The sequence below is a fragment of the Arthrobacter cheniae genome (genome assembly GCF_003602275.1).
Taxonomy (GTDB): Bacteria; Actinomycetota; Actinomycetes; order Actinomycetales; family Micrococcaceae; genus Arthrobacter_D; species Arthrobacter_D cheniae.
The window spans coordinates 229251-286921 of record NZ_QZVT01000003.1; the positions used below are offsets into that span (position 1 = coordinate 229251).

A 57671-nucleotide genomic window follows, 5' to 3' on the forward strand; every position below is an offset into this window, starting at 1 on the left:
AGCCCGAAGCCGGCCGTGAGCAGATCCTCACGGCGTGCCGTGAGGCCGTCGAGTACAAGTTCAAGTCCGTCTGCGTCAACCCCGTCTGGGTCAGCACGGTCCGCACGGCAGTGAAGGACACCGGGGTGCTCACGTGCTCGGTCATCGGGTTCCCCCTGGGCGCCAGCACCACCGAGGTCAAGGTCGTCGAGGCCCGCGGCGCCGTTGCCGACGGCGCCGACGAGATCGACATGGTCATCAACATCGCAGCCGCTCGGTCCGGCGACCGGGACCTGCTCGTGCGGGACATCCTGGCCGTGGCCGACGCCGTGCACGAGCACGGGGCCATCCTGAAGGTCATCATCGAGACCTTCCTGCTCACCGATGAGCAGAAAGTGCTTGCGTGTGAGGCCGCCGTCGAGGCAGGAGCCGACTTCGTCAAGACCTCCACCGGCTTCAACGGCGGCGGAGCGACCGTCGAGGACGTCGCCCTGATGCGGAAAACGGTCGGCCCCGACCTCGGCGTCAAGGCCTCCGGCGGTGTCCGTTCACTCGAGGACGCCCGTGCGATGATCGGCGCCGGAGCAACACGTATCGGAGCGAGCTCCGGAGTCGCTATCGTTAAGGGAGAGCAAGGCGCCGCAGGGTACTGACGGCGCACCAGCCAGGGCAGTTCCAGGATGAACGCAAGGAGATCTGATGTCATACGAAGCCGGTGCTGAGCGCGGGAGCACGTCTGCGGAACGCCAACCAGCGCATGCAGGTAGCGGCCACCTCGTCGGGAACATCCTGGTGTTCGTGATCATGTTCGGCATGTTCCTGCTCGGCATCTACCTGCTGACCTGGTTCACTCCGCAGGACATCTGGCCCATGGGCGCCATCGTGGTGCTGTCCTTCCTCGCCTTCTTCATCCCGCAGGGCATCCTCGGGCGTGCGGACTCGGGCTACAACCTGGCCGAGGGCAACAGGACCGACGAGAAGGAGACGTCAGCGGGCGTCAGCTCCTGATCTCCGAACCGCCGCCACCGGCGCGCTGCTTCAAAGCACACGAAAAAGGCCGTCCCCTCGGGGACGGCCTTTTCGCATACAGCCCGGATCCTCAGGGAGTGAACACCGAATCCAGCACGTTCTTCGCCCAGTCGAGGATCTCCGCATCGACGAGGTCACGGCCGCCGATCCGCGCCGTCTTCGGCTTGGGCACGAGCACGGCGTTCAGGGCCGGCTTGACGGTGGCTCCCGGGTACATACGGGTGAGCCGCATGTGCCTGGACTCCGGCAGCTCGGCCGGGGCGAACTTGATGAAGTTGCCCTGCAGTGCGACGTCCGTCAGGCCGAGCGCCCTGGCCGCGACCCGGAAACGGGCGACGGAGATCAGGTTGTCCACGGCGGCGGGAGGCTCGCCGTAGCGGTCCTTCAGCTCTGCGACGACGGCATCGATCGCCTCATCGGTGACGGCCGAGGCGAGCTTCCGGTACGCCTCGAGGCGAAGCCTCTCGCCCGGCACGTAGTCGTGCGGCAGGTGGGCGTTGACTGGCAGTTCGATCTTCATGTCGGCTACCTTCTCCTCCGCCTCGCCGCGGAAGCTGGCGACGGCCTCACCGACCAGGCGGATGTAGAGGTCGAACCCGACGCCCTGGATATGGCCCGACTGCTCGCCGCCCAGCATGTTGCCCGCCCCGCGGATCTCGAGGTCCTTCAGGGCCAGCTGCATGCCCGCGCCCAGCTCGTTGTGCGAGGCGACCGCCTTGAGGCGTTCGAGGGCCACCTCACCGAGGGGCTTCTCCGACGGGTACAGGAAGTAGGCATAGGCGCGTTCGCGGCCACGGCCCACGCGTCCGCGCAGCTGGTGCAGCTGGGACAGTCCGTAGGAGTCGGCGCGGTCCACGATCAGCGTGTTGGCATTGGAGATGTCCAGGCCCGTCTCGATGATCGTCGTGCAGACCAGGACGTCGAACCGCTTCTCCCAGAAGTCGACAATGATCTGTTCGAGGCGCGACTCCGTCATCTGTCCATGGGCGACCGCGACGCGGGCCTCGGGCACGAGCTCCTTGAGGTGCGCGGCGGTGCGGTCGATCGAGGACACGCGGTTGTGCACGAAGAACACCTGCCCCTCGCGCATCAGCTCGCGGCGGATCGCGGCGGACGCCTGCTTGTCCGTGTAGGGGCCCACGTAGGTAAGCACGGGGTGGCGCTCCTCGGGAGGCGTCGCCAACGTGGACGTCTCACGGATACCCGTGAGCGACATCTCGAGCGTGCGCGGGATCGGCGTCGCGCTCATCGCGAGGACGTCCACGTTGGTGCGCATCTTCTTGAGCGCCTCCTTGTGCTCCACTCCGAACCGCTGTTCCTCGTCCACGATCACGAGGCCGAGGTCCTTGAACGCGATCTCCTTCGACAGGAGCCGGTGGGTGCCGATGACGACGTCGACCGCGCCCGAAGCCAGTCCCCCCGCCGTCTCGCGCGACTCCTTGGCGGTCTGGAAGCGTGACATGGGACGCACCCGCACGGGGAATCCGGAGAAGCGCTCGGAAAACGTCTCGAAGTGCTGCTGCACCAGGAGCGTGGTCGGCACCAGCACGGCCACCTGCTTGCCGTCCTGCACGGCCTTGAAGGCCGCACGCACCGCGATCTCCGTCTTGCCGTAGCCGACGTCGCCCGAGACGAGTCGGTCCATCGGCACCTCGCGCTCCATATCGGCCTTGACCTCGTTGATGGTGGTCAGCTGGTCGGGTGTCTCGACGTACGGGAAGGCCTCTTCCAGCTCGCGCTGCCAGGGCGTGTCGGGACCGAAGGCGTGGCCGCGCGACGCCATGCGCGCCGAGTAGAGGCGGATGAGCTCGCCGGCGATCTCCTTGACCGCCTTGCGCGCCTGGTTCTTGGTCTTGCTCCAGTCCGATCCACCCATCTTGCTGAGGGCGGGGGCGTCACCGCCGACGTAGCGCGTCACCTGGTCGAGCTGGTCCGTGGGCACGAAGAGCCGGTCGCCGGGAGCGCCGCGCTTGGACGGCGCGTACTCCAGGACCAGGTACTCGCGGGTGGTGCGGGTGGGCCCCGCGCCCGTTGAGCGCTGCATCAGTTCGACGAACCTCGCCACTCCGTGCTGCTCGTGGACCACGAAATCGCCGTCCTTGAGCTGCAGCGGATCGACGGCGTTCCTGCGGCGCGAAGGCATCTTGCGCATGTCGCGGGTACCCGAGGCGCTGGTACGTCCGAGCAGGTCCGCCTCGGTCAGGAGGCCGATCTTGAGCCCCTCCACCACGAACCCACGCCCGGCACACGCCGTCGTGATCTCGATGATCCCGGGCTGGGGTGGAGCGTCGAGCGAATCGACGCGGCTCGTCGGGATGTCGTTGTCGTGGAAGAGCTCGGCAAGGCGCTGCGCCGGACCGGGCCCCTCGGTCGCGACGACGACGCGCCACTGGTCACGGACACGCCCGCCGATAAAGTCCATCATCTCGGCGACGTCGCCCTGGTAGCCGCGAGGCTCGCGCGCGTGCAGCGTGAAGCTGTCGATGTCGGCCAGTTCCTCGTCCGCGCCGAAGGACGTGATGCTCCACCACGCGACGGAGTTGGCGAGGGCCGTCGACCGCGTGTCGGTCAGTGACCTGAAGCTGGCCTCCTGCAGGTCCGTCCCGAGACTCCCGCTCAGGTCCAGCGGTGCGGCACCGCCCTGGGACGCCGTCGACCATGCGGCAGCCAGGAACTCCTCGTTGGTCGCAGCGAGGTCGTGGGCACGGGCGCGGACCTTCTCGGGTTCGATCACGACCGCGATCGACCCCGGGGGCAGCTCACCGGCGAACGGCACCATGGCGTCGACCAGCACGGGAGCCAGCGACTCCATGCCCTCGACGGCGATGCCGCCGGCGATCTTCTCGAGCATGGCGGCGGCGGCCGGCAACTCGGACTGCAGCCTCGCCGCGCGGGACATCACCGACGGCGTGATCAGGATCTCCCGGCACGGCGGTGCGTACAGCGCCGACGGTGGCTCCCCCGTGGTCAGCGAGCGCTGATCGGCGACGGCGAACCACCGCATCTGGTCCACCTCGTCACCGAAGAAGTCGACGCGGACCGGATGGTCCTCCGTGGGCGGAAAAACGTCGATGATGCCGCCGCGGACGGCGAACTCACCGCGGTGCGTCACCATGTCGACCCGCGCATAGGCGGCCTCGGACAGTGCCTTCACGACGTCGGAGAAGGCAATCTCGTCGCCCACCCTGAGGGTGACGGGTTCCAGTTCGCCGAGGCCCGCGACCAGCGGCTGCACGACGGCCCGGATGGGGGCGACGATGACCTTGATCGGATCACCCTCGGGGTGGGCCAGCCTGCGGAGGACCGACAGCCGGCGGCCGACGGTGTCTGAGCGCGGCGACAGGCGTTCGTGCGGCAGGGTCTCCCAGCTGGGGAACTCCTCGATCGCACTAGCGGACAGATAGCTGTGCAGTGCCGAGACGAGATCCTCGGCCTCCCGTCCGGTCGCGGTGACGGCGAGGACCACCGCGCCGGCGGCGCTCCCACCGTCGGGCGTGTCCGCCGCTGCTGCGAGGCCCTCCACCATCTCGGCGATGAGGGGCGCGCGCATGCCCGTAGGCGCTCCGATCTGCAGGTCCGCGCTGCGCTGCTCGACAGGGCGCGAGGCGTTGGTGCGCACGCGTGCGTAGGACGCGTCCTCGGCCAGCGCGGTGCGCAATCCGTTCAGGCTCATCTGTCAGGGGCTCCTCAGGCGTGGGTTCCTCCGTCTCCGATCCGTTGTCCCGCGCGCCTTCCTCGACGCGCGTGCAATGGAGCTGAGACAGCACAAAAGCCCGGAAAGACGAATCGTTCCCGGGAGTTCCACCAGAGTATCAAGCGGCCATGACGCTTTTCAGCCCGCCTCCACCAGCCGCAACCCGGCAGGTGCCAGGCCGTAGGATTGCCGGGAGAACCCCGCCGCCCCGCCCAGCGGCACCCGACCGACCTCCCGGAGGAACCATGGCACTGAACGCGTCCACCACGCTCCCCTATGACCCCGCAACCGTGCTCGGTGTCTTCACCGACGAGGGCTTCGTCCGCCACATGAGCGAGCACGTCGGCGGCACCCTCGAGTCCCTGACGGTCGACGGCGACACCGCCGGGGCCTTCACCCTCACGGCGGTCCGCACCATGCCGACGGGACGGCTCCCCGACATGGCCCGCAAGTTCGTCGGCGAGACCCTCTCCGTCACGCAGACGGAGCAGTGGTCGGCGCCGACGGCGGACGGTTCCCGCGAGGCGACGCTCCAGATGACGGTAGCCGGTGTGCCGCTCACCGTAGCGGCGGTCCAGCGCCTGATCGCCCAGGGCACCGACACCGTCGTCGACCTCCAGGGCAACGTCTCCTCATCCATCCCGTTCCTCGGAAGCAAGATCGCCGGCGCGGCCGAGCCGATGATCGGCAAGGCCCTCAACGTGCAGGCCGCCGAGGCGCGGACCTGGCTCGAGAGCCACTGACCGCTCCGCTTCCTTCCGCAGCCTCGTACCACCCACCCGAAAGACGCGCACTGTGCAACTCCCCACACCCCTCGCCCTCATCCTGATCCTCGCCGGCGTCTGGACCCTGATCGTCTGGCCGCCCTTCCTGCGCCGCATCCTGAAGGATCCGCGCGCCCGGGACGAGAAGGGCGCGGCGACGCGGTTCCTGACCGTGCACATCATGCTGATCTCGACGTCGATGATCCTCGGAGCCGCCACCGCCGTCATCGGCGTGCGCGCTCTGATCGCCTGAGGTCCCGAGCTCGTTCGCATCGTGACCCCGTTCCTCGCTGACAGGATCGTCGTGCCACGAGCGACAGGACGACCGATGCAGCAGGTCGGGTGCCGGAGCGCCGTTGGTGCCGCCGGGAACCGGGGCAACTAGGATCCAATCCATGGGGTATCAGGGGCACGTGCCGGAAGATGTAGGCCTTGCGGGACCGAGGCCGACCTCGCGACGGCAGCGCAATCGGCGTCGGATCATCCTGAGCGAACTGGCGCTCACCATCACGTTCACCCTCACGGTCGTCCTCGGGCTCCTCCAGAGAGAGTCCCTCGACTCCGTGCCGGTCTTCGTTTCCGGCTGGCTGCTGCACCTCGCCGTGCTCGTGCTGTGCTGCATCCTGCCGTGGTCCCGCATCCCGAGCCGCTGGGTCATCCTGGTCCCCCTCGTGGACTTCGTCGCCGTAGCCCTCTCGCGCGCGGCGGCCGGGGAGACCCTCGCCGGCGTCGGACTCCTGGCAACCCTCCCGACCGTGTGGATCGCCGCGTCCAGGGTGCGGACCCTCACGGCCGTCACCGTCGCCTTCCTGGCGTCCCTGGCGACCATCTGGCTCCCCTTCGTGATCGGGACCAAGCCGATGACCCTCGATGCACTGATCGACCCGATCCTCCTGCCCATCATGCTGACGGGTCTGGCCTGGTTCGTCAGCGCCCTCACGAAGGACAATCGCCGGCGCCAGGCAGCCCTGAGGGCCTCGGAGGCGGCACTGCGGGACAGCATCGAAGCGGGCCGCAACCGCGAACGGCTGCTCAGCACCGTGCTGGATACGGTCAGGGTGGGACTGCTCGCCGTGGACAGGGATGGCAATGACATCCTCATGAACGCACAGCAGCGCGAACGGCACGCCGCAGCCGCGCCTGCGGGCAACGACGATCCGGAGGAGAGCGAACTGCTGCTCTTCGGCGCGGACAGGATCACGGCCATACCGGCCGACAGGCGTCCCGTCGGGCGCGCCATCAAGGGCGAGGACATCGAGGGCGAACAGCTATGGGCGGGAGCGGGACGCGCCCAGCGCGCCTTCAGCATCTCCTCCCGCTCCATGCACGACGACGACGACGCTTTCGCCGGGACGGTCGTGTCCTTCAACGACATCACGGAACTGCTGCTTGCCCTCGAGGCGAAGGACGACTTCGTGTCCAACGTCTCGCACGAGTTCCGTACGCCCCTGACCTCCATCCTCGGCTACCTGGAACTGACGCTGGAACTGGGCGACAGCCTTCCCGACGGCGCCGCCGGCTACATCGAGGTGGCCAGGCGCAACGCCCTGCGCCTGGAACAACTCGTCGAGGACCTGCTCGCCATCAACGCGGGCTCCTTCGAGGTGAATCCGGTCGCGACCGATGTGGGCCGCATCCTCTCGGAGGCGGCGTCGTCGAGCGATGTCAGGGCGGCACGCGCCGGCCTCGTGCTGGTGAACCGGGCGCCGGCGACCCTGCACGCGATCGCGGATCCCGTCCGGCTCGCCCAGGCCGTCGACAATCTGCTCACCAACGCCGTGAAGTACAACAGGCGCGGCGGCGACATCACCCTCGACGCCTGGCTGGGCGACGACGGCCTGACGATCGAGGTGGAGGACACGGGGATCGGCATCGAGGCGGAGGAGCTGCACCAGGTGTTCGACCGCTTCTTCCGGTCGTCGTCCGTCCGCACGTCGTCTGTGCCCGGCGTCGGCCTGGGGCTGCTCATCACCAAGAGCATCGTCAGCGAGCACGGCGGCTGGATCTCCGTGGTGAGCGAGCCCGGCAAGGGCACCCGCTTCACCATCCTCATCCCGCAGCCACCGGGCTGATCGCGGGGCGCGCTGATCGCGGCGCGGGCGCGCGGCGTCCGTACCCTGGCGCTACCCGTTGGCGGCCAGCAGCGATTCCTCGAGCGCTACCCACGCCAGCATGGCGCACTTGACCCTGGCCGGGTACCGGGAGACCCCGGAGAACGCGGCGGCGTCGCCGAGCACCTCCTCGTCGGCCTCGATCCTGCCGCGGGAGCGCATCACCTCGCGGAAGGAATCGACCAGGGAGATCACCTCGTCGCGCGGCAGGCCCTGCACCAGGTCGGTCAGGACGGACGCCGACGCCATCGAGATGGCGCACCCGGCACCGTCCCACGTCACCGCGGCCACGCTGCCGCCGGCCACGGCTGCCCGCAGCGTGATCTCGTCCCCGCAGACGGGGTTGAGCTGGTGCGACTCGCCGACCCGGCCCTCGCCGTCGTACTCCGCCAGCGGTGACCCGTGCCGCGCCTTCGAATGGTCGAGGATGATCTGCTGGTACAGCTGCTCGAGGCCGGTGTTCATCTAGTGTGCTCCAAAGAAGGGACGGACTCCGGCGACGGCCCTCAGGAAGGTGTCCACCTCGTCCGTCGTGGTGTAGAGGTAGGTGCTGGCGCGGGTGGTGGCGGTGAGGCCGAGGCGCCGGTGGAGTGGCTGCGCACAGTGGTGGCCCACCCGGACGGCGATCCCCTTGTCGTCGAGGAACTGCCCGACGTCGTGCGCGTGCACGCCGTCGACGTCGAAGGCCGCGAGACCAATGCGCGGCAGTCCGGCAGCCGGCCCGAGGACGCGGATCCCGTCGATGGCGGTGAGCCCCTCGACGAGCCGGGCGCCCAGGACCGTCTCCCATTCCTCGATGCGCTGCATGCCGGTTTCGGTGAGGTAGTTCGCCGCAGCACCCAGCGCGACGGCCTGCGAGATACGCTGCGTCCCGGCTTCGAAGCGGTTCGGGGACGGCAGGTACTCCGCCCCCTGCATGGTCACCGTGGTGATCATGGATCCGCCCGTCAGGAAGGGTGGCATGGCATTGAGGAGTTCCGCGCGTCCGTACAGCGCACCGATGCCGGTGGGGCCGAGCATCTTGTGACCGGAGAACACGAGGAAATCGACGTCGAGGGCCTTCACGTCGACGGGCAGGTGCGGCACCGACTGGCATGCGTCGAGGAGCGTCAGTGCGCCGACCGCCTGCGCGAGCTGCACGAGTTCGCGCACGGGGTTGATGGTGCCGAGGACGTTCGAGGCGTGGGAGAACGCGACGATCCTCGTGGACCCCGTGATGACAGAGGCGGCGTCCTCGAGGCGCAGTGCGCCGTCGTCGTCGACCGGGATGAAACTCAGTTCGGCACCCGTGCGGGCCGCGAGCTCCTGCCACGGTATGAGGTTGGCGTGGTGCTCCATCTCCGTCACCACGATGCTGTCGCCCGGCCCCACGGCGAACCGGCGCGCGGCTTCTCCCCCGCGCCCCGCGGCCGCGTTGGACATCGCATAGGCCACCAGGTTGATGCCCTCGGTGGCGTTGGACGTCCAGACGAGCTCGTCGGTGCGTGCTCCGATGAAGCGGGCGACGGCTGTGCGCGCATCCTCGTAGGCATCGGTGGCGTCGACGGCCAGCGTATGGGCACCGCGATGCACCGCTGCGTTGCGCTGCTCGTAGAACTCCTGCTCCGCCTCCAGGACGCTCACCGGGTTCTGCGAGGTGGCCCCGGAATCGAGGTACACGAGCGGCTTGCCGTTGACCTCGCTGCCCAGGATCGGGAAGTCGTTGCGGATGCGGTGCACCTCGGCGTCGGTCATCGCAGCGTAGGACGTTCCCGCATCGGACGGGGTCAGCGTGACGGGCGTTTCAACGACGGGCACGGAAGCTCCTCGGATCGGTCGATGCCCCTGCGGCAATTACGCAAGGATTCTCTGATGTAATCCTGCCACTGCCGGCTCCGGGAGGCATCCCAGTGAAGCCTAAGAAAGGACGGGGTCAGCACCCTTCGCTCCGATCACCCACCGCGTGATCGGCGGCCGGGTGACCGGAGACAGGCTACGTCACGGGGTCGCGGGCGGCTGCTGCAGGACCTCGCGCCTGGTGATCCCGAGCTTCGCGAAGATGCGGTACAGGTGTCCTTCGACGGTCCGCGGCGAGATCGCCCGGATCTCGGCTATCTCCCGGTTGGAATGCCCTGCGGCAACCAGCTTCATGATCACCTGTTCCCCCTGGGTCAACCGTGCCCCGTGTGCCAGCGGGACAGCGCCGGCACCCGGCGCCATCCTGAGTTCGGCACGCAGTGCGGACAGTTGCCGGTCCATGCTTCGTGAAGCCGCGCCGGACGGCGGTCCGATCAACGTGGCTTCCTCCAGGCACCGGATGGCGAGGGGAAGGTAGCCGCTCCTGCGGGCAGCTTCGCTCTCGACGATGAGCGCCTGGCGGTCCCCGCCCGCTGCTGCTGCGGCGAAACGGTGCAGGGAGGTCCCCTCCTCACCGTCGAAGGACCGGGTTACCGCCGCGAGGGGCTCGAGTGCCGTCCGGTCCCCCAGCACCACGGCATGGTCCAGCGCTGTCGCCGCCACCAGCAGTGAATGGCTCTTCTCCGCGCGCAGCGCGATCCAGCGGAGGCGGGACACGGCGTCCTGCTCCTGCAGGTGCCCGAGCGCAGCCGCGACGTAGGCGTCACCCATCAGGTGGGCGACGGCGTCGGACTGCCCCCGCTGTGTCGTATGCGCCTCGATCAGGGCCCTGGCACCCGGTGTATCGCCTGCCCGCGCGCAGGCGTAGGCCGCGAGTCCGGACAACCACTCGATGATGTGCGAGCCATCGATGTCCCGGAAGGCCTCGACGGCCAGGACGAGGCGCCGCCGGGCATCGAGGTAGCTGCCCGCGCACAGGCTCATGCTTCCCTCGATGAGATCGAGCCAGCCGCTGAGGAGGAAACCGCTGTCGGTGTCCGTCCGGTACGTGGTGTGGAAGAGGTCCCGCGCCCTGTCCCAGGAGCCGCTGCACACGAGCGCCATGAGGTGCTCTCCGGCCACCGAGTCACGGTAGGTCAGGAGCGGTTCGAGGTTCTCCTCGAGAAGGGTGTGCGCCTCCTCCAGGGCAAGCGACGCCGCCTGCGGCCTGCCGGTCCCGACCAGGGCGTGGGCGAGCAGGCCGAGGTGGGCCAGCTTCACCTCGGCCGGGAGACCGGGCCCGACCGGCATCTTCTCCAGGTCCGATGTGCCATGCAGGTTCCCGCGCATGATCTCGATGGACACCCGGAGCAGGCGGACTTCGCTGAGGGCGGCGCTCCGCACCAGCGGGTCGATGCCGTCCTCGTTGCCGACCGCGATGAGCAGGTCGGCCCACCGTTCGACGTCGTCGTGCAGCGCGCCGGCGCCCTCCCCCTCCCGGAGGTGAAGGTGGAGGGAGAGGACTATTCCGTCCCGCACGACACCCGGATCCGTAGCCCCCTGGAGCGACTCGTCGACGAGCACCCGGGCAAGCGCGAAGTTCCGGTCGTTCCACTGCGCCCACGCCGCCTCGAGCAGGTAGGAGGGCGTTGGCACCGGTTCCCGGACAGCGTCGAGTACCTTCAGCGCGAAAGCCGGGTCGTGGAGCCGGTTTCCCACCCTGGCCGCCCGGAGCAGCACCGCATCCTCCACGAATGAGGATGCCCTGAGGGCTGCGGTGACGAAGCTGGTGAGTTCTCCCGGAGTACTCGGTGATTCAGGCATCGGGACGAGCGCCCTCTGCGCCAGGTCGAGGGCACGGGCGGGGGGAATGCTGCCTCGGAGGGCCTCGCCGTGCAGGGGATGCTTCAGGGAGACCACTTGCTCGCTCGAGGGATCGACCTCGATGAGCTGCTCCTGGACGAGCTGCGCCAGGACACTCCAGTCCACGTCCGCCTCGAGGGAGGCAATCCGCACCGGTCCCGAGACGGCCATGGCTTCGAGGACCGCGAGTTCGTCGTCGCTCCGATCCCCCAGGTCATGCATCAGCAGGTCGGCCAGTGGGGCGTCGATCGCGGGGCGGGGCCCGCGTGCACGCCACACGCCGTTCACCTCGACGAGGTATCCCTGCACCCTGCCCTGATCCACGAGCATGGTCAGGAGGAGCGGGTTCCCGCGCGTCTTCGCGGCGAGGAGGCGCGCTGTGCCGGTGAGCACGGGACCACCCAGCAAGCGTTCGCACAACTCGTGGACGTCGGCGAGCGCGAGGGGCTCGATCAGGTGCTGTGACAGCAGCCCGTCCTTCGCGGCGCGCTCGAACTCGCCGGAGGGGCCCGGAGCCTGCCGCGCAGTCGCCAGGACCTTCACTTTCCGGGCGGTTGCCAGCTGCATGATGAGCAGGCAGGACTCGTTGTCGAGGTTATGGGCGTCATCGATCAGGATGACGGGCGGCACCTGGCTCCTCAGCTCCCGGCTGAGGTGCTTCATGAAGTGCCGGAGGATGACCGCGGGAGAATCCACGTCCGCCAGGGAGAGCCCCACGAGATAACGGGACAGGGCACCGTACGGGATGGATCGAAGGCCGGCGCCGCCCCTCACCGGGATGACCCTGACGGTGTTCCGCAGCTCGTCCGAGACCTGGCGTGCGATGGCGGTCTTGCCGATGCCGGCTTCTCCGACGAGGATCACTCCCACCGACTCCGGGGACATCAGCTCCGCGGCGACGGCGCGGACGAGGATCGACCGCCCGAAGAGGGCCGGGACCGCTTCGATATCGGCCATCATCGCTTCGCGAACACGGAGCGCAGTTGCTTGCGGTTGTGCACGCCCAGCTTGGACATCGCCCGGTGCACGTACCCCTCGGCAGTACGGATGGACCAGTGCTCCGCAGCAGCGATGTCCTTGTTGGACGCGCCTCGGGCAACCATCCTCGCCACAGCGCGTTCGCGCTCCGTCAGGGCCTGGCGGGTGAGTGACCGTCGCCTCTCCACCGAGGTCTGCCGCAGGATCTGTTCCGCGCGGACGAAGATGAGGGGGTCGTCGTCGCGCGCACGCAACTCGACGGCGAGGAGTGCCGAGGAACCCGCCAGATCGTGATGACCGATGGTCAGGGCCGCTTCGGCGGCTTCCAGCAGCAGCGCTGGGTCCTGCGCGAGGATTCCCTTGCTCAGGAGCAGGCTCGATCCCGCCAGCGGACTGCCGAGTTCGCTGGACCGCACCGACAGCCGATGAGCAGCGGAGTGTTCTCCAAGGCGCACCGCCTGGGTGAGGAGGACGAGCTCGATGCCCTTGTTTCCGCGGGCGAGCTCGCGGTCCGCTGCGCGCAGCATCACCTGGGCCCCGCCGGATTCATCCAGCAGGGACGCGGTGAGCACGGTGAAGTAGTCGGTGGTGTGCCGGGAGACCCAGCCGCGGTACCGCTCCGGCTGCGCGACAAGGTCGAGATAGGCCCGGGCGGCCTCGTCCTGGCCGTCGAGTGCGTAGGCGTACGCCGCGGCCGCCTCGGTGGCGGGAAGCAGCCCGAACCTGTCGTCCATCCTCAGTTGGGCCATCGCAGGAAGGAGCAGCGGAAGCGCATCCCTGCTGCGACCCGAGCCCGCCAGCAGCAGGCCCGCCATGCTTTCGGCCCACGCCTCGTCCTGGACGTCGCGATGCGAGGAGGACACGTCGTGGAGACGCTCGAGCGCCTCGTCGAGCTGTCCGGCCAGGGCCAGGGAGAGCACGGAACTGCGGTGTGCCTCCGCCCGGTCGCGCGGAGAGGAAGCGGTGTGGGGGCTCCGCGCAAGCACCTCTCCCAGCACACCGGCGCGCTCGTGCTGCCCCGTCGCGGCGAGAGCGAGCATCAGCATGCCTTTCGTCCTGATGGCGGTGGAGGAATAGTCGAGGGTCGAGGTGAGGAGGTCGGACGAGGAACCCGCCACCTCCAGGTAGCGACCGTCGAGCAGGCTCAGCTCCAGGCGCAGGAGGATCAGCTCCGCCCTGAGGTGCTCGCCGTCTGCTCCTGGCACGGCCGAACAGTCGGCCTCGCAGTCGACGAGCGCGGTGGGCAGCCACTCCTCGGCGGGCGCCTGCCGCATCCTGACGCGCACGCCTGCCAGGCGCAGTGCTGCCCGCACGGCCGGCTGGAGGTCAGGGGCCTGCAGGAGTGAATCGATCGCGGACCGGGCCCCGTCCGCTTCGGAGTGGTCGAGGGCAAGGCGCGCGTATTCGATGACGGCGTCGGGGTGTTCCTGCCAGCCACTCAGGTGGGCGAGGAACGAGCGCACCAGATGGGGAATCGCCAGCTGGTTCGCGTACCTGGCCGACCGCAGGAGGCGCGTTCCGGTGATGGGGGCACCCGCCTGCATGAGCCAGGCGGTAAGGACGATGTCGGACGCGGGAGGCAGGTCCTCGTGTCGCTCGATCTCGTCGAGTGCCTCGGTGACCGCCGGCTCCGGTACACGGGCGAGTGCAGCTCGAAATGCTGCTCCAGCGACCGGGTCGTCGATGGTGACGGTGGGACCGTCGCTCCACAGCACCCGGACGAGCCCGGCCTGCTGCAGCCCGTCGACCTCCACCTGGGGCACGTAACGCAGGAGCATCGGCAGGGGCAACGTCCCGAGGATGCACAGGAGGGCGATGGTCTTCCGCGCTTCACCGGACGTGGCGTCGAGGCTGTTCACGCCGATGCGGGAATCAGCGACATCGTCCTCCGGCGGCAACCAGCGCTGCGTCCAGATCCCCTCCCGATATTCCGCCTGGCCCGAATCACGTGCCAACGGGATCATCGCCCGGAGATTGCCGGCCTTCCCGCCGCTATCCGTCCACAGCGCGACCACCAGGGCGCGCGAGACCGCAGCGCCCAGCACCTTCTCCACCAGTTCCCGGGTCTGCTCGAGTGTCAGGGGTTCGACGTCGATCCGCTCGAGTGCCTGGTTCCGCCATAGTTCGACGAAGGGCTCGGGCGTCCGCTGTAGCTGCTCGGTGATGACCACGAGCCGCACCGACTCGACCGATGCGAGGTGGGCGAGGACGGCAGCCGATTCCGGGTCCAGGTCCTCCACATTGTCGACGACGACGATGGGCCTGCTGCCGGGCATGCGGCCGAACAGCGCCTGAAGCGCCGTGAGAAGCACAAGGGGGTGCCGCGCGACCCGTTCGTCGAGATCGACAAGCAGCACGGTCAGCGCGCTGTACGGTACGCCCGCTCCGATACTCGACCCCCGGATGTACAGGACCTCCGCCTCCCCGGGCAGGGTGTTCACGGCATGTCGCGCAACCGCTGTCTTGCCCTGGCCCGCCGCACCCACGATCAGTACACCCGAAGCATTCGGATCGAGGAGCACTTCCTTCACCCGGCCCGTCTCGGCATCACGTCCGACGAGTGGCCACACGCCTCGCGGCACGCGCTCGTCCGGGAAGACACCCGCGCCCATACCGAACCTCGAGCCGACGCCGCCTGCACTGTGCAGACTCGCGGCGTCCATGTACTGCGTCATAGCTCATCCCCATCGCCCGCGTAGCCCGACGTCGGCCCAGCCCGCCGTCGGGAAGCGCCCTTTCCGCTACTACCGTAGTTTCGCCGAATCATACGCGACGTCGCGGACACTTCTACCCGCGCCGGTACTTTTGCGTCCTCTCCGGCCCTCGCCGGATCCGCACACGATTCCTTTCCTCCGCGCGTAGGTCGAACGGCTTTACTCGCGCGTCATGGGATCCGACCCAAGTATTGCTGCGCGTGATTGGGGCGTCGGGCACGGTGTCATGCCGATCAGGGGGCTCATAACCTCGAATCATGCCGCTGGGGGCAGCGTGACTGCGTAACTGCAATGTCGTCGAACGTCCGATCGAGCGCTCCCGCCCCGTAACCCGGCACCCAAGAGCACATCCATCAATTGGAGGTTCCATGACTACCTCACCCGGCCCGGAATCCACGGGCAACCTGTTCGATCTACTCTCGGACGTCCAGCTTCCGGCACTCGACCTTTCCGACTGGACGTCCTACCTGCCCCTTGCCCTTGCCGGCGCCATCGTATGGTCGCTGTGGCTCTACAGGGTGATCCTCTCGCGTCGGGCCAGGCCCATCGTCAACGACTTCCGGACCACCACCTCGGTCATCGTGCCCTCCTTCCACGAGGACACCGAGATCCTCATGGCATGCCTGGAGACCTGGCGGAAGCAGGATCCTGACGAGATCATCATCGTGCTCGACCTGGCGGACACCGAGGCCTACAGCCGCCTCGTCGCTCTCGACGACGCGCGGATCAAGCCGGTGCTCTTCCCCCACGCCGGAAAGCGCTCCGCGCTGGGCGAAGGCATGCGCCGTGCAACGGGCGAGCTGTACATCCTGACCGATTCGGATACCTTCTGGCAGCCCAACCTGTTGGCGTCCGTCCAGATGCCGTTCGCGGATCCCGACGTCGGAGGTGTCAGCACGCAGCAGAACGTCTACGAGCGGACGACGAGCGTCTGGCGGCGCGTCGCCGATTGGCTCGTGAACCTGCGGTACTACGACTACGTGCCCGCAATGGGGCGCGCAGGTGCCGTCGCATGCATCTCCGGACGCACCGGTGCCTACCGCAGATCAGCGGTCCTCCCCGTCCTCGAGAACCTCGAGGACGAGTTCTTCCTCGGGCGGCGCTGCGTCTCGGGCGACGACGGTCGACTCACCTGGCTGGTCCTGGCCTCCGGCTTCAAGACCGTCCACCAGTCCAGTGCACGAGCCCTGTCGATGTTCCCCTCGACCTTCCGTGCATTCGTCAAGCAGCGCATCCGATGGAGCCGGAACTCCTACCGCTGCTACCTCACGGCCGTGTACAAGGGATGGCTCTGGCGGGTCCCCTTCGTCACGAAGATCACGGTGCTGCAGATCCTGCTGACACCGGTGACCATGGGAGTGACCATGGGCTACCTCGTCTTCAGTCGGCTGGAACTGACGCCGGTCGCAGCTGCCCTCGCCCTGGGCTGGATCCTGCTGGGCCGCGGTGTCCGCGGATTCTCCCACCTGCGACGCCACCCGAAGGAAATCGTCCTCCTGCCCCTCGTCACCGCCGTCGTGATCTTCATCGCCCTGCCCATCAAGATCTACGCCTTCTTCACGATGAACAAGCAGGGCTGGCTGACCCGCCACGCCGATTCGACCGGTGGGGACGGCCAGACCTCGGCCTCGCTGTCGCAGGCGCAGTCATTCCCCCAGGCCCAGCGCGTCGCCCCGCACTCCGAGCAGGCTCCCTCTTCTCCCATCCCCGTGGCCGTCGCCATGCCGGTGGAAGCAGAGCAGCTGACGGTGGGCGCACGATGAGCCGGGTCACTATGCCCCTCGTGGGCCGACGCATCCTTCCCGTGCTCCTGGCCGTCGGGCTGGCCCTGCCGGCCGCTGCAACTCCCGCATTCGCTGCAGAGGCGCCCGAACCCGCCCCGACGTCGGACCTTCAGCCGACCTCGGACAACGAGATCGGGGACCTGGGAACGGCCACCGTCGCGGACGGAACCGACTACCCGGGGAACCCTGAGCTGGAGGCCGCCCTCGTCGCCGACGAGGACAGGCGCCTGACCGAGGTGCGGACCGTGGCGTCCATGGTCCGCTGGCGCAACCTCGACGTGAAGACGGCGTACCGGCTGTCTGCAGGGTCGGCCTACTCCCTCGTGCTGACCTCCCGCGACGAGGCGTACACCGTGGAGAGCCTCCTCGAGCTCGCTCCGCAGACGTTCGTGCGGCAACCGGATGGGTCATTCCTGCTGTCCGAGCACCTGGTGGTCCAGAACGGCGCGACCCTCGACCTCTCGGAACCCGGGGGTCTCGAGCTCAAGCTGGCCAGTGATGCGAAAGGTTTCGTCTCCATCGTCAACTACGGAGGTACCCTCAAGCTCAGCGGGTCCGAGGGTAATCCCGTGAGCATCCGCAGCTGGGATCGCGACAAGGGAACCGATGACACACTCACTGACGACGGTCGCGCGTACATCCGCTCGATCGGCGGCCAGGTGGCTCTGAACTACGTGGAACTGAGCCAGATGGGCTTCTGGAGCGGCCGGACGGGCGGACTGTCCCTGACCGGTACGGATCGTCCCAGTACCGGAACCCTCGCCACCTTCGGCAGGGACGTGAAGGCCGGCGTCGAAGCACTGAACGGTGCACAGTCCCCGGACTCCCCGCAGGCACCTGTCGACGGCGTCCTGCCGGCCGGCGAGCTCCCGTTGCCCGACGTCGACCTCACGGATCCCACCTACAGCTATGTCTCTGCCTCGATCTCGGACACCGTCATCGACGGGAACGCCTTCGGGCTCTTCATCGCGAACGCCAACGGCGTGGACATCAAGGACACCAAGGTTCGTGGGAGTCTCGCCGACGGGATGGTCATGCACCGGTACGTCACCAACGCGGCGGTCGGCAAGACGGAGTCCAGTGGGAACGCGGGTGACGGCTTCGTGCTCTCACGGGCGACGACGGGAATCGTGCTCAGTGAAGTGACGGCACGGGACAACCGGCGCAACGGGATCTCCATCGAGGGCCAGCCCCTGGCCAACGGTCCCAGCGCAACAGGAATCTCCCTCGGGAGGTACGGCAACAACTCCGTTGCGAACAGCACTGCGGCCGGCAACGGCCGCTACGGTATCGAGGTCATCGGAGGGGACAACGTGGGCGTGCACGCCAACAACATCACCGGCAACACGATGGGCATCGTCGTCAGGGACGGCGCGCGGAACGTCAGCGTCGTCGGCAACCAGCTGCGGGACCAGGTCAGCCAGGGCATCGCCGTCAGGGACACGGTCCTGGACGCCACGGTGTCGGGGAACATCGTCGACGGAGGTGAGATCGGCATCTACGTGCGGGATTCCATCGCCGACGTCGGACGCAACACCCTCACGGGCCTCACGAACCACGGGATCACGATCGTCGGAGCAACGGAGGGGACTTCGATCGCGCAGAACACCATCGCGGGCAAGGGACCGAGCGCCGTCGATTCACGACGATCCGAAAACATCACCGTGACGGGCAACACCACGAGCGCCTGGAACGACACCACGCCCTGGCTGATCGCCCTGAAGAACTTCTTCCAACCGTTGACGGTCCTCTGGCTCCTCCTCGCGATGATCGTCGTCTTCACGGCGATCAAGGGCGCAGGCCGTAGCCGGGACAAGAAACATCCCTACGAGGACAAGGTGCCGCTCACGGTCATCACCGGCAGTACGACCGGTGGACGCAGAACGGCAGGACTAGGCCTATGAAACGCATCACTGCATCCATCATCATCACCGCCCTGGCGGCATTTCTCGCCGGCGTGCTGGTGACGCTCGCCATCGTCGCTCCCCTGCTCGCCCCGTCCGGCGCCCCACCTGTCGCCTCGACGAACGACGACGGCGCACAGGCAACACCGCCGACCGCCACCGCATTCCCCACTCCGGCGCAAGCAACCCTTGCACCCCGGGCGACCGCGACGAGCGGGTCCGGCAACGGAGATGAGAAGACGGAGGAACCCGACGACGAGGAGAACGAGGAACCCATCACCGCACCGGGTATCGAGGCCCAGGCCCAGCCGGGGCAGGCCGATCTTCCCGACTACAGGAAGCTCGAATGTCCTGCTGCAACCCAGCAGGTCGCCACGAGCGCGGAACTGGCGGATGCGCTGGAGTCAGCCGCACCCGGCGATGTCATCCGGCTCGCCGACGGCGTCTACGGCGGGCCGTTCGTAGCCCGCTCGTCAGGTACGGCAGTGGAGCGGATCTTCCTCTGCGGTGGACGCGGTGCCGTCCTCGACGGCGGCAGCATCAAGGGCGGTTACGTCCTGCACCTCGACCAGGCGGAGCACTGGGCCCTGATCGGCTTCACCGTCCGTAACGGGCAGAAGGGCGTCATGGCCGATGCGACAACCGGAACCTTCATTCAGGATCTGGCCGTCACGGGCATCGGGGACGAGGCGATCCACCTCCGGAACAACAGCACGGCGAACGTCGTCCTCAACAACACGATCAGCAACACGGGACTGCGCAAACCGAAATTCGGTGAGGGCGTCTATATCGGCTCCGCCGAGAGCAACTGGTGCACCGTGACCGAGTGCCTCCCCGACCGCAGCGACCGGAACGTCATCGCCGGCAACACGATCAGCGGAACGACCTCCGAGAGCATCGATGTGAAGGAAGGAACAGTGAACGGCCTGATCATCGACAACACCTTCGACGGGTCCGACCTGTCCGGCGCCGATTCCTGGGTCGACGTCAAGGGGACGGCCTGGACCATCACCGGCAACCGGGGCGAGAACACTCCGCTCGACGGGTTCCAGACGCACGAGATCATCGACGGCTGGGGCACCCGAAACCTGTTCGCCGACAACACGGCCATCGTCAACGGAGCAGGTCATGCGATAGCGACCCGCCCCGAACGAGCGAACATCGTCGACTGCGCGAACCTCGTGGAGAACGCAGGAGAGGGCCTCACGAACGCGGACTGCCGCTGAGCCACGGCTCACTACCGCACCTGCACCACCGAGCACGTACCTTCCTGGCTACACCCATCCCGAAAACAGCCCGATCATCACCTCACCCACCATGTCTGGAGCATGTCATGACCATCACCCACATCTCGGAAGCACAGTCGACCTCGAGCGACTCCCCCATCATCGAACAGCCGCGTATGTCGGTGATCGGTACGGGCTACCTCGGCGCAACCCACGCCATCTGCATGGCCACCCTCGGCTACGACGTCGTCGGCGTCGACGTCGACGAGAACAAGGTCGCGGCCCTCCAGTCCGGGCGGGTGCCCTTCTTCGAGCCGGGACTCCCCGAGCTCCTGCGCACCGCACTCGACTCCGGGCGCCTGCGCTTCACCACCGATTTCGCGGATGCGGCAGCGTCCGCCGACGTCCACTTCATCTGCGTGGGCACCCCCCAGGCGAAAGATTCTCCCGCCGCCGACATGCAGTACGTCGATGCCGCTGTCTCCCGGCTCGCCGCGCACCTGGACCGGCCTGCGCTGATCGTCGGGAAGTCCACGGTTCCCATCGGGACGGCGGATCGGCTGACCACCCTGGTGCAGGAGATCGCGCCGGCCGGTACTGCGGTCCAGCTGGCCTGGAATCCCGAGTTCCTGCGGGAGGGCTACGCAATTCAGGACACCCTGCGACCGGACCGGCTCGTGTTCGGAGTCAGCTCCGACTGGGCTCGCGAGCAGCTGAGCCGCTGCTACACCGCGCTGCTCGCCGCCGAGGTTCCCCTGGTGGTCACGGACCTGGCCACCGCCGAACTGGTGAAGGTCGCGGCCAACTCGTTCCTCGCCACCAAGATCTCCTACATCAATGCCATGGCCGAGGTCTGCGAGGCGACCGGAGCTGATGTCAGCCTCCTGGCGCGGGCGCTCTCGTACGACAGCAGGATCGGCGGACGATTCCTCAAGCCCGGCCTCGGTTTCGGTGGCGGCTGCCTGCCCAAGGACATCCGTGCCTTCGCGTACCGCGCCGAGGAACTCGGGGTCGGGCAGGCCGTCGCCTTCCTCCGTGAAGTGGACAGCATCAACGTCCGGCGCCGTCACCGCACGGTGGACATCGTGCGGGACCTGGTCTCCGGAAATCTGGCCGGCGCCAGGATCGCCTGCCTAGGTGCTGCCTTCAAGCCGAACTCCGACGACATCCGTGATGCCCCTGCCCTGGACGTGGCCCGCATGCTGCAGCAGGAGGGCGCGTCGGTCACCGTGTTCGACCCGGAGGCGATGGACAACGCCCGCAGGGCCTACCCGCAGCTGAGCTACGCGGACAACCTCGTCGAGGCCGTCCTCGATGCCGACGTCGTCGTCCTCCTGACCGAATGGGACGAGTTCACGGACGCCAATCCGGAGATCCTGGGGCGCCTCGTGTCCTCGCGGCGGATCGTCGATGGACGCCACGCCCTGAACGCGGACGCGTACCGCTCCGCCGGGTGGGAGTACCGCGCCCTCGGCCGTCCCGAGCATCCGGCAACAGCTGTCTTCCTTGCCGACGAGCCGCTGCCGGTGGCCCTGAGCGCGTAGACAACGCGCTTCGACACCAGCAGCTCATAAAAGATGCGCTGGTGTGGTCCGGGTGTCATGGCCCGGACCACACCAGCGCATTCGTCTGTCCGCATCTTCTGCGAGTGTGCTGGAGACCAGCCGTCAGCGCGAAGCGGTTCCGCTCGCCCGTAGTGCCTGCTCCTGGTCCTGCAACTCCTGCACCAGCTCGAGGCGCCCGTTGATACCGAGCTTCACGTAGATCCGGTGCAGATGGCCCTCGACCGTGCGGACGGAGACGAACAGGGACTCCGCGATCCCCTTGTTGCTCTCCCCCGTTGCAATGAGGCGCGCGACCGCGGCCTCACTCCTCGTGAGGTCATTGACGGAGCGCGCACCGCCGGGGACCTCGAATCGCGTGCCGACGAAGGGCGCACTGTACTTGCCGAGGCGACGGGAGACCGATCGTGCGCCGGAGGAGGCACGGAAGTCCGACTGTTGAAGTGCCCGCGCCCGCCCCGCCGCGTCCACCGCGATCAGCGGAAGGCCGAAAGCGGCAGCACGGTCCGAGATCTCGCCGAGCTCGATGCCGTCACCTGCGCCGACCGCCCGCGCGAAGCTGCCGAGGATCAGGGCTTCGTCGCCGTGCATGTCCGTCGTGAGCCGCGCGAGGAGGTCTGCGGCCTCGTCCCGGCCGAGCAGCACCGCGAGTACCAGGATGTCCTTCTCGCAGGCGCGGAGCCCGGCCGGGTGAACCTCTGCCATCAGTGCGTCGAGGGACGCAGGGGGCTCCGTGGGACGGGGACAAAGCGATGCGGCCGCGTCAGCGAAGGCACGGCCGAGCACCCCGAGTTCGACGCTCCCGCGGGGCTTCAGCTTCCTGAACTCGTCGATCAGCGACCAGGCCTGGTTCGTCCTGCCGAGTACCGCCGCCCCCCAGGAGGCTGTTCCCAGGGCGTAGGGCAGCAAAAGCTGCGGGTCCGTGCTGCGCAGCCGGGCCAGCGCCGGCACCAGGCTCTGCATGCCATCCGAGAAATGTCCCTGCCTGATGAGCACGATGCCCCGCAGGGCATCCGCGGCACCGAAGGGTACGGTGCCGGACTCGGCCTGCTCGAGCCGGGCCAGCGCCTGATCGGCCCTGCCTGCGTGGGCGAGGACAAGGATGTGCTGGGCGAGGACGTCCCCGAGGATATGGATCAGCGCATACGGATCTGCGGTGGCCGCGTCGAGCGCAGCTTGTGTGCACTGTTCGGCCTCGACAGCCCGGCCCTGCATGCCCAAGGCCTGTCCGCGCAGTGCCAGGGCGACAGCGCGGAGTTCCGGCGAAAGCTCCTGGTAGTTGTCGGTGAGGACTTCCGCGGCAGCAGCGTTGCCCTGGTCGAGGAGGAGCTGTGCCCGCAGGAGCTGCGCGCGCACCATGGACTCGTCGCCATCCGTGCTGGTTGCCGCACCGCGTAGGGACGGCATGGAGGAGTCGAGCAGCGCAAGGAGGTCGGACGGGGCCTCTCCGGCCAACCGCTTCGCCGAGCACTGAAGGACGACGGCGATGCGTGCGCGTTCGTCGTCGACGGCGTCCAGCCCGGTGACCAGCTGCGCTGCCGCCACCACGTGGCCGCGAACGGCGAGTAGGCGCGCGCGTTCGATGTCGGCCTCGAACCGGTGCCCGGCAGGGATGGCCCGGATGAACCGCTCCGACGCCTCGAGGTGCCCGGTGTGGGTGGCGACCCTCGCCGCGTCGAGCAGCGTGCCCGCCTCCACCTGCAGTCCGGTGTCGACCGCCCACTCCACGTGGCGTATGCGGTGGCAACCGTACGGCGGCAGAGCGTGCGCGGAGCCACCGAGCTCATCGCGCAGCAGGGCTTGCCGTCCGAGGGGCAACGTCGCGCGGATCACCTCCCCGTAGAGTCCATGGCGCAGCGTGAGGTAGCGGGACTCGGACGGGTGCGTGACCGCGAGTCGCTGGGACACCAGCGTGCGGACGGTCCCGGCACTGGTCAGTCTCTCGACGTCGGCGGTCGCCACCGCACCGCCGAGCGCCAGGAGGTCCAGGGCCTTGCGCTGGGGCTCGGGCATGGGGGCGAGGATCGACGCGACGAGGTCCGCCATCGGCCCGGCGACCGGGTGCTTCGTCGACGCGGGATTCCATCCGGCGGTATCCACGGGGCGCGCCCTGCCCGATGCGGTGTGCCCGAGCACCGCATTCAGCAGCATCGGATTGCCGCCCGTGGCCTGCTGGAGGTGGTGTACGGCCCGACCTCCCAGCGGAGCTTCTCCCAGGGCGGATTCCGCCACTGCGCCCATGCTGGCGGCAGGAAGCGGCTCGAGATGCAACCGTTCGAGGTAGCCTTCGTTGGCGAAGCTGTAGAGCCCGCTGGACTCGGACAGTGAGTAATCGGCGAACGCGACGACCCGGATGGCCCCGGTGACGACGAGCTGGGTCAGCACATGCGCGCTCTCCTCGTCGAGGAACTGGGCATCATCCACCAACACCTCGCCGGCTTGGCCGCCGTCGGAGCTGCGCAGCCGTTGCCGCACCGCCCGCAGCATCTGGATGGGATCAAGCAGGTCAGGCCCGGGAACCCCGCCCAGCAGTTCGCCGAGGGCTCCATAGGGCACGGCTCGCAGGGCATGGGTTGCGCGGATGACGTACCGTCGCCGTCCGCCGGAAGGGGCCGAGCGCTCGAGGGTGCGGAGGAGGTAGGACTTCCCCATTCCCCTCTCTCCGAACACCAGGACTCCGTGCCGGTTCTCCAGCCCCAGGACATCCTGCAGGGCGTCGACGACGGGCTGCCGACAGGGCAGCAGGTCATCGGTGCGCAGAAAGTTCATCGCACCCCGACCAGGATCAGGTCCACGAGTTCGCCCCTGGTCCGAAGGTGGAGCTTCGAGAAGATCTGGTAGAGGTGACCCTCCACCGTTCGCGCGGTGACGCCCATCGTCACGGCTATCGATTTGTTGTTCTCCCCTCGGGCCACGAGTTGGGCAACCTCGCGCTCGCGCTTGGTCAGACGTTCGAGCGCGACCCCCATCTGCAGGTCGGTGGTGTCCCCGAAGAGCCGGCCCGCCCGCCGCTGGACATCCCTCAGGACGCCGCGTGCATCGGAGAGCTGCGCCGCCTGAAGGGCCTGGGCGGCGCAGTCCCGCGCCAGCCCGCTGTCACCGGCGAGCTGGGCGCTCTCCATCGCCTGGGCGAAGAGTTCTGCATCTCCCGTATCGGTAGCCCTGCCATACAGCTCGCAGGCCGCCGCATAGACCCCCTCGATACCCGCGGCCGCGGCCGCCAGCGCACGCGCGGCACTTGTGTCACCTGCGCGGAGTTGCGCGAGCCGGTGCATCATCTCCAGCATCGGAGCGCCCTGCGCGTGGGCCGCGTCCGCGAGATCAGCGAACTTCGCGGCTGTCTCCATGCGCGATTCACGCACTCCTGGCGACGCCGACCGCAGGTGGCCGATCAGGGCGTTCACGGTCCATGGCGTCGACTGCGCGGCTGCCTGCGGGAAATAGCCGATGACCGCGCCCGCCGCGTCGGTGTCGGCGGGAGTGCTCGCGAGCGCCGCCGTCACCAGTGGGAGGAGGCAGTATGCATCCTTGAGCACGAGCTGCTGCGCCACGGGGAGGAGCAGCGCCCGTGCCTGGTCCGGCCGGCCCTTGAGGGCCTCACGGACTCCCGCGATGATGTCCTCGATCGAATCACGGGTGACGGAGGAAGGGTGTGTCCCGATGTCCTGGCCGGCGTCCGACACCGGCCCACCCGCAGTGCCCCCGGCATCGAGGGCGACGGCGATACGCAGCCGGGTGGCGTCGCGCACCTCTCGGCTGATCGACGGGGATCCGAGGCCGGCCCCCATGGAGCGGGCCAACCCGTCGGCGGCGAGTTGCTGATCGGTCATGGCGAGCGCCTCGCACAACAGTCCGTCGCCGAGCGCCTCCTGGTCCTGGGTCCATCCGGTCCGGTCCGCCCCCTGCAGGAGTTTCGCGACCATCTGGTAGTTCCCGCCGAATGAACCATCCTCGGCGCGCGTGAGGGTCACATCGGCGCGATGCTCCAGGAACTGCTGCGGTGCGAGGCCACGCGCGGCTCCGGGTTGCCGCTCGGCAAGGGCTATACGCCGCTCCGCGTCGTCGAGCAACGCCGTCCGTTGTGCGGGAGCGCTGCCGACGAGCCGCAGTGCGCGGCAACGCAGGATGAGAAGGCGGACCGCTGCCGGGATGGGGGCGCTGTCCGCTGCCACCAGGGCGTGCCCCTTAGCCAGCAGGGCCTCGGCTTCACCTCCGTGCCCGACGGCGAGCGCCGCGTGGGCCGCCTCAAGGATGCGCTCGAGGTCCTGATCGTCGGGGTGCAGGTCGATCCAGAAGTGTGCGCGGTCATCGAGACCGAGGAAGATGCACCGCCTCGCCGCCGCCAGGGTCAGGTCTTCCGGGACCGGAAAGCCTGCAGCGAGCAGCCATTCGGCGTGCATCATCGGATCGAGGCCGGCGGGATCGAAGGCATCGGTGGGCTGGCCGGCGAGCAGCGTGTACAGCGCCGCCGCCTCGTCCGTCGTCGTCTGCTCCCGCACGGCGGCGGCGAAGAGCCCGGAGGCAAGGGACACGGTGGTGACTCCCCCGCTGTTCCCCAGCACGATCAGGGACTGCAGGGCGTCGAGGTGCGCGGCTGCCTCTTCTGATCGGGCCGATGCTCCTGGTCCTGCTGTGGTGGCCGGTGCATTCGATGGATCGCGTGCGAGGCCTGCGAGGTGCCGGACTGCTCCGGCGGGAAGAGAGCCGGCATAGGCGAGTGCGCGCACTATCTGCAGTTCCCGGTCCTGGAGCGCCCCGAGCGTCGAACGGGCCTTGGCATGGACCGGCGACGGGACGAGGTTCTGACCGGACGCGGCGACCCAGGTCCCCTCCTGGACGCGTAGCCCCGACATCGACAGTTCCTCGAGAGCGGCGTAGAGGTAGCGGGCATTGCCCTCACTGGAGCGCCACAGCACCTCGACGGCTTCCCAGGACACGGGGGCGTCGAGCGCCGCCTCGGCGATGGCGCGGATCTGCGTCCGCGTCAGGCACGGGAGGTCGAAGCGCTCCAGGTCTCCCTCACGCCACAGGTCCGCGAAGCAATCGTCCATCAGCCTGAGCGCTTTGGAAGCGATGAGTACCGACGCCACTCCGGCCATCACGAGCCGGCTGATGATCATGGCCGATTCGTGATCGAGACACGCCGCGTTGTCGATCGCCAGGACGATGGGCCTGCCGTTGGACTGCTCCTCCAGGAGGGCGCGAATCCCCTGGAGGATGGTCAGCGGGTGCCCGGTCTGTTCCGTTTCCAGCTCGGCGAGCAGGAAGGCGATGGCCCTGTAGGGCTCGGAGGAAGCCCGCTTGGAGGCCCAGATCCGCACGACGTGATGAGTCTGGGAGGCACGGTGCGCGACAGTGCGCAGGATGGCTGTCTTACCGCTCCCCTCGTCGCCCAGCAGCACGGCTCCGATCCTGTCCGGCGACCTGATGCGCTTCAGGACACTCTCGACGAGTTGCTCCCGCGTGGCGAGGAATGCCTGCTCTCCCCCGGCTGCCGAGGGGCCGCTGAACAGGGGCCTACCCGTGCTGATAAGACCGTGCGTCTGAGATACCACTGTGATCGTCGTCCTGTTCCCCAAATGATGCAGCTAAAGACCTGTTCCCACCCTAGGAATCCAGGCCGCAGCAAACACGAGTGGAAGCTACGGAGGGTAGGAACAGAGCTACTCGCTTAACCCCTGCGGTCATCTCGAGCGCTACTTGAAATGGACGACGACGACTACGCGCCCTTGCAACCCCAGAATCGGCCGCCTGCACCGGAGTGCCCCCAGTTCCCGGGCCGGATGGGTAGTTTCCCCTGCCAGGGCAAGTGCGCACGCGCGTAAGCCTGCCGTAAAGCGCGCAGTAGACGCGTGAAACCTACTCGTGCTGTGCCTGCCACGACCACCTGTACTGGAAGTGCTATGTCACCGATCAGCGAAGGGTCACAATGTTGGTTCGTACGGCATCCATTGGAAGCATGCGCCCGAAATTCCGGCGAGCGCTCCGGCACGCGGGATCGGCGGCCTCGTGAAGATCGTCCTGGTCACCGAAGGAACCTATCCGATCGTCACCGGCGGCGTCAGCACCTGGTGTGACCAGCTCATCGGGGGAATGCCCGAGCACGAGTTCGACGTCGTCGCGCTGACCGGGAGCGGTGTTACCAAGCTCGCCTGGGACCTGCCGTCCAATGTGCAGGCCGTACGCACGATTCCGGTGTGGGGGCCGCCTGCTTCTGCGCTTCGCCCCGGTTCCCGACGCCGAGCCTGGGTCGATTCGACGCAGCACGCTCTCACCCAGCTCTGGGATGCCGCGCTCGGCCCGGACAGTGGGGACCCAGTAGGGCGAACGGCCGACGCACTCCAGCAGCTCGTGGGCATCAGCGACAGGATCGGGCTGGCCCGCTCACTGTCCACACGCGGATCCGTGGCTCCCATCCTCGCCGCCTGGGAGCGCCACGCCCGGACGTCGGGAGAGGCACCGATGTCCGTTGCCGACGCGGTCATGGCTGCCAGCATCGTGGACCGCGCGCTGGCCCTCATCGACCATGAACTGGGGACCGCCGATGTGGTCCATGCATCCAGCAACGGGCCCTCGTCCCTGCTTGCACTGGCGCACTCCTGGCGGCACGGCACCCCCATCCTGTTGACCGAACACGGCGTCTACCTGCGGGAGCGGTACCTTGCACTTCACGGTGCGAAGCTGTCCTGGCCGGTGCGCCGAGCGGTGACGGCATTCCTGCGGCGACTGTGCGAGGTGGTGCACGTCCACGCACTGATGATCCTGCCGGTCAACCAGTTCAACGCCCGGTGGGAGCGGAAACTCGGTGCCGCCCCGGAGAAGATCCACACCATCCCCAACGGCGTCGATCCCGGAAAGTTCGAACCCATCACCGGCGAGCCGGACCTGCCGACAATCAGCTTCGTCGGCCGGATCGATCCGCTCAAGGACCTGGAAACTCTGCTGTCCGCCTTCGCGGTGGTCCGCGATCGCATCCCGAATGCCCAACTGCGCATCTTCGGACCGACTCCTGCCGAGAACGCTGCCTACAAGACACGGCTCGTGGAGCTGGCTGCCGCGCTCGGAGTCTCCGGTGCCGTCCACTGGGAGGGCTCCAGCAAGGGGAGCCGACCGGCAATCGAGGCCGGTCATGTAGTGGCTCTGTCGAGCGTCTCGGAAGGGCTGCCGTTCACCCTGATCGAGTCGATGATGTGCGGCCGCGCCACGGTCAACACCGACGTCGGGGGCGTGTCCGAATGCCTCGACGAGCAACAGACAACGGGCCTGCTGGTCGCGGCCCGTGACCACGTCGCATTCGCGGACGCCTGCGTCACCTTGCTGTCCGACCACGTGTCGAGAGCCGCCATGGGCGCCGCTGCCCGCCGGCGAGCGCTGTCCCTGTTCACCCTCGAGCGATGCCTCGACCGTTATCGCGAGGCCTACCTGGCTGCGTGGGACGGACGGCTGCTCGAGCACGAACCGAGCACGGCCGACGCCGTGATCCCCCGTGCGCCCTGGCTGACCGGTAGACATGCACTCGAGTTGTCGGCATGAGCGCCGACAGCGTCATGATGCCGGCGTCGGGTGACTCTCTGCCGACCATCGGGAATGACCGCATCGCCTTCGATGCCGTCGACACGTACGAGGTCACTGCACGGCTCGAAGCTTCCGGCCTCAGCGACCGCACCGTCCGCCTCCGCAACGGAGCGACGGACGTCTTCGCCTACGCGCAATCGCTCGACCGGTCGAGGGACCCCGCGCGGGCTCCGCTGACTCCGGGCGGTTGGCTGGCCCGGACCGATCTGCTCGAGGCCGTACGGCGGGGCATCGTCCTGATCCTGGGTGCCGTACTGGGCGGCCTCACCGCGACCGTCCTGGTCATCGACACCAACGCGATCCTCATTGCCGGCATCGGCGCCTGGATCATCGGCCAGTCCGTCTCGGGAATCGTCTGGGCACATGCAGGAACAGGCCAGGTGCACCGCGGTGTCGCCAGGGGTACCGGCGCAGCCCTGATCGTAGGGTCTGTCCTCGCCTGCTACCTCGCGGTGTCCCTGCTCCTTCCCACTCACCACGCGTCCACGGCCGTCCTCACCCTCGCGTGGTGCTGGTACTCCTGCGTCGTCTCGATGCTCGTGATCCTCGGTCGCTCCTGGTACCTGCTGACGGTGCTCGCCGGCGCCGTATCGGTGATGACCGTCGCACTGGTGCTGGGACACGACGCCACGACTCCCATCGTCGTGGCCGCGGCCCTCCTGGTCCTCGTCGCCGTCACCATCAACCTGGTCGCCGTCCTGCGCACCATCGATGAGCCGCACCTGCCCGGCCGGGGCGACGTGCGGGCCGCCCTCGCCCCGGCCGCGCAGGCGGGTTTCCTTGCCGCCGCACTGTCCATGGCGCTGACCCGGCTGCCGGACTGGGAAGGGACCGCGCTCATCGTGGCCACCGTTGTCGCCGCAGCGGCCACCGATCCGGCCCTGGTGCTCATGCGCCAGCGGTTGGTGTGGTCCTCGCATCGCACGCCCTTGCTGACGCATGCAGCCCGGCACGCGTGGGTGTCCACCCTGGTGATGTCCACGGTGATCGTCGTCGTCTCCGCCGTCGTCTCCACCCTTGTGGTCATCTTTCTGGTCAAGGACGCCCGAGCGACGACCGTCATCGTCGCCGCGGCCTTCAGCTCCCTGGCGACGACGTCGACGACCATCAGCGCGTTCGGCCTGCCGCGCGCGGGTGTACTTTTCGCCGGCGCGGCGTGCCTGTCCGCAGCAGCGTGGCTGTCCCTGGGCGCCGTGCCCGCCATGCTCCTGGCGATCGTCTTCGTCACCGCGGGCAGTGCCATGCTCCTGGCACGGGTGTCCGATCCCCGCGCCTACGCATGAGGAGGGCTCGCCTCGCGCTCCCCTGGTACGTGCATCCCGCTGAGGCTCCCCAGGACTGGGCCTGGCTCGCGGCACAGCGCCGGAACGTCTCCTTCGCCGTCCTCAATGTCCACAACGGTCCCGGCCAGGAGGACGACGAGTACTACCCGGACGCCATAACCACGCTGCGAGGCATCCGCATCCTCGGCTACGTCCCGGTCGACTACGGCAACCGGCCGGTGGCGGAGGTCGCAGGCGATATCGCCCGGTGGCAACGGCTGTACAACGTAGACGGAATCATGCTGGACGAACTTCCAACGACGGCGCAGAGCCTTGCGCGGTGCGCACAGTACGCAGCTGCGGCGCGGGCTGCGGGCATCACGTTCCTGGCAGCGAATCCCGGCGTATTCCCCTCACTGGCTCACCTGAATCTCTTCGACGTCATCTCGGTCTTCGAAGGGACCGCCGAAGCCTACGGGAACTTCGAGCACCCGTCGTGGGCACGGGACGTAGCACCGTCCCGGTTATGGCATCTGGTGTACGAGTGCGACCCGGACCAGCTGACCGCCCTCCACCGCGCCGCCCGCCATCGTGGTGCCGGGCACGTCTTCGTGACCGATCGATCCCTCCCCAACCCATGGCTGGGTCCGCCGGCCGTCGTCTCCGCGCGTCTCCTCGCCGAGCACCGGGACCACGTGTGAAGGCGCACCCCTGGCCCGTGGTTGCCGGCCTGACTGTCGTCCTTGCACTGGGCGCCTGTGGGAGTCCGGGCGACGGCGGGCCTCCCGCAACGCAGGCCGTCCAGGCAGGCCCCGCCGACTCACGGTGGCTACCGGCCCCCACGACCAGCTGGCAGTGGCAACTCAGTGGCGACCTCGACCTCGAGGTGGACGCCGATGTCTTCGATGTCGACTACGAAAGGACGACGCGTGCGGAGGCCGACACGCTGAAGCGCGATGGGCGACGACTGATCTGCTACCTCTCGGCCGGTTCGTGGGAAGACTTCCGGGCCGATGCCGGCGCCTTTCCGCCAGCCGTCCTGGGCGATGTCCTGTCCGGCTGGCCGAACGAGCAGTGGCTCGACATCCGCCGCTTGGACGTCCTCCTGCCGATCATGGCAGCACGGATGGATACCTGTGTCGAGAAGGGGTTCGACGCCGTCGAACCGGACAACGTTGACGGCTACCTGAATGCGACGGGCTTTCCGCTGACGGCAGCCGACCAGCTGGCGTACAACCGGGCCGTAGCCGAGTTGGCCCACTTCCGCGGATTGTCGGTCGCGCTGAAGAACGACGTCGACCAGATCCCGGACCTCGTGGACGATTTCGACTTCGCCATCAACGAGGAGTGCGTCCGGTATGCGGAATGCGACCTGTATGACCCCTTCACCGACGCCGGCAAGGCTGTTCTGCACGTCGAGTACCAAGGGTCGCTGGGCTTCTGCGCCGAAACGGAGCGGAGGGGTTTGTCCTCGATGCTCAAACCCCTGGACCTAGGGGCGGTCCGGCGGCCCTGCTGACGCAGGCGCAGACCCGTGCTTCTCCCCCTCCGAGTTTGAGCTTGAGGGTGTTGAACGGGATGTCGATCTCGTCGTGCACGGCGATCACCTGGTCGGGCGCGACGTCGTGGAAGCGCGCGAGCGCCGATATCGGCCGCCCGTGAGGTTCATGTACGTCGAAGGCTTGGCGAGGACGAGCCGACGTTGTGCCGGTTGCCGCTGTAGCCGGGCCCGGCGCTTCCGAGCCCAGCTACCAGCCACTGCGGACAATATAGGATCGCTGTACGAGGCCCTCGAGCGCTCTGGTATTGCCAATTGATACGCTGACCTACCGTCAGGGAACGGTAGCAAGCGGCTGCGTTCGCACTGGTAACGGTCGCTGCTCTGACATTCATCGAGATCGCGGTGCAGGCACGGTAGCAGCACCGAGAGAAGGTCCCATCTTCGAAAAGATAAGGCTCGATCCCTGCTGCGTTAGCTTGACTATCTGGGGTGCAGAAGTGCTCTGTCTCGGGTGTGGGCAGTGCCTTGGCGTTGGCAACGTGAGGCATAATCAGTGCAGGTCTCAAATTTAGGGGAAACAATGGCGCTACTAGCGCGAGCTGATAAGGGGACGAGTCAGCGTTCCGGTGCTATCGATTTCATCCGAGTACTTGGAATCGTGGCCGTTGTAGCGGGGCACGTATGGTCGTCAGACCTCGTCCGGAACCTTCTCTATACGTGGCATGTACCGCTGTTCTTTTTCCTTTCCGGATATTTTTGGCGCCTAGGCAGAACTGCTAAAGACGAAGTTGTGAAACGAGGGCGAACCCTCGGACTCCCCTACGCAGCCTGGTTCGCCATCATCGGGATACCGTACGTCATCGAGTTGTTGGTATCCGGCAACTTTGGCTTGGGATCCTTCCTGCGTCCACTTTATGGCGGCTCCGTTGCAGGCCGGCCCTTCACGACATTCTGGTTCGTTTCTGTGCTGTTCTTCACCGCGATTCTTTACCGAGCGGTGACGAAGCTACCGATAGCAATTCAGGCGGTGGTCGCCGCAGTTGGTCTTGGCGCGGGCTATTTGGTTGGCGATGTGCTGGCGAAGACGCCACTAGCAATAGGGTCTGCATTGCCTTGCCTCAGCTTCATGCTCATCGGGACCGTCGCTTCGAGGTTGCACCCTCGCCTTCGGTGGCGTCCGCTGTTGGGGTTGGGGCTCCTCTCGGGAGGCTTTGCACTTGTCTGGGGCGGCATCTCGACACCGTTGGACATGAAGGGCGGTGACTTCGGTACTCCCTTCGTAAGCATGATCGTGGCATGTGCTATCAGCTTTGGGCTCGTGCTACTGGCCGGGTTCGCTTTCCAGTCTGTGCCACTCGCGGTCAGCCGGCTTTTCACGCGACTCGCGGCGTCAGGCTTCGCCGCGGTTCTGGCTCACCCCGCGATCCTCTGGTTGCTGCAAACGCCCGCAGACGGGACATGGATTGAATTTTGGATAGCCCTAGTCATCCCATGGGCGGTGGGATTAATAGCGCTTCAGACCCCACTCTCCGTGTGGCTGACCGGGCAGGATCGAGCCATCCGTCAGTAGTGGAAGAGTGGCCCACGTATCTAAAAAAGGGGCCATTCGCATGGTTTCGCAGGTCTCTTACCCGTTACGAGTGTCGAGAAGCTTCATGCAATGAGGCACCGCCCGCTGTGCAGAAGAGATTTTAGGGTTCGCGGTACAGCTGGCAGCAACACCAACTCCTCTCGTCAATTTGTACCGGTTAGCGAGGAACGCCGTGTTAGCACCGATTGCCAATCTCATCTCCTCGATGCAGGAGACATTTGTAAGACGGTTGTTGCTGACGGTGTACCGCCGCCCTTGCCTTGCTCTCTGTGAACCGGCTTCGTAATCGCTAAGCCGTAGTTAGTTCTGAATGAGCCATCGCCCAACTCCAGCCAATATCTTCAAGGCTGGCTCGGTTGTCTCTGTCTCGCGTGGAGCGGCCCCGCTTAACCCGATGCCGTGACCATGAAACACCGCGCTCTCTGGTTGCACGACGCTTCTCGCGCTGCCGGTGTCATAGCTCATCACCTGTTCGATCGCGTGTCGGCAATTGAGCGAGTAGGCGTTGTAGGTACACCGGTCCAGCAGCCCTGGAAACGATTGTGGCATCCATGCCCGAAGTTACTCAGTGCGGATACTCTGCGCGGACGTTGCGCTTCAATGGTCGGCGGCAGTCGAATTGCATGATTAGGTAGACTAGGCGCAATTAGGGCCCGATGCGGGCAAATCAACACAACCAGTCTTCCTACTTCGGCGGGTGGACCTTTTGCTGGGCTTCCAGCAGGCCGTCCCGGATCAGGAGCTCGACGGCGTCTGCGGCGTCGTCGAGCAGGAACGGCAGTTCCTTTTTCTCGACGGTGCTGAAGTCCTTGAGCACGAAGTCGGCCGGGTCCTGCCGTCCGGGTGGTCGTCCGACGCCGACCCGCACACGGTAGTAGTCCTTGGTGCCGAGGGTCTTGCTGATGTCACGGAGACCGTTGTGCCCGCCCTCTCCCCCGCCGAGCTTGAGCTTGAGCGTGTTGAACGGGATGTCGATCTCGTCGTGCACGGCGATCACGTGGTCGGGCGCGACGTCGTGGAAGCGGGCGAGCGCGGAGATCGGCCCGCCCGAGAGGTTCATGTAGGTCAAAGGCTTGGCGAGGACGAGCCTCGGGCCGCCGATTCCGAGCCGGCCCTCGAGCGTAACGGCCTGCGCCTTCGAGGAGGTGAAGCGCCCACCCACGCGGCCGGCCAGCAGGTCCAGGACCATCTGGCCGACGTTGTGCCGGTTTCCGCTGTAGCCGGGCCCGGGATTCCCGAGCCCGGCTACGAGCCAGGTGTCAGTGGACACCGTGGTAATCCGGCTTAGCGCTCGTCGGCGTCGGTGATGACGGCGTCGGCGTCAGCGTGAGCTGCCGTTGCGCCCTCGGAGGTTCCTTCGGTGGCGGCGTCGGTCTCGTCACCCTCGCCGAGGTCCTGGACCGTGGGGGCCGTGACGTTGACGATGAGCGTCTCGGGATCGGTGAGCAGCGTGACTCCCTCGGGGAGCACGATGTCCGAGGCGTAGACGTGCTCGCCGATGTTGTGGCCCTCGATGCTGACGGTGAGGGTCTCGGGCAGGTGGGTTGCCTCTGCCTCGACGAGGACCGTGTTGGTCTCGAGGTTGAAGACGACGTCCGGCAGGGTCTCGCCCTCGACGTGAATGGCGACGTCGACCTGGACCTTCTCGCCGCGGCGAACGGTCAGGAGGTCGAGGTGCTCGACGATCCGCTTGAGCTGATTGCGCTGGATGTCCTTGACCAGGGCCAGGTGGTCCTCGCCGTTGATGTCCAGCGTGAGCAGTGCGTTGGGGGTGCGCACAGCAAGGGTCGTTGCCTTCGAGGGCAGCAGGACGTGGATGGCTTCGGCGCCGTGGCCGTAGATCACGGCGGGGATCATGTTGGCGCGGCGGGCCTGGCGGGCAGCGCCCTTGCCGAACTCGGTGCGGACGTGTGCTGCGAGCTTCTGCTCGGACATGGTTTCTCCTGGACGTTGAGGCTCTCCGCGGTCTGCGCGAGCACTGGGACGTTGCCGGGGCGGAAGGAACACGCGAGTGGGGCAGTTGTCTAGAAACCAGTTGAGTCGCTAGCCACCGTCGATCACGGAGTCCGGCCGGAAAATACTGCAATCCGGCCCGCTCCCTCGCCTAGGCATCGCGTTCAATGCTACAGGACTGGAAGTTGTCGGCTGTCCTTCAACCGGGGCAGGCCATAATGGAGCAACTCCGCCGTCAGCCGTCCGGCTCATTCCTCGAAGGAATCCCCCTGAGTACTGCGCCGCTCCCGTCCCGCAGGTACAGGACTATTGTCGCCGCGCTGTGCGCGATATGGGTGATGGCGGTCGCGTTCATCGTGCTGTGGCCGACGCCGGTAGACCGCGCAGGCGTCGGATGGCTGCGCGGTCTGCTCGGGGCCCTTCATGCGCATGGCCTGCCCGCACTCGTCTCGTACGGCACGGTCGAGTTCGCCGCGAACGTGCTGATGTTCGTTCCCTTGGGCCTGTTCTGGTTTCTCCTCGCACCCAGGAGCTGGCGCTGGGCGGGGGTGTTCGCGGGTTTCGGGCTATCGCTGCTCATCGAAGTGGCCCAACTCCTCCTGCTCCCTCAGCGGTTTGCGACGCCGTACGACGTGCTGGCAAATACCCTTGGCACATTCATGGGCACTGTGGCGGCCTGGTTCCTGCTTCGCACGAGCCATCTGCGGCCCTCTCCCAAGCTGTAGTTCACGCGGCGTTAACTCGTCCCGAGGGCGTGTTCGCGGCCTAGAAGGAGTCCGGCGGCTAGAATCTGCCTGACTGGGAACATTTTTAGGGGACAAAACATATATGCGTATATCCGTGATCGGTTGCGGCTACCTGGGGGCAGTACACGCAGCGTGCATGGCGAAGTTGGGCCATGACGTGGTGGGTATAGATGTCGACCCACGGAAGATCGGCGAACTGCAGGCTGGCCGTGCTCCCTTCTTCGAACCGGGCCTGCCCGAGCTCCTCGAAGAGGTACTCGCCACCGGGCGGCTGAAGTTCAGCTCAAGCATGGCCGACGCCAAGGGGGCAGAAGTCCACTTCCTGTGCGTCGGCACGCCGCAGCGGAAAGGCGAGTACGCAGCAGACATGCGCTTTGTCGACGCCGCCTTCGCGTCACTGTTGGACTCACTCGAGCCGGGCAACGTGGTGGTTGGCAAATCCACCGTGCCGGTGGGTACCGCTGCCCGATTGGCCGACGACCTCGCTGAGCGCCAACTCGACGCCGTCTTGGCCTGGAATCCCGAGTTTCTCCGCGAAGGCTTCGCCGTCAAGGACACTCTTTCGCCCGATCGCTTCGTCTACGGAGTACCCGAGGGTGAACCAGGCTCCCGCGCCACAGCGGCCCTCGATGAGGTGTACAGCACTCCCCTCTCGCTCGGCACGCGCCGCCTCGTCGCCGACTACGCCACCGCCGAACTCGTTAAGGCAGCTGCGAACTCGTTCCTGGCGACGAAAATCTCCTTCATCAATGCAATGGCGGAGGTCTGCGAAGTGACCGGCGCCGATGTCACCGTCCTGGCTGACGCGATCGGGATGGATGAACGCATCGGCCGCAAATTCCTGAACGCGGGTATCGGTTTCGGCGGCGGCTGCCTGCCCAAGGACATCCGCGCGTTCATGGCCCGGGCCGGAGAACTCGGAGCGGACCAGGCGCTCACCTTCCTGCGTGAAGTGGATGACATCAACGTCCGACGCCGTATCCGCGTTGTCGAACTGACCCGCGTCCTGGTCGGCGGCTCCCTCCTCGGCAAGCGCATCACAGTGCTCGGTGCGGCCTTCAAACCGAACAGCGACGACGTCCGAGACTCACCTGCCCTGAGCATCGCCGCTCAACTGCAATTACAAGGTGCAGACGTGACGGTGACCGACCCCGAAGCGATTGACGGCGCGCGTCAGCGGTTCCCCGAGTTGACATACGAACCACACTTCGAGCGTGCAATGGATAAGGCAGATGCGCTCCTGCTGCTCACTGAGTGGCAGGAGTATAAAGACATCACGCCGGAGCAAGCTGGTCGGTTCGTATGCACAAAGAACATCCTCGACGGGCGCAACGTGTTGGAGGCCTCGGTATGGCGCGCAGCAGGTTGGAACTACAAGGGAATCGGAACACCGTGACACGTCAGCTGAAAATATTGGCAGTGTGCACTGGAAATATTTGCAGGTCACCGATGGTCGAGCGTCTCTTGCAGAAGGATTTAGACGCACTCTTTCCTAGTACCTTCACCGTCACCAGCGCCGGTACTAGAGCCATCGTAGGTGCACCAATAGACCCCCTCGTTCATCAATTCATTCAGGAGGCCGGGGGGCAGACTTCCAACTTCTCAGCCCGCCAAATCACGGCAAGCATGATAGATGATCAAGACATAATCCTTGCGCTCACTCGCGATCACCGAAATACGATCGTCAAACTTTCCCCCAAAGCTCTAAGGAGAACCTTCACACTGCGCGAAGCATGCGTACTAGTTGCTAACGACCTCGTTCCCCGCGAATCGCCGCCCACAGATAATGACGCTCATCAACTCTGGGCATCCTTCCCCAGTCGTGCCGGACGTCTGCGCGTGGCACCGAGCGAGCGCCACAACCCCGACGTGATTGACCCCTACGGCAAACACCAGGAAATCTACAACCAGATGAAGGCGGAAATCCTTCCAAGCGTTGCAACGCTAGTGAATTGGACGAAAGGTGCAGACTATCCGCGCCACGCCGACTGACCACTCGAGAAAACCCCCACAAGGTCCGCCTCCCAGCCGGAAGCCGCCCATCGAGACGGACCGTGCGGAGGAGCCAGGCAACCGAACGATCGAGACTCATGGTCCGACACGTATCGTACTGATTTGGAAGGCAACGTGGCTCTCCGCTTCAGAAACTTTCGTGCGGAATCAGCAGGCCGGGCTACGAAGATTTAAACCTCAAGCCGTCGGGTTACAAAAGGTCGAATCGGGTATCAGTTCTCGCGAGGACTACGTCTTGTACCACAACGATTTTCTAGGACGGATAGCGCGACGTCTCATTGGATACGGCTTCCCAAGCGTCCGCATAAAGCGGGCTCTTGACAATTCACAAGCGAGCGTCATTCACTCCCACTTTGGGCCCGACTCAATCATAATTTCGCAATACGCGACAGCGGCAAATATCCCACACATCGTTACGCTGCACGGCAACGACGTTACAGGCATGGCAAACGGCAAGGCCCCACGCGCCATACTATACAAAATCCGACTGCGAAGAACACTCAATCGAGCCACACGAGTGGTAGCTATTTCAGACTTCATCTACGGCAGAGCAGTCGAATTAGGCGCTCCGCCAAACAAGACGGTGCGGCATTACATTGGCATCCCCTTGTTACCTACTGGCGCACCGGATGAGAAAATGACTGACGTCGTCTTCATCGGCCGATTAGTTGAGAAGAAGGGCGTCTCCGACCTACTCTCGGCGCTAGCAGCCCTCCCTGCCGCATACGATGACATCAAGGTCAAGATAATCGGCGATGGACCACTTCGATCGGAACTCGAGAAGCAGTCAAGAGTTCTTCCAATGAGCGTGACCTTCCTCGGGAGACTCTCGCCTTCGGAATCCATGGACCACCTCAGGAAATCCCGTATCTTCGCGGGCCCTTCCAAGACCGCTGCCAACGGAGACGCAGAGGGACTAGGCATGGTCTTCCTTGAAGCAGCGTCTGCTGGTATCCCAGTCGTCGCCTACGCTCATGGGGGCGTCCCTGAGGCCGTGATGCACGGCCGCACGGGGTATCTGGCGAGAGAAGGTGACGTAAAGCAGTTATCAGCCTACATTGAGAAGTTATTGACTGATCGTGAACAGGCTTTTGAATTCGGGATGGCGGGTCAAAAAATGGTGGAGGAACGTTTCGATATTCTTAAACAGACTCCTGACCTCGAGAAAATATACGAAGAGACCGCAAAGTGGTGACAAAGGAAACGTCCGGTATGGGCCGGAACATAGCGATCTCGGTAGTCGGGAACCTGCTACCAGCAATGGCGGGGTTTGCGTCTGCCCCAGTCCTTGCTCAGGGACTGGGTCTCGACGGCAGAGGAGAATATGCAGCAGCGACCGCGCCCCTGATCCTCGCTGGGTCCGCACTCGCGTTCGGACTCCCGGAAGCCATTACCTATTTTACGGCGAAAACAGGGTCTGGAAGAAGGACACTGAAGCGAGCTCTACTTATTCTCACAGCCGTGGGAGTTGCGGGTACGTCGCTTGCTTGGGCGGTATTTCCAGGGTTTTTCAGCGAAGCATCATCGGCGGAATCTCTCGCTCGTCTGGCTATACTAGCCCTAACTCCAATGCTCCTTGTATCTGCGCTTCGCGGCTATGCCTCAGGTTGTCAATCATGGATCTTCGTGGCTTGGGAGAAGACTGCCACTGCTTCCTTGAGGCTTGTGGTGTTCGGGTTACTTGCGTCCCAGCAGCAACTCACTCCATTCGCAGCAGTTACCACTTTCGGGTTGACAGCATGCGTTGGCTTTCTTGCCTATGTGCCACTACTTATTGTAAAAAGGCGCCGGCCAACCACGGATAACGGCCGGGAAAGCGACGGCACAAGTTACGGAGCGCTCGGCAGCTATAGCATACGAATATGGTTGGGGGCACTGGGAGGTATTCTCCTGGCGCGGATTGACCAAACACTTATGATTCCGCTCTCTACAAACTCCCAATTGGCTCTCTACGCAGTGGCAGTAACCATTAGTGAGGCGACTCTAATCTTCAACAGCGCCGTACGCGATGTGGTTTTTGCCTCGCAGTCAGGCAAACAATCACCAGGTCTGCTGGAGCGCGCCGCTCGGATCTCGACCCTCATGACGGCGGCCTTGTGCGCGGGAACCGCATTGCTCTGCGTATTCTTTATCTCTCCACTTTTCGGCAAGGAATTTGGCGCCTCGATACCAGTGGTCATGGTTCTTCTCGTCGGTACCATCATCGGTAACCCCGGATCCGTTGCGGGCGCTGGACTGAGTGCAGCAGGCAAACCTCAACTGAGAAGCTACTCCTTGCTCATGGCATGCACGATCAACATCGTAGCCGTGCTAATACTCGTACCGGGACTTGGGGCAATGGGGGCAGCAATCGCAACCTTAATCGGCAATGTCGTTGCAGGATTCCTCAACCTTTGGTTTCAGAAACTTGTAGTTGGTGCAAGGATCCGCGATTACATTGCTCCTCGTCGTGAAGACTTTCATTACGCTGTCCGACTGGTGCGTCGTGCAGCCCGAAGGCCTTGACGTTACAGGCCAGCACGCGGCGAAATTGCACCACGAATCTCGCTGTCGTAGACCTTTGATGAGTGCCTCCGCAATGCAATCTCGCGATCAGATGCTGCTGAGATTGCAAAATCCTCCCAGAAGAGAAGGATATGGCGAACTGCCTCCGCTATTTGGCGGGGGTCTGATGGGTCGACCTGCACGACGCCTTCGTATCCGTCAACAGCTTCTGTAAGTCCCGAGAAGTTGGTAACTATCAACGGAGTGGCGGCGAGCACAGCTTCCACTGCTGTATTCCCGAACGATTCGGCTGAGCGAGACGGAACAAGTGCTATGTGCGAGCGGCGATAATACGGCCACACTTCGGCTTGAAAACCCTCGAAAGACACCGCTTCACCTAAACCGAGCCTGCCGATGCAGTATTTTAGGTCCTTCAAGAAGGCGTCATTCCCTTCGAAGATGTCGCCTACGAGAGTCAGAGTAGCTTGCACCCCCCAGCTGTGAAGGAGCGCGAGAGCCTCAACCGCATCCATTACTCCCTTCCTCTCGGAGAGGCGACCGACATACAACAAGTTAAGGTTTTCGTCTGTGGGTGCGCCAACCCGAACTATCCCGCCTTCTGGAACAGCTATCGCATTCAGAACCTTGAGCGTCTTTCGAGTAGCCCAAGAACCGACACTATCGTGCAGGAAGCGCTTGGTGTAGTTGCTGTTTACAATCACGCAGTCACTGCAAAATACTGGCGCACAGAGCAACAGCTTGATGATGGCTGGCAAGTGAGTTTCAGCCTCGTGCACGTGCAGCACCACCCGACTACCTAGTAACTTGCCCCAGAACGCCCAACTGCCAATGGTGAGTGTACTGACGTACACCGCCGAAGGTCGGGCTTTGATTAACCACAAGGCTGTCCTAAACGAACCTGTGAGCAAGCGAGCAACCGTGCTAGGCAACGACCGTGGGGCTAGCATCTGCTTCCTCAGCACCGGGAAAGCGAAGACCTCAACATCTATACCCAACGCTTGCAACTTCGTACTGAGCGGCCCGTGTCTTGGCAGAACTACCCTGACCTGACAATCGGAAGATGCAAGCGCACTTGCCGACGCAAGAAAGACGCGATCTGAACCGTACATCTCTCCGCCAGGTCCCACCATGACTACTTTGCGCAAGTTACAACGCCTTTCAGGATGCATTCAGTATTGGCAGATTCAGAGTCAGGCCCGAAGCGGTGATTATAGTGCATGGGGCGGCTGCTCAGGTAGAAGTTTCATTGTCGTGTTTTTTAAACGATTCGCGCGGTCGTGTCCCGCAGCTATCGCCAGTAAGGTGAACGCGAGAGGACCCGCAATTGATTCAGTACTAAGCGAGCTGTACGAAGCGCTCATTACCAGCACGAATATAGTCGCGATTTTCACGAGAGGGTCAAGCGACATACACGCTAGAATAGACATCGCCGCAAATAGAACCAAGGTAGCGATTATGCCGTAGTCGATCGAGAACATCAGTATCGCGCTCTCGAAAGACGTCGTCATGCCCGAGAGTTGCGCGAACTCGTAACTTGCCAGCGGACCAAGCCCTAGAACAAGGAATCCAGAAGCGTTATCCAAAAATACATCAATAGCTTGCAGTCTCGCTCCCGTAGAGCCCGAATCATCGATAACTCGGGATACGATGCCTTGCCCAACATTCGAGGCTGTAAGTAGATAAAACAAAACTCCAAATACAACTAGCGACAACCACTTAACCCAGGCCCCTGCAGGCCGACTGAATACGAGCCATAGGATCGCGATTGCACCTAGTAGTAGCGCCGTTCGAGATTGAGAAAGAAGGATCCCGACGAGGAGCCAGATAGTGAGCACACTTTGGCCCATTGGACTTTTCAGAGTGAATGCAAGAGGAACTGCCACAACGAGCAGAGTTCCTAGCGTTAAAGGGTGATCAAGCGTGCCCATTTGGCGATCGGCAAGATACTCGAACCAGTAGTAATTAGTGTACATTGATGCGAATGGCTGGTTGACGATATCCATGAAAACTAGCACTACGACTAGGACCTGAACCGATGCCAACAATAGAACAAATTTCACCAAGATCTGTACGGAGTTCTCATCCTGCCGAATTGCCCGCATGATTAGGAGTAGCAATAGGTAGGGTGCTACTAATTGATCTATCAACAATGTCGACCCGCGACCGGACAAAGCTGTCACAACTGCCATATACACCAGACATATGCCGATCAAGCCCACAATCTTCCCTGCTGGACGATCCACGTACAAGGATTTAGGACCCACGCGAAGAATTATTACAAGAGCCTGACCGGCAATGATCAACGTACCTGGGTGGAAGTGAGTGTCCGAGTACTCTGCGCCGAGAACGGCGGGGACGGCAACCCAAGGCAGAATTGCCCACAACGAAAGCGCGGCGGCAATACCTATCAACGGACGTCGAACTGCGGTAAAGATGGAGGAAACAAGTACCAAGCCGAGGATTATTAGCACAACAGTGACATTCCTACCTGCGCCACGCTCTGTAGGAACAGAGCAAACCGATCATAGTCGTCCGCCGTGCTGTTTCATTCGAAGCATGAGAGCCTTTGAGATCATCTGCATAACAAAGCCAGGGTCGAGTACGAACGACTTCACCACCAATGTAATCCAAGTGCCCGTAAATCCATTCGGAGCTATCGATTGAGCAACTCTAATGGTGGCTCTGCTCTTCAATTGTCTATCCGTCCGAGTCTTAACAGGGAGCGAAAGGAGGGACCCATAGTGTCGTCGTATCGACTCAGACGCGATGAGGCTGTTGATAGGTTCCTTCATTGATTTCCCTCCATCCAAGCTGTACACGAGAGATGTTTCAGTATGCGAAACGATCGGGCCGACCATCGACACGCGAATGAGCACCTCGTAATCCTCAGCGAACTTGGGCCACACGGCTGGGGGACCCGCAAACATCGCTTCCATCAGCGCCGCCCGACGCCAAACGAATGCTGAAGGTGGGCATGGTGAGTAACCCACCTTGAGTAGAGCCTGAGTAGTGATTTCCTGATCCCATTGCCGAAAGTTCTTCTCAGTCCCTCTTGCCGTGACTCCGACAGTCACACCAAAGGCTGCAGTTGCCAATCGCTGGCTTGAAAGCATCTCTAGAGATCTCTGCACTCCATCAGGGAGAAGTCTATCGTCAGCATCGAGCATCACGACGAATTCAGTGGTGCAAGCTTTCACTCCAACCCGCCGTGCTTCCGCTGCTCCGGCATTGTCCTGTCTTATAACGAGTGAAGCAATCTTGCCGGCTTTTTGAGAAGTGTCGTCCGATGATCCATCATCAACGACAATCACTTGATTTGCTCCCACAGCAAATGCGCTCTCTACTGCACGGTTGATCGTACCCGCGGAGTTATAAGCTGGGATTACAACAGTGAACTCGGTTATCAATGATTCACCCCGCTCTGGTTCCCCGTCAGGCGCATCAATGTGAACGCTCGACTGTTGTGCGCGCTTTGGCCGCAAGCCGCAGCAAATCATCGTAGGCCCGGCAGACAAGCTGCCACGTGTAGCGCTCATGGATACGCTCGAGTGCCGTGGCTTGAAGCATCTGCCGCTTATTGGGATCCTTCATGAGCAACGAAATTGCTGAAGCAATCTCAGCTGAAGTCGCGCCGACGAAAATCCCACTAGTTCCTAAAACCTCTCGGTTGTAGGGCGTATCCCTCGCAACTACTGGGGCCCCTGCGGCCATCGCTTGTAAAAGCGCAGGATTGGTGCCGCCGACACTGTGGCCATGAAAGTAGACGCCGGCATGCTGCCACAGCCGGCTTAGTAGATTGTCGTCGCTTATGTGGCCCAGCCAGCTAATATTATGGAATTCTCGGGAGAGTTGGAGCGCTTGTCGTTCAAGCGGCCCGCCGTACCCGCTCGAGCCGACTAGCACGACGGGGTGATTCTCGGCGAGTGCCTTAGCGGCATCAAAAAACTCTTCAATGGTATTCTCAGGCACAAATCGCGCCACCAAGAGTATGTACTGCCCGTGTCCCAAATCTAGCGCTGGTCCAGATTTCTCTGGCACGTCACCACCGTAGGGAATGAATGTACTTTCTCGTCCAAATTCCACCTCCCATCTTCGCGCTATCTCCTCTGAGTCGGCGACGATTTCGTCGGCAAATCGGGCCGTCATTCGGGCGCCTAGTTTGAAAACAGCCCTCGCTATTCGTCCCCATTTCGCACGCTCCCACTCCATTCCATCAACATTGACTACCGTCGGTATGCGTCTTGCTTTCAGAATCGGTAGCCAAAAGCCGTTTGCAACGTTCATCACTAGCGCAACATCAGGTTTCAGGAAGACTGCGTGAAGCACAGCGGTCGCACCGTAGGAAAGCGTGCTGAACGCTTTCTTTTCCATACCAATGGTTTTAACCGATCTGATCCGCTCATCTCGGTCGTGAAAGTTGGCGAGCGTCGCACCGGGCCTGCCGTACACCGTAACCTCCCAGCCGGAGTCCGCAAGGAAGGGGCAAAGTTTCCGGACTGCCGTCTCGAACCCACCGTAAAAACTCGGGTAGCCTCGCGTCCCGATTACAGCAACGGATTTATTCATGGTTGGCCATCCTTCTATTGCAAAGTTCCTTGCTCAGGGCAGTCGGAGTCTCATCGCTCGAAAATTTAGGCCCGCTCCAGACGAAGTAGAGTCTAGACCCACGCCGGACGGACAACGGGCGCTCGCTGACAGGTCGTGTCGTCGGCCATCCAGGGATCAGCGCGTGACCTGACGAGCACGAGTTGGGCGATAGACTCAAGGAGTCACGCGGGGGTTAGCCGCGGTCTCTTGAAAGGTCTCGCCGTGGAATTGAACGACTATGTTCGGCTGATCAGGCGCAGTTGGGGGCTGATATCACTAGCAACTGTTCTCGGTCTTGCGCTAGCTGTGGCCATCTCGATGTTGCTTCCACGCTCGTATTCGGCAGAAACGAGGCTGTTCGTTGCCGCCCAGAACTCAGGTTCCGCGGTGGAGCTTCAGCAGGGGAATACCTTCACCCAAGCACGGATTAAATCGTACGCTGAGACAGCTACGACGCCCTTGGTCTTGCAACCGGTCATCGACGACTTGGGGCTTGCCCAGTCCGCGGACGAGCTTGCGGAGCATGTTGCCGCCACCTCGAATGCGAACACCGTGCTGCTGTCCGTGGTTGCCACAGACGCCTCACCCGTACAGGCAGCGGCTATTGCGCAGGCAGTGGCTGAGAGCTTGATAGACACCGTCGAGAGCTTGGAGACTACCTCCGATGGGTCATCCCCCGTGAAGCTAGCCGTCGTCACACCAGCGTCTGCCCCAGAGCAGGCAGCCTCACCGAACGTACGACTCAATTTGGTCGGAGGGACTGGGGCTGGGCTGCTGTTGGGGTTGGGTCTTGCGCTGTTGAGGCAAAGCCTTGATACGAAGGTTCGTGGCGAGGCGGATTTGAGGAGGGCCAGCAGCGCCGTCATATTGGGGGGCATCTCGTTCGACACGGATGCGCAGAAAAAGCCTCTGCTTACCCAAGCACCTGCACAGAGTCCCCGGGCTGAGTCGTTCCGTCAGATTCGAACCAATTTGCAGTTTGCTCACGTTAGCCACAAGTCAAAAGCAGTGCTGGTGACTTCATCTCTTCCTGGAGAAGGAAAGAGCACCACGGCCACCAATCTGGCCATTGCTATCGCCCAAGGCGGGCAGTCCGTGGTCCTCGTAGATGCCGACCTTCGACGCCCGCGTGTGGACGAGTACCTCGGCCTCGAGCGCAATGCAGGCCTAACCACCGCTCTCATTGGCCGCGCCGATGTTGAAGATCTTTTGCAGCCGTGGGGCATCGACGAGCTCTACGTTCTTACTGCTGGTCAAATTCCCCCAAACCCGAGCGAGCTTCTCGGGTCCGATGCCATGAAGCAGCTAATCATCCGTCTTGAGCAAAAGTTTGATGCCGTGATTATCGACGCTCCGCCGTTGCTCCCCGTCACTGATGCCGCAGTTCTTGCGCAAGAGGTAGGCGGCGTCGTGCTCGTTGTGGGATCGTCCAAGGTGAGGGTGCCCGACTTACAAAAGTCGCTAGGCAACCTTGAAATGGTAGGTGCTGACCTGCTGGGCGTCGTTTTCAATTTTCTGCCCAGCAAGGGCCCTGACGCTTACGCATACAGCTACTACTCTTACGACTCTGTAGCGGCGTCACCGACGGCAGAGAAGCCAGTCATGGCGAGGCGCTCCACCAAGAACAGTCGTTCTGACTTTGACGAGCGGATCTTTGGGTTGCGGTCTCAGGAAGAGTAACCAGCGCGTCGCGGTCCGGCGTCGCGCTACACAGTATGGGGAACTTGTGTCGGTCATAAAAGAAGATGTCGGGTGGGCCCAGAGGTACGGGCGCCGATTGAGCGTTGTGGATGCTGCGGTTGTTCTCTGGGCAACGGTAGGCGCCTTGATTGCACGATTCGGTGTACCCGAGACTGAGAGGTTGAGCGTTAGCGGACAACCCTATGTAGCTGTATCTCTGGTTCTTGCCGCTGGATGGTGGGCGATGCTCTCGCTGCGGGGCAGCCGCGAGCCGACTGTGCTGGGTCACGGCACGGAAGAATACAAGCGGGTGGTCAGTGCCTCCCTGATTCTCTTCGGGCTTGTCGCCATTGTGAGTTATGCCCTGCAACTCGACACAGCCAGGGGGTATGTAGGTGTAGCCCTTCCTGCAGGCCTCACTATGCTCCTGCTAGCCAGGATGATCGTTCGGTGTTTGCTACACATTGAACGTATGCATGGCAAGAGTTCACTCCACGTATTGGTGGTCGGGAGCACGAGTGGAGTGCGGCACCTGGCCGACTCCCTACGGGCTCACCCCATGGCCGGTTATATACCCGCGGGTGCCTACCTCCCAGGGGTCGAAATTGACGCCAACACTACTGATGGTCTTGATTTGCCAATCGTCGGGAGGGCGATTGAAGCTGACGAGATCATCGCTGACATTCGTCTTTTCGGGCCCGACGCGGTGGCGCTGTCCAGCAGCATGCAACTAGCACCGGAAACCATCCGCGCGCTTGGCTGGGCCCTTGCAGATCTGAACATCCGGCTCATCATGGCGCCCGCGCTCACGGACGTAGCCGGCCCCCGAATTCATACCCAACCCGTAGCTGGCCTTCCGCTGATCCATGTATCAACGCCGAATCTCGAAAAGGGTCAGCGCTTGGTCAAACGGACCACAGATATCTTCGGAGCTGGATTGCTGATCGTCGCGCTGTCGCCTCTGCTCGCGTTGATTGCCACACTCGTCCGCGTCGATTCCCAGGGACCCGTGCTATTCCGGCAGGAGCGAGTGGGGACGGCCGGTCAAAATTTCGAGATGTTCAAATTCCGCTCGATGGAGTTGAATGCGGAAGCCAGGCTTGAACTGCTTCGCGAGCAACATGAGGGCAACGACGTACTGTTCAAGCTAAAGAATGACCCGCGCGTCACCACTGTGGGTCGCGTGTTACGCAAGTTCAGCCTCGATGAGTTGCCGCAGCTCTTCAATGTGCTCGGAGGTTCGATGTCCCTGGTGGGTCCGCGACCACCGCTAGCCGCAGAGGTAGAGCGCTACGACATCCGAGCCCACAGGCGCCTGCTAGTGCGCCCCGGCATGACGGGGCTGTGGCAAGTAAGTGGACGGTCGCTGCTCTCCTGGGACGAGACCGTTCGCTTGGATCTCTACTACGTCGAGAACTGGTCTTTCCTGAGCGACCTGGCCATCCTTCTCCGCACTTTCAAGGCTGTCGTCAGCCGCCACGGCGCCTTCTGACGCCCGCTTTCGCCACCCACTAAGGACAACCTGAATGACTGACGGACATGGAACGAGTGCCGAGCCGGCACAGCGGGAGGAAGCCCTTGCGCCGCGGGACGAGTGGCGTCCATCGACGGACCGCCGCCGCAAGCGCTTCCGCATGCTCTTGGTGGTGGCGGCCGTCGTGCTGGTGTTACTTGCAGCAACGGGGGGCTGGTTAGCGCACCGCGCGCAGCAGGTTAGAAGTAATCTGGAGAGCAGCATGTCTCTCCTGCCCGAGCTGCAAGCGTCCGTCCTAAAACGTGACCCCGAAGGTGCCAGCGTTGTGACAGCCCAGCTGGAGCAGCACACAACCGCAGCGCGCGCTGCCGGCACTGACCCGCTTTGGAAAGCTGCGGGCTTGATACCGTTCGTCGGGCAAAACTTTCGCGCGGTCTCCGAGGTGACGGTGTCGGCCGACGATGTAGTTAGCCGGGCCGTGGTGCCGATGGTCGAAAAATTCGCAACGTTGCACTGGAACTCTCTAACGCCCGTTAGCGGGCGAATCGACACGGGTCCCCTGGCCGATATGTCTCCGACCCTCTCCGCGGCGGCCACTACCGTCGAACTCTCCTACGAACGACTCGACGGGATCGACAGCGCTGAACTACTTCCGCAGATAGCCGAACCCTTGCAGGACGCCGTCGATGCACTCGACGAAGTGCGGGTACCAATCGAGAACGCATCGCGCGCCAGCCAGTTGCTGCCGTCCATGCTGGGCGCAGAGGGACCTCGCAACTATCTGGTGCTGGTGCAGAACAGTGCCGAGATCCGCGCGACAGGCGGCATCTCCGGTGCGCTGGCCGTTCTCACGGTCGAGGACGGGCGGATCTCCCTGACAGATCAGGGCAGCGCTTCCGAGTTGGGTAGATTCGACCCGCCACTCGCGGTGGACGCTGAGCAGGAAGAGATCTATTCCTACCGCATGGCCGCGTTCATGCAGAGCGTCAATATCACGCCCGACTTCCCGACCGCCGCGTCGACCGCCCAGCGGATGTGGGAAGACCGTCATCCGGAGTCCCTCATCGACGGAGTAATTGCGCTCGACCCCGTGGTCCTCGCAAACATTCTGTGGGCAACAGGACCGGTGGAACTCGGCGACTTCGGCGATCCCGCCGTCAACGCCCTCCTCGCCGAGACGTCGCTGCCGGCTGCGCTTGACTCCACCAACGTGGTGCCGACCCTCCTGTCCGATGTGTATGCGCAGATCGAGGAGCCGGCGCTGCAGGACGAGTACTTCGCGGCTGTGGCCGGCAAGGTCTTCGGAGCCCTCACCAACGTGCAGGGGGACGGAACTCAACTCATCGAGGCCCTGGTGACCAGTGCCGAGCAGGGCCGCCTGTACCTATGGTCCGCCACTTCGGAGGAGCAAGACCTCCTCGCGCAGACCGATCTTGCGGGCGCTGCTCTTGGCCCGACAGTCGGGGGAGCCGCCTTCGGCGTGTACTTCAACGACGGCACCGGCGCGAAAATGGATTACTACATACGGCGGACAGTGCAGCTCGTGAAGACCTGCCCCGGTGACGGCTACTCCCTGTATACCGTCAAGGTGACCCTGACGAATACGGCACCGGCCGATGCCGCCACCAGCCTCCCCGAGTACGTCACCGGCGGCGGTGATTTCGGTGTGGACCCTGGACGGGTGAAGACCAACACGGTCGGCTACGGTCCCGCGCAGTCCCTCCTGCAGCAGGCAAGGATCAACGGCGCCGATGTACCCGTCGGATCCTTTGCCCATGGCAACCGACCCGTCGGCATCCTCACCACAGAGCTCGGGCCCGGCGAGACCACCACCCTCGAGATGGACTTCTCGAAGGTGGTGCAGGACGCCGAACCGGTGCTTGACATCACCCCTACCGTGCAGGATCCGGCGGATGTCCTGCTGCCTTCCGAGGGCCTGCAGTCCTGCGCTTGATTTGGCAGGCCTGATGCTCCTGCGCGGACACCCAAGGTGAACAGTGTGTTACATCTTGGCCAGAGGCCTTCGTAGGCTTTCGCTACCTGCAAATCTTTGTTATTTTCTGAGTAGTCAAACTTCCTGATCCGCGTAGTACTTGGTCGCATTTCGAGTATCGTGGCGAGTCGTATATGGTGACGGAAGTAGGCGCAGGGCATTTGGGGAACGAACGCCCGGTCACTTCTCGTTTTTTCTCTCGTCTCATACATCTTTTGGGGAGCCCTCATGAACAAATCCACCTCCGTCCTGGCCCTTGCCGGGACCCTTGCCTTCCTCGGAGCAGGCGCGGCGCAGGCCGCACCGGCCTCCATCCCCGCCTACGTACCCGTACAGGGCGGTGCTGTCAGCGACGGCACCGTCACTCCGGGCGCAACCGTCACCTTCACCGGCGTCGATGGCTTCTTCGGTCCGTTCCAAACCATCACCATCACCGTCGATCGCTCCAACGGCAGGCCGGGGGGCCCCGGGTTCAGTCCCCGTGGTGGGGCTGGCACAGCCCGCGGCGGCATCATCGTCCTCAACGCTGTCGTCCTGACCGAACAGGTCAAGGCTGGAGCGAACGGGAACTTCTCCACCTCCGTCAAGCTCGAGGAAGAGGGCGTCTACACGCTGACCGCTTCCAACGCTGAAGGCAAGTCGCTGAGCCAGACCGTCGTCGTCGATCCTGCTAACGCAGTCGATGGCACGACGGGCGGAACCTCCGGTGGTACTTCCGGCGGAGCCACCTCGTCGGTCAAGGGCCTCGCCAACACGGGCATCGATTCCGCAATGCTCCTCTGGGGTGCTGCAGGTATCGGCGCACTCGGCCTGGGCGCCGGCAGCATCGTGGTGGCTCGCCGCCGCTCCGCTGTAGCGTAATCCCCCGCAACACCCAGTACTGAGAAAGCCGGGCCGGAGCATTTGCTCCGGCCCGGCTTTTCTTGTCCTACATCGATCGGTCTACATACCGGAGTCCCCTGTTAAACGGGAAGAGGCCAGCGGCAGCTGGGGACGGAGTCTTGGTCTCAGGAAGACTCCTATGCCGCTGGCCCCGATCCGGGACCCGCCATCATTCGGGTGAGGGCGCGAGCCCTGCTGTTGAAGCTTCATCGGTTCAACAAGTGCAACCCTACGCAAATCACAAGGACTGCTCACCAGTACTACCCACTCCAGTTTCACTGCACTACCACCGGGATGGATGCGTTCAACTACCTGTCCCCCCGCAGCGCCTACGTGCTCGGTCCTCACGACTGGTCAGCGGTCGTCGTCGTACGCTTCCATTTCGCCCGCCAGCTCGTCACGCGCGGTGATGCCGAGCTTCCCGTAGATGCGGTACAGGTGCCCCTCCACCGTGCGCGTCGAGAGGACCAGCGCCCTCGCGATGGCACGGTTCGTCGCTCCGGCGGCGGCCAGCCTCGCGATCTCGCGTTCCCTGGAGGTCAGTTCGTGGGCGCTGCGCAGGTCTCCCTCCTCGTGGGGCAGCAGGCCCTCGAGGAGGGACTGCCGGTGCCTCACGGCTCGCAGTGCCAGGCGCCGCAACCTGCTGTCGCCCTGCTGGTCGAACAGGCGCATGGCCCTGGCCGAAGCTGCCGCCGCGAGGGGGACCTTCTGCATGCGCTCCGCCTGGTCGGCAACCACGAGCAGGGAATTGGCGTCGTCGTCGACCACTGCATGCGCGTAGCGGGAGAGGACCTGCGCCTCCGCGCCCTCGAACTGGTCCGCGAGCTCGGCCAGGCGCCAGGCCCGCGCCGTATCGCCGAGGACCAGGAGGAGCTCCAGGGTGTCCTTCTCGCAGGAGGGGAACGGAGCGGACTGCGCCGTCACCGCCACCCCCTGCAGACCGCTGAAGCTGCCGTCTGCTCCTCCCGTGCATGCTGCGGCGAGGAACGCCCGCCCGAGCAGCAGCAGCGGGCGGCTACCGATGGAAGCCACCCCATCGAACTCCTGTTTGTAGGCCCGCTTCGCGGGATAGTCCCCCAGCGAGTGTGCAGCCCAGGCTGCGACGCCCAGCGCATACGGCAACAGCATCTCGCTGTCCACCTGACGCAGCGAGGCAAGGGCCGGCTGCAGGATGTGCAGTGCTGTCTGGAACCGTCCCCGGCGTACCTCGAGGACGGCCTCGAGCGCAGCCAGCGGACCACTGAGGTAGTCCAGGCTCACCACAGGCCGCCGCCGGTATTCCTCGAGCGCGTCGATGGCTACGGCGAACTCGCCGGTGTGGATCAGCGCGCTGACGTAGCGTGCCACGACGTGCGGGCGGAGATACTCGAGGTCCCCGTGCGAGCGGTTCACCGTGTCGAGCGCCGTCCTGATCTCCGTCAGCGCCGCGTCGGAGTGACCCAGACCGGCGTCGATCTCCCCCCGGAGCAGCAGGAGGAAGACCGGCAGTCGGGCGTCGGCCTCCGCTACTGCTGCTGGGAGTTCGGCATCGACGGCGTCCACCGCGGTGCGAGCGACGGGGAACTCCCCTTCCAGAACCGACCCGAGCACGTGAAGCAGCCTCAGCGCATACGGTGCCGGCCCTTCGGCCGGCGTCGATGGACCCGCGTAGTCACTTCCGGGGCCGGTCGAAGCCAGCCGCTCCATGCAGGCATCGGCTATTCCGTGGATGCCGCCCGGATCGTCGCCCCGCTGCACAGAGGCCAGGGCCTTGAGGGTAGCGGCGTCCGCTACGGTGGGTGGCCGGACGGCGCCGGACAGGACCTGATCGAGCAGGTCCACGGCGACGGCGTACTCACCGAGGTTGACCCTGACCCGTGCCTCCTCCACGGCCCCGGCGTCGTCCTCTCCCCCGGCCCTGGCAGCGCTCGCGAACCGCAGGGCCGACTCCGGTTCGGACACGTGCGCCGCGGTCCGCGCCGCACCGAGAAGAACCGCGGACGGCACCATCACGCCGCAGTCGAGGGCCCAGTCGAGGTACTGCACCATGCCCTCGTGCAGGGCGGGCAGGGCCACCTCGTCACCGAAGAGCAGATGCCGCAACTCTGCGCTCCGCCCGGCGGGCACGAGCGCCCGGATGACGCGCGCCAGGATGGGATGCGTGACCCGGACCGAACTCGTGGAGGAACCGAGTGTGCGCAGGAGTCCGCGCCGGAGGAGTTGCTGCGTCACGGCGTCCTCTTCGATCCCCGCGAGCTTCGCCTGGGTGATGCCGCCGCTGAGCGCGACGACTTCGTAGATGGTCCGCTCCTGCTCCGTGAGTCCCTGCAGCAGCGTCTTCGCCAGGTCCATCAGCTGGGGAACGGGCCGGTGGAAGCGTCCCGAGAGGCAGAACACCCCATCGCGGTCGACCAGCTCACCGGTGGCGGTGGCGTGATCGAGCAGCGCGCGCAGCATCAGGGGATTTCCGGCGCTCTGCCGCGCAAGGTAATGCCCTGCTCCCTGGGTCAGGCGCCCGCCCAGGATCGACTCGCAGAGTGTCTCCACCTCGGCATCGTTGAGCCCCTCGAGGTCCACCCGGCTGATGAATCCGTCCGTATAGAGGGAGAACAGGTCTCCCGAACGCGGCGGCATGCCATTGGAGAAAAGCACCACCTTGATGATGCGGGAGATCACGAGCTGGGTGAGGACATGGCTACTGTCCTCGTCGAGGTAGTGGGCGTCATCGATGACGACGACGGCCTCCCGTCCCTCGGATGCCTGGCGGAAGAAGGCGACAAGCGCGCGCAGGGCGGGAAGGGAGGACTTGAGCGTCTGCGGCGTCGCATGCGTGAGATAGGGGCCGAGGGATCCGTAGGGTACGTCCGCGAGGCTCGCGGACGCGCGGACCATGAAGACCTTCGTGTGCTGCGGATCGATGATGGACACGAGCCGCCGGGCGATCGCGCTCTTGCCCGTGCCGGCCTCGCCCACCACGAACGCGCCGTTCACATTCGGATTGGACAGTGTCTTGGCTATGGCGTCGATGGTGCTCTCGACGCCTACGAGGGGAACCCGACCGTCATCGAGCATCATCAGAGTGGTGCCGGGAGAAGCTCCGCGAGCTGTGATCGCGAGGAGATGTGTAGCTTGGAGTAGATCTGGTACAGGTGCCCCTCGATGGTCCGGACGGAGACGCACATGGACTCGGCGATCTCCCTGTTGGTGTAACCGCCGACCGCCAGCTGGGCGATCTCCCCCTCGCGCGGGGTGAGGCAGTCGGGCGGGGATGCGGGACCGCCGACACCCATCTCGCTGAGCACGCGCCGTGCTCTCTGCTGCACGTCGCGCACGGTGGATTTGTCACCGAGGGCGCGAGCTACGTTGAGGGCCGAGCGGGCTGCGTCACGGCTGAATGCCTGGTCACCGACGGCCGCAGCCAGTTCCATGGCCTGCAGGATGACCTCGGCGTCACGACTGCCCACCCCCTTCGCGAACATCTCGCACAGGTGCCCGAAGGGACCTTGCACCCGCGCTGCCAGATCGGACGATTCCGGCAGCGCACCGCTGTTCCCGAGCCTGACCGAGCTCGTCAGGGCGGACAACCCGAAGAGCGAAGCACCGCGTTCCCTGTCGCTCCGTCCCAGCGCCTGCAGCTGCTCTGCAGCTTCCGGTTTCGCCTCACGTAGCCCCAGGCTGAGCAACTGCAGCTGCGTGGCCATCCGGCGCACCACCCAGGGCTCACCAGCTGCGGGTTCTGTGTCCCTCAGGAACGGGATCGCGGCCTTGATGTCATCCGCCATCGTGTAACAGAAGGCGATCGCGCTGGCCGCGAGCGCCAACATCCGGTGCGGGTCGGCGACTCGCAGCTGGTCGAACGCCGGCCCCAGGACCACGAGCGCGTCCGCGGGCGTACCGTATCGGCCGTGGGCGAGTCCCACCGCCAGCTGCACGGCAGAACCGTGGTAGATCGCCGCACTGTCCTTGCCGGTGAGGCGTAGCTCGCGGGAGCCCGGACCCCAGCAACCCGTTGCGCTGTAGACGGAGGCCAAGCGCAGGTACGCGATCTCCCTGGTCCGGTGGCCGACGTCCACCTCCCGCAGCCGGCCCGCGAGGGAATAGGCGAGTTGAAGCGCGTCCAGCTGGTTCTCCATCATCCCCCATGCCTCACACAGCAGCACGTCGCTGGAGATTCCCTGCTCGCTACTGAGGCGGATGGAGGATGCCTGCAGGGACAGCACGAGGTCCCGCGACTGGGCGAAGTTGCCCTGCAGGGACGCAACTTCCGCCCGGACTATGACGATCTCGGCCTGGAGCCGGGCACGTTCGACGGCGTCGAGGCCGGCGTCCGGCGCGAGCCGCTCCTCGGCGTCGACGAGAGTTTCCTCCACTCCGGCCCGGCCGAGGCGATTCCGCAGCGTGGCGTCTGCAAGGAGCAACGCTACGGCGTCCGTCACCGGCGCCTGGGCCATGAGTGGAGCAGCAGCCAGCACTGCGTCAGCAGCATCCGTGAAGCGGCCGGTGAGGGTGAGCGCCCTGACCAGCTCGACTGCGGCTGCGGGCGACGACCGGTGCGCATCCTCCAGTTCGGCGTAGGCCGCGGCCTCCGAGTACCTTCCGGCGCGGTTGGCTGCCCGTGCGGCGGCAAGGGCGAGCGTGGCGGGTACCGGCCGGTGGCACCTCACCAGCCACTCCGCATGTCGCTCGGGGTCGAGAAGGTGGCCGAACCCGGCGTCCTCGACCCAGCGCCCGTACAACTCGCCGGCACGCAGCGCGGAGAGGGACGCCGCCGTACCCGCGGCCATGACCGGATCCGAGAACTCCACGCACTCCTGCTTGCCGTGCCGCACGGCGAGCAGACCGGCGGTCTGAAGGGCATCCACGTCGGTGCTGCTGGTGATCGCCTGCGCCACTGCGAGCGGCACCCGCCCTGCCAACGCGGTGACGCGGGCTATGTCCTGCTGCGCGGCGGGCAGGTCCTGAAGGAGGAGCTGGGCCGCATCGATGATCTCGGTCGGCACGGGCGTGCTGCCTGGAAGGAGCACCCAGGAAGCGCCCTGCTGCACCAGCCGGCGTCCGCGCAGCGCACGTGTCGAGGCCTGCAGGAACCGCGCGTTGCCCCCACTCATCTCGTGCAGCAGGCTCAATCCCTCGGAGCTCACGGGGCCCTCGAGCGCCGTCTCGACGAAGGCCCGGGCCTCCAGCGCGTTGAAGGGCTCCACGTCGAACCGCCTGAGCGAGCCGTCCCGCCACAGGGCTGCGAACAGGGGATCGGCCGCAGCGAAATTCTGGGCCGTCAGCAGCACGATGGCGGTCTCGCTGAGCACGAGTTGCCCGATCAGCGCAGCGGAGGACGGGTCGAGGTACTCGACGTTGTCGACGGCGAGAACCACCCGGCGGCCGCGCGCCTGCTGGTTGAGCAGGTCGGTCACGGCCCGGAGGACCATCACGGGATGCTCGACCACATCGGCCTCGAACTCCGACAGGAGGAAGTTCACCGGCCGGTACGCCTGGTGCCGGGACCCTTTCGACCCGCGGATGCGGAGGATGTAGTGGCTTTCCGCCCGTGATGACAGCACCTGCTGCATGACCGCGGTCTTGCCGACACCCGCGTGCCCCACGAGCACTGCACCGGCCGATCCTGCCGTTGCCAGCGCCTCCTCCACGGCGACGAGGAGGTCCTGCCGGCCTACGAAGGATGGCGTATCGGGCAGGCGGTTCAGGTCGCCACCGCCTGATGCAGCACCAGTGCGAGACTGTGCAGTCGGTACGCTGAAGGCAGTCGCAGCCATGAGACCACTCCCTAGTTTCGAAGATCGAAGATCAAAGGTCGTTCGTCTTCGAGCCTAGAAAGAGTTTCAGGTGCCTACACGAGTACCACTTACGGGAGTTCTACTCCACCTACTCGCATTTCACCCGCGTAGGTACCCTACGACTACTTGTAAAGCCCGCAATTACTACTGGGGCTGCGCGTAGTCAGGAGTTGCCGTCGAACAGGCTGGTGACGGAACCGTCGTCGAACACCTCTCGGATGGCCCGCGCGATCAGGGGTGCGATCGACAGCACCGTCAGTTGCGGGAAGCGCTTCTCCGAGGGTATCGGAAGCGTATTGGTCACGACGACCTCGCGTGCGCCCGATTCCGCGAGGCGGCGGGGTGCCGGATCCGAGAAGACGGCGTGCGTGGCGGCAATGATGACGTCCTTGGCGCCGGCGCTCTTGAGCACCTGCACGGCGCCCGAGATGGTGCCACCGGTGTCGATCATGTCATCGATCAGGACGCAGGTGCGGCCTTCCACCTGGCCCACGACCTGCTTGGAGATGGCCTGGTTGGGGACGGTCAGGTCACGGCTCTTGTGCACGAAGGCAAGAGGTGCCCCACCGAGCCGCTCCGCCCACTGCTCCGCGACGCGCACCCTGCCCGTATCCGGGGACACGACAGTCACGTTGTCGGCGTCGACCCGTGACCGGATGTAGTCCGCCAGCAGCGGGATGGCCATGAGGTGGTCCACCGGTCCGTCGAAGAATCC

Annotated in this window: 39 protein-coding genes and 1 pseudogene (2 of these 40 cut by a window edge); 23 read left to right on the plus strand and 17 right to left on the minus strand. The window is 64.9% G+C overall.

The window, feature by feature from the left end:
* Together deoC and D6T63_RS06695 are read left to right on the plus strand one after the other, a co-directional pair.
* On the plus strand, positions 1-632 hold the 3' portion of the coding sequence (gene deoC, locus D6T63_RS06690; RefSeq protein ID WP_235830591.1) for a deoxyribose-phosphate aldolase. Its footprint begins 49 nt before the window's first position; only the last 632 of its 681 coding nucleotides appear in the window; its start codon lies beyond the left edge, outside the window; the stop codon is at positions 630-632.
* A 46-nt stretch (positions 633-678) separates the two neighbouring features.
* Positions 679-987 carry a hypothetical protein gene (locus tag D6T63_RS06695; protein ID WP_120148234.1) on the plus strand — a complete coding sequence of 103 codons (309 nt, stop codon included), beginning with the start codon at positions 679-681 and terminating at the stop codon, positions 985-987.
* Positions 988-1078: 91 nt separating this feature from the next.
* On the opposite strand, the gene mfd is transcribed toward D6T63_RS06695, so the two are convergent.
* The gene (mfd, locus tag D6T63_RS06700; RefSeq protein ID WP_120148235.1) at positions 1079-4681 is read right to left on the minus strand and encodes a transcription-repair coupling factor; all 3603 of its coding nucleotides are present in this window, start codon (positions 4679-4681) and stop codon (positions 1079-1081) included.
* Between the two features lie 266 nt (positions 4682-4947).
* Here mfd and D6T63_RS06705 point away from each other — a divergent pair, with 266 nt between their 5' ends.
* The 3 genes from D6T63_RS06705 (at position 4948) to D6T63_RS06715 (ending at position 7538) form a co-directional block, all read left to right on the plus strand.
* On the plus strand, positions 4948-5445 hold the full coding sequence (locus D6T63_RS06705) for a DUF2505 domain-containing protein (RefSeq protein ID WP_120148236.1): 498 nt from the start codon (positions 4948-4950) through the stop codon (positions 5443-5445).
* A gap of 52 nt (positions 5446-5497) precedes the next feature.
* Positions 5498-5719, plus strand: coding sequence for an SCO4848 family membrane protein (locus D6T63_RS06710; RefSeq protein WP_120148237.1), 222 nt, complete (start codon positions 5498-5500; stop codon positions 5717-5719).
* Positions 5720-5861: 142 nt separating this feature from the next.
* Positions 5862-7538 carry a sensor histidine kinase gene (locus D6T63_RS06715; protein ID WP_120148238.1) on the plus strand — a complete coding sequence of 559 codons (1677 nt, stop codon included), beginning with the start codon at positions 5862-5864 and terminating at the stop codon, positions 7536-7538.
* Between the two features lie 51 nt (positions 7539-7589).
* Here D6T63_RS06715 and sufU read toward each other — a convergent pair whose 3' ends face one another.
* The 4 genes from sufU to D6T63_RS06735 form a co-directional block, all read right to left on the minus strand.
* Entirely contained in the window at positions 7590-8042 is a 453-nt protein-coding gene (sufU, locus tag D6T63_RS06720; protein WP_120148239.1) for a Fe-S cluster assembly sulfur transfer protein SufU, read from the minus strand.
* Complete coding sequence (locus D6T63_RS06725) at positions 8043-9374, minus strand: cysteine desulfurase (protein WP_407923713.1); 1332 nt, start codon at positions 9372-9374, stop codon at positions 8043-8045.
* Positions 9375-9554: 180 nt separating this feature from the next.
* Positions 9555-12212, minus strand: coding sequence for a LuxR C-terminal-related transcriptional regulator (locus D6T63_RS06730; RefSeq protein WP_182976903.1), 2658 nt, complete (start codon positions 12210-12212; stop codon positions 9555-9557).
* Positions 12212-14908: a helix-turn-helix transcriptional regulator gene (locus D6T63_RS06735; RefSeq protein ID WP_120148241.1), complete on the minus strand. Its 2697-nt coding sequence runs from the start codon at positions 14906-14908 to the stop codon at positions 12212-12214. Before D6T63_RS06735 ends, D6T63_RS06730 begins: the two co-directional genes overlap by 1 nt.
* Positions 14909-15315: 407 nt before the next feature.
* Here D6T63_RS06735 and D6T63_RS06740 point away from each other — a divergent pair, with 407 nt between their 5' ends.
* From D6T63_RS06740 to D6T63_RS06755, 4 genes are all read left to right on the plus strand, one after another.
* Positions 15316-16710, plus strand: a complete 1395-nt coding sequence (locus tag D6T63_RS06740) for a glycosyltransferase (RefSeq protein ID WP_120148242.1) — start codon at positions 15316-15318, stop codon at positions 16708-16710.
* A complete protein-coding gene (locus D6T63_RS06745; RefSeq protein ID WP_120148243.1) occupies positions 16707-18635 on the plus strand; it encodes a right-handed parallel beta-helix repeat-containing protein in 1929 nt (642 codons plus the stop codon). Before D6T63_RS06740 ends, D6T63_RS06745 begins: the two co-directional genes overlap by 4 nt.
* Positions 18632-19861: a right-handed parallel beta-helix repeat-containing protein gene (locus D6T63_RS06750; protein ID WP_220725886.1), complete on the plus strand. Its 1230-nt coding sequence runs from the start codon at positions 18632-18634 to the stop codon at positions 19859-19861. Before D6T63_RS06745 ends, D6T63_RS06750 begins: the two co-directional genes overlap by 4 nt.
* Positions 19862-19968: 107 nt before the next feature.
* Complete coding sequence (locus D6T63_RS06755) at positions 19969-21405, plus strand: UDP-glucose dehydrogenase family protein (protein WP_120148244.1); 1437 nt, start codon at positions 19969-19971, stop codon at positions 21403-21405.
* 123 nt (positions 21406-21528) lie between these two features.
* Here the strand turns inward: D6T63_RS06755 and D6T63_RS06760 are convergent, their stop codons facing one another.
* Together D6T63_RS06760 and D6T63_RS06765 are read right to left on the minus strand one after the other, a co-directional pair.
* Positions 21529-24192, minus strand: a complete 2664-nt coding sequence (locus D6T63_RS06760) for a LuxR C-terminal-related transcriptional regulator (protein ID WP_120148245.1) — start codon at positions 24190-24192, stop codon at positions 21529-21531.
* Positions 24189-26978, minus strand: a complete 2790-nt coding sequence (locus D6T63_RS06765; RefSeq protein WP_147394309.1) for a helix-turn-helix transcriptional regulator — start codon at positions 26976-26978, stop codon at positions 24189-24191. Before D6T63_RS06765 ends, D6T63_RS06760 begins: the two co-directional genes overlap by 4 nt.
* 454 nt (positions 26979-27432) lie before the next feature.
* On the opposite strand from D6T63_RS06765, the gene pelF reads away from it, so the two are divergent.
* From pelF to D6T63_RS06785, 4 genes are read left to right on the plus strand one after another with little or no spacing between them, the layout of a single operon-like run.
* Positions 27433-28956 (plus strand): GT4 family glycosyltransferase PelF, encoded by a 1524-nt coding sequence (pelF, locus tag D6T63_RS06770; protein ID WP_182976904.1) that lies wholly within the window; start codon positions 27433-27435, stop codon positions 28954-28956.
* Positions 28953-30281: a hypothetical protein gene (locus D6T63_RS06775; RefSeq protein ID WP_120148248.1), complete on the plus strand. Its 1329-nt coding sequence runs from the start codon at positions 28953-28955 to the stop codon at positions 30279-30281. The genes pelF and D6T63_RS06775 overlap by 4 nt, the downstream gene beginning before the upstream one ends.
* The gene (locus D6T63_RS06780; RefSeq protein WP_120148249.1) at positions 30278-30961 is read left to right on the plus strand and encodes a spherulation-specific family 4 protein; all 684 of its coding nucleotides are present in this window, start codon (positions 30278-30280) and stop codon (positions 30959-30961) included. Before D6T63_RS06775 ends, D6T63_RS06780 begins: the two co-directional genes overlap by 4 nt.
* Positions 30958-31779 (plus strand): endo alpha-1,4 polygalactosaminidase, encoded by an 822-nt coding sequence (locus D6T63_RS06785; RefSeq protein WP_220725887.1) that lies wholly within the window; start codon positions 30958-30960, stop codon positions 31777-31779. The genes D6T63_RS06780 and D6T63_RS06785 overlap by 4 nt, the downstream gene beginning before the upstream one ends.
* 19 nt (positions 31780-31798) lie before the next feature.
* Here the strand turns inward: D6T63_RS06785 and D6T63_RS19735 are convergent.
* Positions 31799-32036 (minus strand): annotated as a pseudogene (locus tag D6T63_RS19735) (aminoacyl-tRNA hydrolase); the annotation flags it as partial.
* Between the two features lie 305 nt (positions 32037-32341).
* On the opposite strand from D6T63_RS19735, the gene D6T63_RS06795 reads away from it, so the two are divergent.
* Positions 32342-33331, plus strand: coding sequence for an acyltransferase family protein (locus D6T63_RS06795; RefSeq protein ID WP_120148251.1), 990 nt, complete (start codon positions 32342-32344; stop codon positions 33329-33331).
* Between the two features lie 706 nt (positions 33332-34037).
* On the opposite strand, the gene pth is transcribed toward D6T63_RS06795, so the two are convergent.
* Together pth and D6T63_RS06805 are read right to left on the minus strand one after the other, a co-directional pair.
* Positions 34038-34622, minus strand: coding sequence for an aminoacyl-tRNA hydrolase (gene pth, locus D6T63_RS06800; RefSeq protein ID WP_120148252.1), 585 nt, complete (start codon positions 34620-34622; stop codon positions 34038-34040).
* Positions 34623-34636: 14 nt separating this feature from the next.
* Positions 34637-35287, minus strand: a complete 651-nt coding sequence (locus D6T63_RS06805; protein ID WP_120148253.1) for a 50S ribosomal protein L25/general stress protein Ctc — start codon at positions 35285-35287, stop codon at positions 34637-34639.
* 356 nt (positions 35288-35643) lie between these two features.
* Here D6T63_RS06805 and D6T63_RS06810 point away from each other — a divergent pair, with 356 nt between their 5' ends.
* From D6T63_RS06810 to D6T63_RS06830, 5 genes are all read left to right on the plus strand, one after another.
* Complete coding sequence (locus D6T63_RS06810; protein WP_220725888.1) at positions 35644-36030, plus strand: VanZ family protein; 387 nt, start codon at positions 35644-35646, stop codon at positions 36028-36030.
* A gap of 103 nt (positions 36031-36133) precedes the next feature.
* Positions 36134-37447, plus strand: coding sequence for a UDP-glucose dehydrogenase family protein (locus D6T63_RS06815; RefSeq protein ID WP_120148255.1), 1314 nt, complete (start codon positions 36134-36136; stop codon positions 37445-37447).
* A complete protein-coding gene (locus tag D6T63_RS06820) occupies positions 37444-38043 on the plus strand; it encodes an arsenate reductase/protein-tyrosine-phosphatase family protein (RefSeq protein ID WP_182976906.1) in 600 nt (199 codons plus the stop codon). Before D6T63_RS06815 ends, D6T63_RS06820 begins: the two co-directional genes overlap by 4 nt.
* A gap of 160 nt (positions 38044-38203) precedes the next feature.
* Positions 38204-39259 (plus strand): glycosyltransferase, encoded by a 1056-nt coding sequence (locus tag D6T63_RS20080; RefSeq protein ID WP_328588658.1) that lies wholly within the window; start codon positions 38204-38206, stop codon positions 39257-39259.
* A gap of 431 nt (positions 39260-39690) precedes the next feature.
* A complete protein-coding gene (locus D6T63_RS06830; RefSeq protein WP_220725889.1) occupies positions 39691-40569 on the plus strand; it encodes an MATE family efflux transporter in 879 nt (292 codons plus the stop codon).
* A gap of 2 nt (positions 40570-40571) precedes the next feature.
* On the opposite strand, the gene D6T63_RS19995 is transcribed toward D6T63_RS06830, so the two are convergent.
* From D6T63_RS19995 to D6T63_RS06850, 4 genes are read right to left on the minus strand one after another with little or no spacing between them, the layout of a single operon-like run.
* A complete protein-coding gene (locus D6T63_RS19995; RefSeq protein ID WP_120148259.1) occupies positions 40572-41738 on the minus strand; it encodes a glycosyltransferase family 4 protein in 1167 nt (388 codons plus the stop codon).
* A 39-nt stretch (positions 41739-41777) separates the two neighbouring features.
* Positions 41778-43040: an O-antigen ligase family protein gene (locus tag D6T63_RS06840; RefSeq protein ID WP_120148260.1), complete on the minus strand. Its 1263-nt coding sequence runs from the start codon at positions 43038-43040 to the stop codon at positions 41778-41780.
* Positions 43041-43091: 51 nt separating this feature from the next.
* Complete coding sequence (locus D6T63_RS06845; RefSeq protein WP_120148261.1) at positions 43092-44105, minus strand: glycosyltransferase family 2 protein; 1014 nt, start codon at positions 44103-44105, stop codon at positions 43092-43094.
* Entirely contained in the window at positions 44011-45135 is a 1125-nt protein-coding gene (locus tag D6T63_RS06850; protein ID WP_120148262.1) for a glycosyltransferase, read from the minus strand. Before D6T63_RS06850 ends, D6T63_RS06845 begins: the two co-directional genes overlap by 95 nt.
* Positions 45136-45378: 243 nt before the next feature.
* On the opposite strand from D6T63_RS06850, the gene D6T63_RS06855 reads away from it, so the two are divergent.
* The 4 genes from D6T63_RS06855 to D6T63_RS06870 all read left to right on the plus strand — a co-directional run bounded on the left by D6T63_RS06855 (position 45379) and on the right by D6T63_RS06870 (position 51164).
* Complete coding sequence (locus tag D6T63_RS06855; RefSeq protein WP_120148462.1) at positions 45379-46836, plus strand: polysaccharide biosynthesis tyrosine autokinase; 1458 nt, start codon at positions 45379-45381, stop codon at positions 46834-46836.
* Positions 46837-46942: 106 nt separating this feature from the next.
* Positions 46943-48328, plus strand: coding sequence for a sugar transferase (locus tag D6T63_RS06860; protein ID WP_120148463.1), 1386 nt, complete (start codon positions 46943-46945; stop codon positions 48326-48328).
* A gap of 34 nt (positions 48329-48362) precedes the next feature.
* On the plus strand, positions 48363-50264 hold the full coding sequence (locus D6T63_RS06865; protein WP_235830593.1) for a DUF4012 domain-containing protein: 1902 nt from the start codon (positions 48363-48365) through the stop codon (positions 50262-50264).
* A 267-nt stretch (positions 50265-50531) separates the two neighbouring features.
* Complete coding sequence (locus D6T63_RS06870) at positions 50532-51164, plus strand: LPXTG cell wall anchor domain-containing protein (protein ID WP_120148263.1); 633 nt, start codon at positions 50532-50534, stop codon at positions 51162-51164.
* Between the two features lie 375 nt (positions 51165-51539).
* Here the strand turns inward: D6T63_RS06870 and D6T63_RS06875 are convergent, their stop codons facing one another.
* The 3 genes from D6T63_RS06875 to D6T63_RS06885 form a co-directional block, all read right to left on the minus strand.
* Positions 51540-54236, minus strand: a complete 2697-nt coding sequence (locus tag D6T63_RS06875; protein ID WP_182976910.1) for a helix-turn-helix transcriptional regulator — start codon at positions 54234-54236, stop codon at positions 51540-51542.
* A 2-nt stretch (positions 54237-54238) separates the two neighbouring features.
* Complete coding sequence (locus D6T63_RS06880; RefSeq protein ID WP_120148265.1) at positions 54239-56935, minus strand: helix-turn-helix transcriptional regulator; 2697 nt, start codon at positions 56933-56935, stop codon at positions 54239-54241.
* A 184-nt stretch (positions 56936-57119) separates the two neighbouring features.
* Positions 57120-57671: the 3' portion of a ribose-phosphate diphosphokinase gene (locus D6T63_RS06885; RefSeq protein ID WP_120148266.1), read on the minus strand. Its footprint extends 429 nt past the window's final position; the window shows 552 of its 981 coding nt (coding positions 430-981); the start codon falls outside the window, past its right edge; its stop codon occupies positions 57120-57122.

Bases quoted from the DNA above. Each gene is read 5' to 3' on its own strand.
- D6T63_RS06780 (WP_120148249.1), top strand. From the start codon at position 30,278: ATGAGGAGGGCTCGCCTCGCGCTCCCCTGGTACGTGCATCCCGCTGAG.
- sufU (WP_120148239.1), bottom strand. From the start codon at position 8,042: ATGAACACCGGCCTCGAGCAGCTGTACCAGCAGATCATCCTCGACCAT.
- D6T63_RS06715 (WP_120148238.1), top strand. From the start codon at position 5,862: ATGGGGTATCAGGGGCACGTGCCGGAAGATGTAGGCCTTGCGGGACCG.
- D6T63_RS06730 (WP_182976903.1), bottom strand. From the start codon at position 12,212: ATGGCCGATATCGAAGCGGTCCCGGCCCTCTTCGGGCGGTCGATCCTC.
- D6T63_RS06865 (WP_235830593.1), top strand. From the start codon at position 48,363: ATGACTGACGGACATGGAACGAGTGCCGAGCCGGCACAGCGGGAGGAA.
- D6T63_RS06695 (WP_120148234.1), top strand. From the start codon at position 679: ATGTCATACGAAGCCGGTGCTGAGCGCGGGAGCACGTCTGCGGAACGC.
- D6T63_RS06880 (WP_120148265.1), bottom strand. From the start codon at position 56,935: ATGGCTGCGACTGCCTTCAGCGTACCGACTGCACAGTCTCGCACTGGT.
- D6T63_RS06810 (WP_220725888.1), top strand. From the start codon at position 35,644: ATGGCGGTCGCGTTCATCGTGCTGTGGCCGACGCCGGTAGACCGCGCA.
- D6T63_RS06815 (WP_120148255.1), top strand. From the start codon at position 36,134: ATGCGTATATCCGTGATCGGTTGCGGCTACCTGGGGGCAGTACACGCA.
- D6T63_RS06795 (WP_120148251.1), top strand. From the start codon at position 32,342: ATGGCGCTACTAGCGCGAGCTGATAAGGGGACGAGTCAGCGTTCCGGT.
- D6T63_RS06735 (WP_120148241.1), bottom strand. From the start codon at position 14,908: ATGACGCAGTACATGGACGCCGCGAGTCTGCACAGTGCAGGCGGCGTC.
- D6T63_RS06775 (WP_120148248.1), top strand. From the start codon at position 28,953: ATGAGCGCCGACAGCGTCATGATGCCGGCGTCGGGTGACTCTCTGCCG.
- D6T63_RS06850 (WP_120148262.1), bottom strand. From the start codon at position 45,135: ATGAATAAATCCGTTGCTGTAATCGGGACGCGAGGCTACCCGAGTTTT.
- D6T63_RS06870 (WP_120148263.1), top strand. From the start codon at position 50,532: ATGAACAAATCCACCTCCGTCCTGGCCCTTGCCGGGACCCTTGCCTTC.
- D6T63_RS06805 (WP_120148253.1), bottom strand. From the start codon at position 35,287: ATGTCCGAGCAGAAGCTCGCAGCACACGTCCGCACCGAGTTCGGCAAG.
- D6T63_RS06845 (WP_120148261.1), bottom strand. From the start codon at position 44,105: ATGAGCGCTACACGTGGCAGCTTGTCTGCCGGGCCTACGATGATTTGC.
- D6T63_RS06755 (WP_120148244.1), top strand. From the start codon at position 19,969: ATGACCATCACCCACATCTCGGAAGCACAGTCGACCTCGAGCGACTCC.
- D6T63_RS06745 (WP_120148243.1), top strand. From the start codon at position 16,707: ATGAGCCGGGTCACTATGCCCCTCGTGGGCCGACGCATCCTTCCCGTG.
- D6T63_RS06740 (WP_120148242.1), top strand. From the start codon at position 15,316: ATGACTACCTCACCCGGCCCGGAATCCACGGGCAACCTGTTCGATCTA.
- D6T63_RS06705 (WP_120148236.1), top strand. From the start codon at position 4,948: ATGGCACTGAACGCGTCCACCACGCTCCCCTATGACCCCGCAACCGTG.
- D6T63_RS06750 (WP_220725886.1), top strand. From the start codon at position 18,632: ATGAAACGCATCACTGCATCCATCATCATCACCGCCCTGGCGGCATTT.
- D6T63_RS19995 (WP_120148259.1), bottom strand. From the start codon at position 41,738: ATGCATCCTGAAAGGCGTTGTAACTTGCGCAAAGTAGTCATGGTGGGA.
- D6T63_RS06760 (WP_120148245.1), bottom strand. From the start codon at position 24,192: ATGAACTTTCTGCGCACCGATGACCTGCTGCCCTGTCGGCAGCCCGTC.
- mfd (WP_120148235.1), bottom strand. From the start codon at position 4,681: ATGAGCCTGAACGGATTGCGCACCGCGCTGGCCGAGGACGCGTCCTAC.
- D6T63_RS06875 (WP_182976910.1), bottom strand. From the start codon at position 54,236: ATGCTCGATGACGGTCGGGTTCCCCTCGTAGGCGTCGAGAGCACCATC.